This window comes from Pseudomonas sp. C9D1 (assembly GCF_056491235.1).
Genome location: NZ_JBSZIE010000001.1, coordinates 1,523,851 through 1,579,922, shown reverse-complemented (window position 1 = coordinate 1,579,922; position 56,072 = coordinate 1,523,851). Strand labels below are relative to the sequence as shown.

Genomic DNA, 56,072 nt, shown 5'->3' with positions numbered 1-56,072 from the left:
TGCCATCGAGCGCCTTGCCGACGGCCTCGACGCTGCCGACGCTGTCACGGGAGATTTCCTCGCCCCGGTTGGCGGTAGCCACCGCGCGGTCGGCACCGGAGCGCAGCGAGGCGATGATCTGGTGGATCTGCTCGGTGGACTGGCGGGTGCGCGAGGCCAGCGAGCGCACCTCGTCGGCCACCACCGCGAAGCCCCGGCCCTGCTCGCCTGCCCGGGCCGCTTCGATGGCGGCGTTGAGCGCCAGCAGGTTGGTCTGCTCGGCGATGGAGGTGATGACGTCGGCCACGCTGCCGATGGACTGGGTGGAGTTGGCCAGCTCGTTCACCGCCTGGCCGATCTCGCTCACCGCACTGGCCATGTGCTGCATGGCGCTCAGGCTATCCCCGGCCAGGCCGCGCCCCTGCTGCGCCAGGCGGTCGGCCTCCTCGGCGGCATGGGCGGTGTTCTGCACGTTGTGCGAGACCTCCTGGATGGTCGCCGCCATCTGGTTGATGGCGGTGGCGGACTGGTCGGTCTCGGAGCGCTGCTGCTCCAGCAACTCGGCGCTGGAGCGTGACAGCCGGGAGGAGTCCGAGGCCCGTAGCTTGACGTTGATGCCGGCATCCTCCAGCCGCGTGAGGGCCGTCTGCAGGCGCGCCTCCTCGCTGATCATGGCCATGTCGAGCAGCGCCTGCGCACCCTTGTTGCTGGAATAGGTCAGCGATACCAGGCCGCTGGTGAAGGCCTTGGGATGCTCGGCCAGGGTGCGGCGGATGGTCTGCCGCTTGCTGTAGAGCTGGTAGGAGCCGAGGGCGAACATGGTCACCAGCATCAGGCCCACGAGCGCCGGACCGCCAATGAGCAGGTGACCGCCGAGGATCACCAGGGTGGCGAGGATCACCGGCCAGGAACGGACCAGATCGTAGGTCCAGTACTCGATCCAGGGCACCGGCGCCTTGCCAGCCCGCAGGCGCGCGTAGAGGGCGTCGGCGCGCTGCACCTGCTCGCGGGTGGGCAGCGAGCGCACGGACTCGTAGCCGACCATCTGGCCGTTCTCGTACACCGGGGTGACATAGGCGCTGACCCAGTAGAAGTCGCCGTTCTTGGAGCGGTTCTTCACCAGGCCCATCCAGGGCTTGCCCTGCTTGAGGGTGTCCCACATGTGGCCGAAGACGGCGGGCGGCATGTCGGGGTGACGCACCAGGTTGTGCGGCTGGCCGACCAGCTCCTCGCGGGAGAAGCCGCTGATCTCGACGAAGGCGTCGTTGCAGTAGGTGATCTTGCTACTGAGATCGGTGGTGGAGATCAGGCGTTCGTTGGCCGGGAAGGTTCTTTCACGCTGGGTGACGGGTAGATTCTGGCGCATACGCAAATCCCTGGTGATTGGTACGTGTGTACTTCCTGACCCACAGAAATTAGGTCTAGCACAGGGTTGCGAGGCCGCCAGAGGCGCCAGCCATTATTTTGGCATCAAGGGCTGGAACACCTCCCATGCGTCAGGGAAACGCCAGCGAAGCGGCAGCTCAGTGCAGGTTCAACTGGGCTCGCAGCAGGTCGCGGAAGGTGACGATCAGCGGCTCGCGGGCACGGCCCCGACGCAGGATCATGGAGAACGGCGCCTGGTAGCCGAAGGTGGCCGGCAGCAGGCCCCGCAGGCGCTGCTGGTCGACCCAGGGCTGGGCGTAGTGCTCGGGCAGGTAGCCGATGTAGGCGCCGGAGAGGACCAGGATCAGCTGCGCCTCCATGGACTCCACCGTCGCCGCGCTGTGCTTGAAGCCGTGGCGCGCCAGCTCCGCCTGGCTCCAGTAGCCGCGCCCGACCATGCGCTGCTGGGTGATCACCTCGGCGGGGATGCGCCGCTCGGTGAACAGCGGGTGGCGGTCGCTGCAGTAGAGCCAGTGCTGTTCGCGGTACAGCGGTTGGTAGACCAGGCCGTTCATGCGCGTGGAGAAGGCGCCGATGGCCAGGTCCAGGCGGTTGTCGAGCACGCCCAGCTGCAGGTCGTAGGGGCTCATCACCGAAAGGTGCAGGTGCACGCCGGCGTGTTCCCGGCTGTAGGCGCCGATGACCTCGGCCAGGGGCAGGGCCGGGTCGCTGACGGTGGAATCGAGCACGCCGAGGTTGAGGGTGCCGCGCAGCTCGCCCTTGAGGGAGGCGGAATAGCGCTCGAAGCCCTCCAGCTCGCCGAGCAGGCGCAGGGTCTCCTGGTAGAACAGCTCGCCCTTGCTGGTGAGGCTGAAGCCGCCCCGGCCGCGGTGGCAGAGGGTCAGCCCCAGGTGCGCTTCCAGCTGGCTCATGTAGGTGCTGATGGCCGAGGTGGAGAGGTTCAGCTCCTGCTGGGCAGCGGCGAAGCCCTGGTTGCGCACCACCGTGGCGAAGATGCGCAGGAGCTTGATATCGGGGAGGGTGTTGGACATGGGGCTCCGGCAAAACTATCGGCTATGGGGCTCGGTGGGAGCGAATTCATTCGCGATGCGGGCCGCAGGCCCGCCCAGGCGCCGCGTTGCGGCGTTTCGCGGATGAATCCGCTCCCACGATCACGACGCGCCTGCGACAGATCGGCGCAGTCTACCCGCTGCGGATAGTTTAGAAATACCTGAAGTGATTATTTGCCCGTGGGGATTCTTCCCGCGTCGCCAGGTCACCAGAATCGGCCCACGACAACCACAACAAACGTGAGGCCACCCCGTGGACAAGAAACTCCACCAGCCCCTGGGCGGCAATGAAATGCCCCGTTTCGGCGGCATCGCCACCATGCTTCGCCTGCCCCATATCCAGACCCCTGCCGAGCTCGACGCCCTGGACGCCGCCTTCGTCGGCGTGCCCCTGGACATCGGCACCTCCCTGCGTTCCGGCACCCGCTTCGGCCCCCGCGAGATCCGCGCCGAGTCGGTGATGATCCGCCCCTACAACATGGCCACCGGCGCCGCGCCCTTCGATTCGCTGAACGTGGCCGACATCGGCGACGTCGCCATCAACACCTTCAACCTGCTCGACGCCGTGCGCATCATCGAGGAGGAGTACGACCGCATCCTCGGCCACGGCATCCTGCCGCTGACCCTGGGCGGCGACCACACCATCACCCTGCCCATCCTCCGTGCCATCAAGAAGAAGCACGGCAAGGTGGGCCTGGTGCACATCGATGCCCACGCCGACGTCAACGACCACATGTTCGGCGAGAAGATCGCCCACGGCACCACCTTCCGCCGCGCGGTGGAAGAGGACCTGCTCGATTGCGACCGCGTGGTGCAGATCGGCCTGCGCGCCCAGGGCTACACCGCCGAGGACTTCAACTGGAGCCGCAAGCAGGGCTTCCGCGTGGTCCAGGCCGAGGAGTGCTGGCACAAGTCGCTGGCCCCGCTGATGGCCGAAGTGCGCGAGAAGGTCGGTGGCGGCCCGGTGTACCTGTCGTTCGACATCGACGGCATCGACCCGGCCTGGGCGCCCGGCACCGGCACCCCGGAAATCGGCGGCCTGACCACCATCCAGGCGATCGAGATCATCCGTGGCTGCCAGGGCCTGGACATCATCGGCTGCGACCTGGTCGAGGTCTCCCCGCCCTACGACACCACCGGCAACACCTCGCTGCTGGGCGCCAACCTGCTGTACGAGATGCTCTGCATCCTCCCCGGCGTGGAGCACCGCTGAGCATGGACCGCCACGCCCAGGTCATGGAGGCCGCCAGGGAACTGGTGGCCGCCTTCGCCCGCAACGACACCGAGGCCTATTTCGCCGCCTTCAGCGAGGACGCCAGCTTCCTGTTCCACACCACCCCCGGTGTGCTGCAGGGCCGCGCGGCCTACCGCGAACTCTGGGACACCTGGCAACGCGAGGGTTTCCGCGTGCTGGGCTGCGAATCGCGCAATCCGCTGCTGAGCGTGCAGGGCGAGGTGGCGATCTTCATGCACGAAGTGATCACCCGCCTGCGTGTGGGCGGTGAGGCGATCACGAGCCTGGAACGGGAGACCATCGTCTTCCGCCAACAACAAGAACAGGGCCGTTGGCTGGCCTGTCACGAGCACTTGTCGGCAATGCCGGAGCACCTGCCCCAAACCTGATGAGGCTCCCCCGGGAGAACAACGATGCATAACAACAATAACGAGCAAAGCCTGACCCGAATCGAAACCTTCGGTGTCGAGCAGATCCCCGATCACGAACGCAACGCCAAGCCAGTCGACCTGTTCCGCATGATCTTCGGCGGCGCCAACACCTTCGCCACCGCCGTGCTGGGCAGCTTCCCGGTGCTGTTCGGCCTGTCCTTCGAGGCGGGCGTGTGGGCCATCCTCCTGGGCGTGGTGGTCGGCTCGCTGATCCTCGCGCCGATGGGCCTGTTCGGCCCGCTCAACGGCACCAATAACGCGGTCTCCTCGGGCGCCCACTTCGGCGTGCACGGGCGGATCGTCGGCTCCTTCCTCTCCCTGCTCACCGCCATCGCCTTCTTCTCCCTCTCGGTGTGGAGCTCGGGCGACGCGCTGATCGGCGGTGCCAAGCGCCTGATGGGCCTGCCGGAAACCGACCTGACCCTGGGCCTGGCCTACGGCCTGTTCGCGGTGCTGGTGCTGACGGTGTGCATCTACGGCTTCCGCTTCCTGTTGTGGGTCAACAAGGTGGCGGTGTGGAGCGCCAGCGCGCTGTTCCTGCTGGGCATCTTCGCCTTCGCCGGCCCCTTCGACGCCAGCTACGCCGGCTCGGTGCAGGTGGGCAGCGAGGGCTTCTGGGCCGCCTTCATCGGCGCCGCCCTGCTGGCCATGAGCAACCCGGTGTCCTTCGGCGCCTTCCTCGGTGACTGGGCGCGCTACATCCCCCGCGAGGCGAGCAAGGGCCGCATCATGCTGGCGGTGATCGGTGCGCAGCTGGCAACCCTGATCCCCTTCTTCTTCGGCCTGGTGACCGCCACCATCGTCGCCGTCCAGGCACCGGACTACATCGCGCAGAACAACTACGTCGGTGGCCTGCTGGCCGTCTCGCCGACCTGGTTCTTCCTGCCGGTGTGCCTGATCGCGGTGATCGGCGGCATGTCCACCGGCACCACTTCGCTCTACGGCACCGGCCTGGACATGTCCTCGGTGTTCCCGCGCCTGCTCAACCGCGTGCAGGCCACGGTGATGATCGGGCTGATGTCCATCGCCTTCATCTTCATCGGCCGCTTCGCCTTCAACCTGGTGCAGAGCGTGTCCACCTTCGCCGTGCTGATCATCACCTGCACCAGCCCCTGGATGGTGATCATGATCCTCGGCCTGGTGATCCGCCGTGGTTTCTACTGCCCGGACGACCTGCAGGTGTTCACCCGTGGCGAGACCGGCGGCCGCTACTGGTTCCACAACGGCTGGAACTGGCGCGGCATGGGCGCCTGGGTTCCCAGCGCGCTGGTGGGCCTGTGCTTCGTCAACCTGCCGGGGCAGTTCGTCGGCCCCCTGGGCGAGCTGGCCGGCGGCATCGACATCAGCCTGCCGGTGACCCTGGGCATGGCCGCCCTACTCTACCTGGCGCTGCTCAACCTGTTCCCCGAGCCCGCCGAGGTGTACGGCCCAAAGGGCCCGCGCTGGGTACGCGCAAAGCGCGCCCCCAGCGGCCTGGGCAATGCTGAAATCGCCTGATCCGCATCCCGTGCAGCGGTGGCCGGAGCCCGGCCGCCGGTGACTCGCCCAACCCGGGGCAACCGCCCCGGTGCTGCACACGCTACGTGCTACGCCAGGCCTGACCCGCCTGAACTACAACAATGAGAAAGAGAGAGCTGAACAATGGCCTTGGATATCTTCGTCGTACTGCTATACGTAGCCGCGATGCTCACCCTGGGCTGGTACGGCATGCGCCGCGCCAGGACCCGTGACGACTACCTGGTGGCCGGGCGCAACCTGGGGCCGGGCTTCTACCTCGGCACCATGGCCGCCACCGTGCTCGGCGGCGCCTCCACCATCGGCACCGTGCGCCTGGGCTACGTCCACGGCATCTCCGGTTTCTGGCTCTGCGGCGCCATCGGCCTGGGCATCGTCGGCCTCAGCCTGTTCCTCGCCAAGCCGCTGCTGAAGCTGAAGATCTACACCGTCACCCAGGTGCTGGAGCGCCGCTACAACCCCGCCGCGCGTCACGCCAGCGCCCTGATCATGCTGGTCTACGCGCTGATGATCGGCGCCACCTCGACCATCGCCATCGGCACCGTCATGCAGGTGCTGTTCGGCCTGCACTTCTGGGTCGCCATCCTCATCGGCGGAGGCGTGGTGGTGCTCTACTCCACCATCGGCGGCATGTGGTCGCTGACCCTGACCGACATCGTGCAGTTCCTGATCATGACCATCGGCCTGGTGTTCCTGCTGATGCCCATGTCCATCAGCGACGCCGGCGGCTGGAGCGCCATGATGGACAAGCTGCCCGCCAGCTACCTGGACTTCACCGCCATCGGCTGGGACACCATCGTCACCTACTTCCTCATCTACTTCTTCGGCATCTTCATCGGCCAGGACATCTGGCAGCGCGTGTTCACCGCCCGCAGCGAGGGCGTGGCCAAGGTGGCCGGCACCGCCGCCGGCCTCTACTGCATCCTCTACGGCCTGGCCGGCGCCCTGATCGGCATGGCCGCCAAGGTGCTGCTGCCGGACCTGGACAACGTCAACAACGCCTTCGCCAGCGTCGTCGAGCACAGCCTGCCCAACGGCATCCGCGGCCTGGTCATCGCTGCGGCCCTGGCCGCGCTGATGTCCACCGCCAGCGCCGGCCTGCTGGCCGCTTCCACCACCATCACCCAGGACCTGCTGCCGCTGCTGCGCAAAGGCCGTGAGAGCGGCAACGGCGACGTGCATGAGAACCGCGTCGCCACCCTGCTGCTGGGCCTGGTGATGCTCGGCATCGCCCTGGTGGTCAGCGACGTCATCAGCGCCCTGACCGTGGCCTACAACATGCTGGTGGGCGGCATGCTCATCCCGCTGATCGGCGCCATCTACTGGAAGCGCGCCACCACCGTCGGCGCCATCACCAGCATGGTCCTCGGCTTCGCCACCGTCCTCGCCTTCATGGTCATCGATGGCCTCGACGCCAACACCCCGATCTACTACAGCCTGGCGGTGGGCCTGGTCAGCTTCGTGCTGGTCAGCCTGCTGTCCCGTCGCCCGGCGGCCAGCACCAGCCTGGCCTGAGTTTGCGTGAACGGCCGCACCATCCCGGCGGCCACCCTTGAATTCCGGCCTGCGCCCGCAGGCCGGGATTCGTTTTATTCAAGACCGGAAGAGCAAGGAACCTGCCATGACCACCTGCGGTGAATTCCTCGTCAAGCAACTGCAAGCCTGGGGCGTCGACACCGTGTTCGGCATCCCCGGCGTGCACACCGTCGAGCTGTATCGCGGCCTGCCCGGCAGCGGCATCCGCCACATCACCCCGCGCCACGAACAGGGCGCCGGCTTCATGGCCGACGGCTACGCGCGCGTCTCCGGCAAGCCGGGCGTGTGCTTCATCATCACCGGCCCGGGCATGACCAACATCACCACCGCCATGGGCCAGGCCTACGCCGATTCCATCCCCATGCTGGTGATCTCCAGCGTCAACGAGCGTTCGCGCCTGGGGCTGGGCAACGGCTACCTGCACGAGCTGCCCAACCAGCGCGCCCTGGTGGCCGGCGTCGCCGCCTTCAGCCACACCCTGATGAACGTCGAGGAGCTGCCGGCCGTGCTGGCCCGCGCCTTCGCCGTGTTCGACAGCCAGCGCCCACGCCCGGTGCACATCGAGCTGCCGCTGGACATCATCACCGCGCCCGCCGAGCACCTGCAGGTGCAGCCCCGCCCTGCCCTCTCGCGCCCGGCCCCGGCCATGGCCCAGTTGCGCGAGGCCGCCAGCCGCCTGCGCAACGCCAAGCGCCCGCTGCTGCTGCTCGGCGGCGGCTGCGTCGAGGCCCAGGCGGAGGCCCGCGCCCTGGCCACCGCGCTGGACGCCCCCACCGCGCTGACCATCAACGCCAAGGGCCTGCTGCAACCCGACCACCCGCTGCTGGTGGGCAGCAACCAGTCGCTGGTTCCGGTGCGCCAACTGGCCCTGGAGGCCGACGTGGTGCTGGCCATCGGCACCGAGCTGGGCGAAACCGACTATGACGTGGTGTTCGACGGCAACTTCCGCATCGGCGGCGAGCTGATCCGCATCGACATCGACCCGCAGCAACTGGTGCGCAACCACACCCCGGCCCTGGCCATCCACAGCGATGCACGCCTGGCCATGCGCGTGCTGCTGGCCGAGCTGCCGGCGCGCGAAGCCAGCACCAGCAGCCCGGGCGCCCAGCGCGCCGCCGGGGTGCGCGCGCAACTGGCCGAGGACTTTTCCGGCTGGGCCCATTACCGCCAGCTGTTCGACTGCATCCTCGAGACCCTGCCGGACGCCCGCTTCGTCGGCGACTCGACCCAGACCGTGTACAGCGGCAACCACCTGGTGGAGCTGGAGGGCCCGCGCCGCTGGTTCAACGCCTCCACCGGCTACGGCACCCTGGGCTACGGCCTGCCGGCGGCCATCGGCGCCAAGCTGGCCGAACCGGACCGCCCGGTGATCAGCCTGATGGGCGACGGCGGCATCCAGTTCACCCTGCCGGAACTGGCCAGCGCCGTGGAAGCGCGGGTCGGCGTCATCGTGCTGCTGTGGAACAACCAGGGCTACGGCGAGATCAAGCGCTACATGGAACGCCGCGACATCACCCCGCTGGGCGTGGACATCTACACCCCAGACTTCATCGCCATCGCCCGCGGCTTCGGCTGCCAGGCCGAGAAGGCCCGCGACCACGCGCACCTGCAGGAACTGCTGCGCAATGCACCAAGCGACCGACCGTTGATCATCGAGGTGGCCGAGGCCGCGCCCTTTGCGCCGTGAAACCGGGCTCCCGGGCTGAAGCCCGGGCTACGTGCGGGGGCGTTTCGCGAATGAATTCGCTCCCACAGTCGTAGAGTGGAGGTCGCTCTTTACCTCCACCAGGCGGAGCAGGGTGCGGCACAGGCCCATGCTGGAATCGCCACCGCCATGGCCCGCACCGGACAGGTATGCTGCCCCCACAACCACAACAAGGGAGCCCCCGATGAAGATCGTCAGCCGAGACCGCTGGTTCGAGGTCGAGCATCTCTACGACGGCGTCAGCCTGATCAGCGAGCCCTATGTGAGGCCCTTCTACCGCTGCAACCTGTGGCACGTGCAGGGCCGCGACCGCGACGTGCTGGTGGATTCGGGCTCAGGCCTGGTCAGCCTGCGCGAGCAGCTGCCCTGGCTCACCGAGCGGCCGCTGCTGGCGGTGGCCAGCCATACCCACTTCGACCATATCGCCGGGCACCACGAGTTCGACGAACGCCTGGTGCACCCCGCCGAGGCGGACATCCTCGCCGCACCGGACGGCGACAACACCCTGGCCCGCGCCTTCGTCGGCGACGAGATGTTCGAGGCGCACCCGGACTGCCCGCTGTGCTACGCCGAGTACCGCGTCAAGGCGGCGCCGGCCACGCGGCTGATCGAGGAAGGCGATGTGCTGGACCTGGGGGACAGGACACTCGAAGTGCTGCACACCCCCGGGCATTCACCCGGCGGCATCAGCCTGTGGGAAGAGCGGACCGGCACCCTGTTCAGCGGCGATATCGTCTATGACGGGCCGCTGATCGAGGACGCCTACCACTCGAGTCTGGATGACTACGCGAAGAGCCTCGCACGGCTGCGCGACCTTCCGGTTCGCACCGTGCATGGCGGGCATTTCCCGAGTTTTTCCGGGGAGCGTCTGCGCGAACTGATCGGTGCCTGGTTCAAGGCGCACGACTGACCGCGCAAGGCGCTGCGGAACCGGCGCCCTAGCGGCGCCGACGCTGCTCGGCCAGGCGACGTTGCTCGTCGCTGCGAACGGGGATGGGTTGCAGGCGCGGACGCTCGGTCAGCCCTAGGGTCACGGACAACTGCCAGGCAATATGGCTCAGCCAAGCTTTCATGGGCCCCTCCAGTCGATCAAAAGGTTGGTCGGGCGGCCCGAGACAGGTTGGCCGCCCTCGGCGAACGGAACGATTCCGCTGCCAAGTACAGAGTAGTCCTGCCACGCCAAAGCGAAAATGCCCTGGATCAAATTTCCCCCCGGGGCATGGCGTGGATTTATCACAGGCTGTTTCCGGCGCTGCCCAGGGCACGCAGCCTAGCCCTGGAGCGCGCCGTGCTCGGCCGGGTGGAGCGGATCGGCTGGCGGCAGCTCCCCGGCACGGGCGAAGCCGGCCAGGACGATCACCAGGAACAGCCCGGCGGCAAGGCTGAAGACGACGTTGAGGGGATTGGGCTCGCCCATGGCTCGGTCCTTTTCGTGTGAGGGGCACACTGCATCGACCGGGCCCTGCCAGCAGGGTTCAGGGAATATTTCTGCAACGCCGGCAGCCCCGTCCCAGAGCGCCGGGACGGGCCTGCCGCTGCGTCAGCCGCGTGCCTTCACCGCGCGCTGGTTGGAGAGGTAGAGATCGTCCGCCTGCAACGCCTCACCGGCGGCCAGGGCGGCGAGCCATTGCTCGGTGCTGGCCACGGCGGCGAAACCGGTGTGGGAGACCAGGGTGAACACTCGGTGGATCTCCTCGGCGCTGGCCGAGCCGAAGGCGTTGGCGAAGGGCACCGAGCCGGTGGCATCGTGCAGCAGCTCGACGTTCCAGCCTTCATGGCAGGCCTGGCGGGCGGTGGATTCGTCGCAGTGCTGGGTCATGTAGCCGACGATGGTCAGGGTGTCGATGCCGCGCTCGCGCAACCAGGGGCCCAGGTCGGTGCCGGTCAGGGCGCTGGGGAAGTCCTTCTGCACCCGATGGTCATGGGCGCGGTCGGCCACCAGCGGGTGCAGTTCGGCGCCACGGCTGCCCCGGGCGAAGATCGGCGAATCCTCCGGCGCCAGGTGCTGCACCAGCACCACGGGGATGCCGGCGGCGGTGGCGGCGTCCATCGCCCGGCCGATATTGGCCAGGGACTGGTCCACGGGCGGGTATTCGATCAGCAGATCGCCGCTGACGTATTCGTTCTGCACATCGATGACGATCAGCGCACGCTTCGGCTGGGACATGGTGGAGCTCCTTGTTGTGGGTGGGTTGGTGCGCATTCTTCGCCCTGACGACCCCAGCCGGTGAGTGGCCCAACTGCCAACTTCCGCTAATATCGGGCCAACCCCGAGGAGCCCCCGCCCATGCAGGAACACGTGATAGTCGTGGTCGCGTTCGACCGCATCATCCCCTTCCACCTCTCCGTGCCCTGCCTGGTGTTCGGCGAGACCTGCCCGGAGATGGCGCCCTTCGACCTGCGCGTGTGCGCCGCCGAAGCGGGGCCCTTGCGCACCACGGCGGGCTTCACCATCGCCGTCGAACTGGGCCTGGAGGCCATCGCCAGCGCCGACACGGTGATAGTGCCGAGCTGGCGCCACCCCGATGAACGCCCGCCGCAGGCCCTGCTGGACGCCCTGGTCGCCGCCCACGCGCGCGGGGCGAAGCTGGTCGGCCTGTGCCTGGGCGCCTATGTGCTGGCCGAAGCCGGCCTGCTCGACGGCCGTCGCGCCACCACCCACTGGGCCTGGGCCCGCGACTTCGCCGAGCGCTACCCGCAGGTGCAGCTGGACCCGGACGTGCTCTACCTCGAAGACGGCGAACTGCTCACCTCGGCCGGTACCGCTGCCGGCATCGACTGCTGCCTGCACCTGCTGCGCCAGCATTGCGGCGCCGAGACCGCCAACCGCGTGGCCCGGCGCCTGGTGGTGCCGCCCCACCGCCAGGGCGGCCAGGCGCAGTTCATCGAGCAACCCCTGCCCACCAGCCCGCGCGACGACCGCCTCACCTGCGTGCTGGACTGGGTGCGCAGCAACCTGGAGCAGGAGCACAGCCTCGACAGCCTGGCCCAGCGCGTGCTGATGAGCCGGCGCACCTTCAGCCGCCACTTCCGCCAGCTCACCGGCAGCACCCTCGGCGACTGGCTGCTGGCCGAGCGCCTGGCCCTGACCCAGCGCCTGCTGGAGAGCACCGACCAGAGCGTGGAGAAGATCGCCACCCTCGCCGGTTTCGGCTCCCCCGTCTCCCTGCGCCACCACTTCGGCCGTGCCTTCGGCGTCTCGCCCTCGGCGTGGCGGCAGAGTTTCCAGGGGAGTGTGGCGTAGCCCCGTAATCGGCTCACCGTAGGTTGGCGCCGAGCACAGCGAGGCCCAACGCTGGGTATCGGGCCTCGTGCAAGGGTCGGGTCTTATCGCGGATGAATCCGCTCCCACGATCTGGCAGCGCTGAGCGAATGAACTGGCTCTGTCTGCATTAGCTGTTGTGGTTCTAAAACAAGGGCTTAAGCACGGTGCTTTCCAGGCATTTATGACTCCTTGTCACGCCCACCGCGTGGGTTTCGCTTCGCTCTACACCACCCTACGGAAGCGACTACGGCCCGAGCGTGATGCGCACATTGATGAAAGTTCTGGCGAAGACGTTGGAGCAGCGGCCAAATGCCCCTTTCAGGAGGCCGAGCGCAATCGTCGTGTAGGGGGTTGAGCGACATGGATGTCGCGAGAGCCGCGATGGGCCAGGGATGGCCCTTCGCGGCGTGCCCCTGGAACGATGATGGAGCGAGGGAAGTCTGGCGAAGCCAGACCCGTATGCAGGGGCGAGCGCTTTTGGTTCCTTTTAAGGCGATTGTTAAAAGGGACTCGCCCGGGGGGCGAAACCATAAGCACCAACAAAACTCGGCAATCAGTTGGGCTCAAATCCTCTAGCAACACTTAACGCAGACATAGCCAATGAATTCGCCCCTACAGGCAATGATTACGCGGGTTGCATGGGCTCTACGTCCATCACCTCGATCCAGGCCTTGAGGTTGGCGCCGAGCATGCCCTTGCGCCACATCAGCCAGGTGGTGGTGTGGTCGAAGGGTTCGGCCAGGTGATGCACCGCCACCGCTTCGCGGCCGGGCAGGGTCTGCAGCATGGACAGCGGCATCAGCGCCACGCCGCCACCGGCGACCACGCAGGCGAGCATGCTGTGGTAGGACTCGATCTCCATGATCTGCCCCATGGGCACCCGCGCGGCGGCGAACCAGCTTTCGATGCGTTTGCGGTAGGAACAGCGCGGGCGGAAGCTGTATACCGCCTCGCCCAGCACATCCGCCGCCGACGCCACCGGGGCGTGGCCGAGGCTGGTGATGAGCACCAGGGTTTCCTCGAACAGCGGCAGGCCGTCCAGCTCGGCGTAGTCCATGGGGCCGTCCACCAGCGCCGCGTCCAGCTTGCCGCTGACCAGGCCCTCGATCAGCTCGCCGCTGGGCAGCGTCTGCACTTGCAGGTTGACCGCTGGCCAGGCCCGGTGGAAGCGCGCCAGCATCCCCGGCAGGTGGATGGCGGCGGTGCTGTACATGGAGCCGATGACGAAGTCGCCCGCCGGCTCGCCACCCTTGAGTGCCGCCTCCGCCTCGGCCTGCAGTTTGAACATGCGCTCGGCGTAGCCCAGCAGCACCTTGCCCGCGGCGGACAGCTGCAGGCGTTGGCGCTCGCGGAGGAATAGGTCCACGCCCAGGGCTTCCTCCAGCTGGCGCAGGCGGGTGGACAGGTTCGACGGCACGCGGCTCATGCGCACCGCGGCCTTGGCGATGGAGCCTTCCTCGGCGACCGCCTGGAAGATGCGCAGCTGGCTGAGTTCCATGGAAAGCATTCTCTTTAGTTGAACAAGTTGTTCTTTATTATTCGTTTTAACTGAACAAGTCAAAACCCTAGCATGGCTTCCATCGCCACCCTGGAGGCCGCCATGTCGCCCATCATCCGCATCCTCGCCAGCATCCTCGCCCTGTTCGTTGCCATGGGCGTGGGGCGCTTCTCGCTCACCCCGCAGTTGCCGCACCTGATCGCCGAAGGCCAGGTTGACCTCACCGGCGCCGGGCTGATCGCCGCCGCCAACTACCTCGGCTACCTGGTGGGTGCCCTCGATGCCCTGCGCGCCACCGCGCCCGAGCAGGCACGGCGCCGCCTGTTCGGTGGGCTCTGGGCCGGCGTCGCCATCACCCTCGCTTCCGCCTGGGCATTCGGCTTCTGGCCCCATGTGGCGCTGCGCTTCGCCGCCGGCGTGGCCAGCGCCTGGGTGCTGGTGGTGCTCACCGCCCTGGCCGCCCAGGTGGCGGTGCAGGCCGGTCGACCACGCCTGGCCGGGCTGATCTTCACCGGGCCGAGCCTGGGCGTGCTGGCCACCGGGCTGATGGCCTTGGCGCTCAACCTGCTGGGCCAGGGTTCGTCCAGCGCCTGGCTGCTGTATGGCGTCACCTCGCTGGTGCTGACCGCAGCCATCCACCCGCTGCTGCCGCGTCCGCAGGCCCGCGCCGATACCGCGCCGCAACAGACGGGCCCGCGGCCAAAGGCCTTCTACCCGCTGCTGGTGGCGTACTCGCTGGTGGGCATCGGCTACATCATCCCCGCCACCTTCCTTTCGCAGATGGCCGCCGCGCAGTTCTACGGCCAGTGGCTGGCCGACCTGTTCTGGCCCGCCTTTGGCCTGGTCGCCACCCTCGGCGTGCTGCTGGTAAGCCTGCGCCGCCCGGGTTCCGGCAACACCGGCCGCTGGCTGGTGGGCGCGCTCTGGCTGCAGGCGCTGGGGGTGCTGGCCTGCCTGTTCCCGGGCATGGCCGGGCTGGCGCTGGGGGTGATCTTCTGCGGTGGGCCCTTCCTCGCCAGCATGCTGCTGGTGATGCAGCGGGCCCGGGAGATCGACCCGCTGGGCCACGCCCGCAATGTCGGCCTGCTCACCGCCGGCTTCGCCCTCGGTCAGCTCGGCGGCCCGCTGCTGGCGGCCCTGAGCAGCCACTTCAGCGGTGGCCTGCGCCCCGCCCTGCTGCTCGCCGCCGGCGCCCTGCTGCTGGCGGGTGGCTTGATGCTCAAGGCGCGGGAAGAGGTGAAGGTGGAAACCGTGGCGGCGTGCCGGGGGTAAGCGAGTGATAACCGGCTGATCCGCATCGATGGGTTTCGTGCCTCTACCCATCCTACAAAGGCGCAGACGCACACCCGTAGGATGGCGTAGAGCGAAGCGAAACCCATGCGGTGGCGCGCCCACAAGGTGACGACCGGCCCGGCCCCGTTGGGCCTCGCTGCGCTCGGCGCCAACCTACGGTGCCGAGTGGTGGTAGGTCGGGTGCAACCCGACAGGGCTCGGCACGGTGGCGACGCGGGTTTCACCCGCCCTACGGGGACCCCTTGCGCAGCGCGCTCCCGGGCTGAAGCCCGGGCTACAGGTTGCCTGCTACGGCGTCGCTGGGAAGGCGTCGCGCTCTTCCTCGCGCAGGGTGAGCACGCGGTAGCCGGTTTCGGTGACCAGGATGGTGTGCTCGAACTGGGCCGAGAGGCTGCCGTCGCGGGTGATGACGGTCCAGCCGTCGGCGAGGGTGCGGACGCTGCGGCGGCCCTGGTTGATCATCGGTTCGATGGTGAAGGTCATGCCCGGCTGCAGGCGCAGGCCCGTGCCGGGGTGGCCGACGTGGACCACCTGCGGGCTTTCGTGCATCTGCCGGCCGATGCCGTGGCCGCAGTACTCGATCACCACCGAGTAGCCCGCCTCCTCGGCACGGCTCTGGATGGCGTGGCCGATGTCGCCCAGCGTGGCGCCGGGGCGCACCAGGCGGATGGCGTCGTAGAGGCACTGCTGGGTGGTGTGCACCAGGCGCCGGGCGTCGTCGCTGATGGTGCCGAGGCAGTACATCTTGCTGGTATCGCCGTAGAAGCCGTCCTTGATCACCGTGACGTCGACATTGACGATGTCGCCCTCCTGCAGCACCTCCTCCGCCGAGGGCCAGCCATGGCAGACCACCTGGTTGACCGAGGTGTTGACGGTGAAGGGGTAGCCGTACTGGCCCTTGCTGCCGGGGATGGCCTGCAGGGTTTCGACGATGTAGCGCTCGGCGAAGGCGTCGATCTGCGCAGTGGTGACACCGGGGACGATGAAGTCATCCAGCGCCTCCAGCACCCGCGCGGCCAGGCGGCCGGCGACGACCATGCGCTCGATCTCGGCAGCGTTCTTGAGGGTGACCTTGCTCACTCCACCGCCTCCACCGGCGGCGTGGCGGAGAGCTCCAGCTCGCGGGCCTCTTCCATCAGGCGCTTGATGATGTCGGCGTAGGTCAGCTCCGGCTGGGCCTCGGCGAGCATGCCGATGCGCATCCAGTGCTCGGCCTGGGCGTTGATGGAGCGGGACATGGCGCGGCAGGCGATGCGCGCCTCTTCGTGCAGTACATCGGAAATCTTGACGATACCCATGGCAATCGATCCATATACGAAACGCTACATAACATAGCATTTCATTTTGGAATCGCAAATGAGAAAGGGCCGCAGTGCGGCCCTTCTTTGTTGCGTCCCATCACCTGCAGCAGTGATGGGTTTCGCTTCGCTCTACGCCATCCTACGGGCATGGGAGCGAGCGCATTAGGTACCGGTCTTGATCTTGGTCCAGGTGCGGGTACGGATGCGTTCCAGCTTGGGCGGCAGCATCTCCACCGAGAACAGCTTGGCCTGCACCTCCGCCGGCGGGTAGACGTTGGGGTTGTCACGCAGGGTGGCGGAGATGAGCCCGTCCGCCGCCTGGTTGGGGTTGGCGTAGGCCACGTGGTCGGAGATGGGCGCCACCACTTCCGGGCGCAGCAGGTAGTTGAGGAAGGCGTGGGCCTGCTCGACGTTCTGCGCGTCCCTGGGGATGGCCAGCACGTCGAACCAGGCGGCGGTGCCTTCCTTGGGAATGCGGTACTCCACCTTCACCCCGTTGCCGGCTTCCTCGGCGCGGGCGGCGGCCTGCATGGCGCCGCCGGACCAGGCCAGGGCGACGCAGATTTCGCCGTTGGCCAGGTCGCTGACGAACTTCGAAGAGCTGAAGTAGGTGACGCTCGGGCGCAGGCGGGTGAGCAGTGCCTCGGCCTTGGCGTAGTCGTCGGGGTTGCGGCTGTTGGGCGGCAGGCCCAGGTAGTGCAGCACCTCGGGGATCACCTCGGTGGGCGAGTCGAGGAAGGCCACGCCGCACTGCTTGAGCTTGGCCAGGTTGTCGGGGTTGAAGATCAGCTCCCAGGAATCCACCGGCGCATTCTCGCCCAGTACCGCGCGCACCTTGTCGAGGTTGTAGGCGATGCCGTTGGTGCCCCACATGTAGGGCATCACGTACTGGTTGCCCGGGTCCTTGGCGGCCAGCACCTTGAGCAGCGCCGGGTTGAGGTTCTTCCAGTTGGGCAGCTTGCTCTTGTCCAGGGGCTGGAACACACCGGCCTTCATGTAGTTGGGCAGGAAGCCGTCGCTGGGCACCACCAGGTCGTAGCCGGAGTGGCCGGAGAGCAGCTTGGCCTCCAGCACCTCGTTGCTGTCGTAGACGTCGTACTTGGGGGTGATGCCACTGTCCTTGCGGAAGTTCTCCAGGGTGTCCGGGGCGATGTAGTCGAACCAGTTGTAGATGCGCACCACCGGCTCGGCGGCGGCGTTGAAGGAGGCGCCCAGCAGCGCCAGGGCGACGAGATGGCGGGCGTTCATCGGGCCACCTCTTCATAGCCTTGCAGCACGTTGACGGCGTTCACCCCGATGGCCTCAACCGCGTAGCCGCCTTCCATGATGAAGAGCGTGGGCAGGCCGAGGGCGGCGATGCGCCGGCCCATGGCCAGGTAGTCGGGCGAGTCCAGCTTGAACTGGGAGATGGGGTCGTCCTTGTAGGTGTCGACGCCGAGGGAGATCACCAGCGCATCGGGCGCGTAGGCGGCGATCTTGCGGCAGGCGTCTTCCAGGGCGGCGGCCCAGCCGTCCCAGCCGGTGCCGTGGGGCAGCGGGTAGTTGTGGTTGCAGCCCGCGCCGGCGCCCTCGCCGCGTTCGTCGGCGTGGCCCAGGTAGTAGGGGTATTCCACCAGCGGGTCGCCGTGGATGGAGGCGAAGAGCACGTCGTCGCGGCTGTAGAACAGCTCCTGGGTGCCGTTGCCGTGGTGGTAGTCGACATCGAGGATGGCCACGCGGCGCGCGCCTTGGTCGATAAAGGCCTGGGTGGCGATGGCGGCGTTGTTGAAGAAGCAGTAGCCGCCCATGAAGTCGCTGCCGGCGTGGTGGCCCGGCGGGCGGCACAGGGCGAAGGCGGTGCTGGCGCCGTTGCGCATGTGGTCCTGGGCGGTGAGCGCGACCTGCGCCGAGCTGTACACGGCCTGCCAGGTGCCGGCAGTGATGGGCGCCTCGGTGTCGAAACAGTAGTGGCCGAGCTGGCCGTGCAGCGCCGTGGGGATGGGGCCGTCGCGGCGCAGGCGGCGCGCGGGGAAGGTGCTCGGCAGCATGTCGCAGCTGTGGCCCTCGGCGGCCCAGCGCGCCCAGGCGCCCTTGAGGAAGTCCACGTAGGCGGCGTCGTGCACCCGCAGGATGGGTTCCAGGCCGAAGTCACGGGGCTCGATCACCTCCCCCAGCGCCTGGTGGCGCACTCGCGCCAGCACGGTGTCCGCGCGGCTGGGCATCTCGAAACAGGGCTGGAGCTTGCCATCCACCAGTTCGGACTGGCCGAAATGGAGACGGTGGTCGTCGCTGTACACGGTCAGCATGCCGGGAACCTCATCTTGTTATTGGTGGATGGATTCTGTGGCGGATCGAGGCCCCTTGCGCAGGGGGACGGGCGGCCAATAGGGGATCGAAATGGCCAATCTGACTGGCCGCGATGTAACTCGTAGGATGGGTAGAGCGAAGCGAAACCCATGCTGCCGATGCGACAGGCCGGCGCAATGTCTTGCCCGCTTGCAGCCGCGCAATGATGGGTTTCGCGGGGCTCTACCCATCCTACAAAAACTACAGGCTGCGCTCGGCGCCGATCGATGCGTAGGGTGGATGGCGCTCTTTTCATCCACCGGCGGTGTTGCCGGAAGGCACGGGGACGAGCGACCTGCAACAGAGCGCCTTTGTAGGTCGGGTGCAACCCGACGGGGCGTACACGAAGGCAATGTGTGAGGGCGGAGTACAGAAGCGGTGGGCTGAAGCGGAGCGCCGCCCGGCCCACCCTACATACTGGTGGATTCAGCGCGATTGGGGGCTCCGTTTGGTGGATGGGAGAAGCGCCATCCACCCTACACCCCCGGGTGGTCTGTGCCGGGGCTCAGCCGCGGAACTGGCTGGGGGGTTGGCCGCTCCAGCGCTGGAAGGCGTGGCGCAGGCTGGCGGTTTCGCTGAAGCCGAGTTCCTCGGCGATGCGGTAGATGGGCAGCTCGCCCTGTTGCAGCAGTTCCTTGGCGCGGGCGAAGCGCAGGTCGTCGAGCAGTTGCTGGTAGCTGGTCTGCTGCTGGGCCAGGTGGCGGCGCAGGCTGCGGGCGGAGCAGTTCATGGCGCGGGCCAGTTCCTCCAGCCCCGGCGGCGCAGCCAGGCGCTGGGCGAGCAGGTCGCGCACGCGCTCCAGCCAGGCGCGGCGGGTGGCGAATTCGGCGTTCTGCCGGCGGCACTGTTCGAGCATTTCCCGGTGGGTGACCGGGTCGGCCAGGGGCAGCGGACGTTCCAGCCATTGGCGGGGGAAGCCGAAGCCGCTGCGCGCACGGCCGAAGCGCGGGGCGCGGTCGAAGGCCTGGCGGTAGAGCGGCGCGGCGCCGGGGGGCTCAGGGTAGTCCAGCTCCAGCGCGGCCACCGGCAGCGGCTGACCGAGCAAGTCGGCACAGGTCACCCGCAGCGAGCCGAGGCAGAGTTCGGTGTTGAAGGGTTTCAGCGCCTCGCGCTCGCCGTAGCCGCTGGCCAGCAGCCAAGCCAGGTCGCCCTCCTCCACCAGGCGCAGGTGGAAGTAGGTGCCCAGCAGCACCGGGTAGCCCAGGCCGATGCGCAGGGCCTCGCCCAGGGTCGGCGCCGAGAGCAGCGCGTAGCCCAGCAGGCCGTAGGCGGAGATGCGCGTGCGCTGGCCCAGCTCCAGCCCCAGCGCCGGGGTGTCGGCGAGGCGCAGGGCATTGGCGAACACCTGCTGCTCCTGCCCGGGGTTGATCAGCCGCTGCAGGGCGCGCAGGTCGTCCTCGGTGATGCCGCTGCCTTCCAGCAGGCTGGCGGCGTCGATGCCGCGCTCACCGAGGCAGGCCACGGTGAGCGTCGACATGTGCAGCGAGTTGAGCCAGGTGGCCCGGGAGAACAGCGAGTCGCCCATGGCCTTCAGGCCGTCACTGGATGGAATCCGGGCGTTCCTTGCGCCGGTAGGGGAAGACGTCGATTACCTTGCCGGCGCGGATGGCGTCCTGGAGGCTCTTCCAGTAGTCGGCGTCGTAGAGGTCGCCGTGCAGCTGGTTGAACAGCTTGCGCTGGCCGAGATCGGCGAACAGGAAGCGCGGGAACTCCTCGGGGAACACGTCGTGCGGGGCCACCGAGTACCAGGGCTCGGAGGACATCTCGTCCTCGGGGTAGCGCGGCGGCGGGATGAAGCGGAAGTTGACCTCGGTGAGGTAGCTGATCTCGTCGTAGTCGTAGAACACCACGCGGCCGTGGCGGGTGACGCCGAAGTTCTTCAGCAGCATGTCGCCGGGGAAGATGTTGGCGGCGGCCAGCTGCTTGATGGCCAGGCCGTAGTCGTCCAGCGCCTCGCGTACCTGGGGTTCGCTGGCGCTTTCCAGGTAGATGTTCAGCGGGGTCATGCGGCGCTCGGTCCAGCAGTGGCGGATGAGCACGGTGTCGCCTTCCAGCTCGACGGTGGAGGGTGCCACCTCCAGCAGCTCGGCCAGGCATTCGGGCTCGAACTTGGCCTTGGGGAAGCGGAAGTCGGCGAACTCCTGGGTGTCGGCCATGCGCCCGACGCGGTCGACGCTCTTCACCAGGCGGTACTTCTCGATCACGGTGTTGCGGTCGACGTTCTTCGACGGCGAGAAGCGGTCCTTGATGATCTTGAACACGGTGTTGAAGCCCGGCAGCGTGAACACGCTCATGACCATGCCGCGCACGCCCGGCGCCATGATGAAGCGGTCGTCGGTGTTGGCCAGGTGGTTGATCAGGGCGCGGTAGAACTCCGACTTGCCGTGCTTGTAGAAGCCGATGGAGGTGTACAGCTCGGCGATGTGCTTGCCCGGCAGGATGCGCTTGAGGAAGCTGACGAACTCCGCCGGCACCGGCACGTCCACCATGAAGTAGGAGCGGGTGAAGGAGAAGATGATCGAAACGTCGGCTTCGTCGGTGATCAGCGCGTCCACCTGGATGCCCTTGCCCTCGCGGTGCAGCAGCGGAATGACCAGCGGCCACTGCTCGTCGCGGGTGTAGATGCGGCCCACCAGGTAGGCGCCCTTGTTGCGGTAGAGGGTGGAGGAGAACAGCTCGACGCAGAGCTCCGGGTCCTTGATCACCCAGTCCGGCAGGCTGTCGCGCAGCTGGGCCACCAGGCGTTCGAGGTCGCGGTCCAGGTCGTCGAAGGGCACGGCGAAGCGGTAGTCGTCGAGGACCTGCAGCAGCGCCGCCTTGAGGTCGCCGCGCGGGTGGTAGCTGCGGGTCTGCGGGGCACGCTCATGGGCGCGCAGGGACGGCCGCGTGGTGTGGATGAACATGCAGCCGTCGCTGATCTGGTCATGGCTGAACAGGCCGCAGAAGATCGAGTTGAACCAGGTTTCCGAGAGTTCGTCGTCGAAGCGCAGGTCGATCAGCTTGATGTAGGCGCTCTTGACCAGCGGCCAGAGCTGCACGTCCAGCAGCACCTCTTCATCGAAGGCGCCGCGCAGGCGCTCGCTGACTTCGCTGACCTTTTCTTCGTAGAGGGCGATCCGCGCGGCGGCCGCCTGCTGGATCTCCTGCCATTGCGCCTGCTCGAAGCGGGCACGGGCGCCGTCGGTGATCTGACGGAAATGTTCACGGTAGTCGTCGAAACCATCGAGGATCAGTCGCGCGATATCTGCGGCCGGCCATTGCTGCGCCATGGGGAACACTCAGCTGGGAATTCGGAAGACGGAGCTTAGCCACAGCCCGCGCCGAAAAAAAGCTCCCGCTGCATCGGCCCCGGCCGGACCGCTTGCGACCGGCCGGTCACAGGCTCAGGCCAGGCCCCGTGCAGCGAGGAACGTCGCCAGGTAATCGATGAACGCCAGCACCTTGCCGGTGGCCCGGCGATGGCTGGGGTAGACGGCGAGGATCTGGTCACCGAAGGCGTCCGGGTCGATCTCGTGGTCGGGCAGCAGGCGCACCAGGCGGCCGTCGGCGATGTAGGGGGCCGCGCTCCACAACGGGGTGTGCAGCACGCCGACACCGGCCAGGGCATTGGCCAGCAGCAGGTCGTAGTTGTCGCTTTCCAGCCGCGGCGCGGCGGGCTGGGCCAGGCGCGTGCGCTGGCCGTCGCACTCCACCCACCAGTACTGCCGGCTCAGCGCCGGGTGGCGGTAGGCCAGCCAGTCGTGGCGCTCGAGGTCATCGAGCGTCGGCACGCCCTTGCGTGCCAGGTAGGCGGGGCTGGCGCACAGGGCCAGGCGGTTGCGCCCGACGACCCGGGCGATGAGCCCCGGCAGGTCGCTCTGCCCTTCGCGCAGGGCCAGGTCGTAGCCCGCCTCCACCAGGTCGACGAAGGCGTCGCACAGATCGACCCGCAGGCTGATCTGCGGGTAGGCGGCGAGGAAGCCGGCGCAGACGTCATCGAGAAAGGCGCGGCTGAAGGCCAGGGGCGCGGTCATCCGCAGGCTGCCCTGCAAGCCGTGCTGCAGCTGGCCGATTTCTTCGCCGACGTCGTGCAGGCGCTGCAGCAGCTGGCGCGCGGTGTCCAGGTAGAGGCGCCCCGCTTCGGTGAGGACGATGCGCCGGGTGCTGCGCTCGAACAGGCGCGCGCCCAGCTCGGCCTCCAGGTGGCTGACGGCCTTGGTCAGGGCCGAGGGAGTCTTGCCCAGTTGCTCGGCGGCACGGCTGAAGCTGCCCTGTTCGGCGGTAGCGACGAACATGGCGATGGCACCGAGCTTGTCCATGGTTTTTCCATTCAGGCAAAAGGGTTTTGCACGCTGCCGGCGTTCTGCCAGCCCCGGGGAGCCGCTAGTCTCGCTGGCAGACCGATAAAAACAAAGGGGGGAGCCCGTGAAAAACTTCGTTCCACGACTACTGGCCGCTGCGGTGGCTTTTTCCTCGATGGAAGCCATGGCCGGGGCCGATATGGTGCTGTTCAACGGCAAGGTGTTCACCGCCGACAAGGCCCGGCCCATGGTGCAGGCCATCGCCGTGGAGAACGGCAAGGTGCTGGCGGTGGGCAGCGATGCCGAGATCCAGGCCCTGGCGGACGCCTCCACCCAACGCATCGACCTGGCCGGCAAGGCGCTGATGCCGGGTCTGATCGACACCCACTCCCACGCCATCTTCGGCGGCCTGGAGATGTCCACCGCCAACATGGGCGATGAGCAGGTGAGCCTGGAGGAACTGGAAAAACGCCTGCGCGGCTGGCGCGACGACGGCACCGCGCGCCACGGCGACACCCTCAACGTGGCGGGCATGACCTCCGCCTACTGGGCCCAGGCCGACGCCATGGGCCAGCGTTTCGACCAAGGTGAGTGGGCTGAGGTGCCCATCGTCTTCGTCGGCAGCGACCACCACACCGCCTGGGCCAACGCCGCCATGCGCAAGCGCGCCGGCATCGATGCCAAGCTGGTCGCCGCCCTGCCAGAGGCCGAGCGCGGCACCATCGGCCTGGGCAAGGATGGCGAGCCCAACGGCTTCCTGGTGGACGCCGGCTGGGACCGCGTCGCCGCCGTGCTGCCGCCCATCGACCCGGCCCTGCTGCTGCGCGCCGGCGAGAACGCGGTGCGCACCAACAACAGCCTGGGCATCACCGCCTGGATGGACCCGGCCGCCAACGGCGCCCCCGGCGAACCGCTGTTCGCCCTCAAGCCCACGGAGAAGTCCGTCGGCGTGCTGCCGGTGTACAAGGCGCTGGCCGAGAAAGGCGAGCTGACCGCCCACGTCGCCGCGCTGCTGGTGGCCCACCCGAAGAGCCGCCCCGCCGACCTGGACACCCTGGAGAAGGTGCGCCAGCAGTTCCAGAGCATCGACAACCTGAGCCTGCCGGGGATCAAGATCTTCGCCGACGGCGTGCTGGAGTACCCGGCGCAGAGTGCGGCGCTGATCGACCCCTACAGCAACAGCCACAAGCAGGGCGAGCTGCTGATCGACCCGGCGCACTTCGGCGAGCTGGTCAGCGCGGCGGACGCACGCGGCTGGCTGGTGCACATCCACGCCATCGGCGACCGCGCGGTGCGCGAGGCGCTCAACGGCATCGAGCAGGCACGCAAGGACCGGCAGAGCGGCGTGGTGCATTCCATCACCCACCTGCAACTGGTCAACCCCAAGGAGTTCGCGCGCTTCAAGCCGCTCAACGTGATCGCCTCCATGCAGCTGCTGTGGGCCGCCGGTGACGACTACACGCTGGACATGGTCAAGCCCTACGTCAGTGCCTTCGCCTTCCGCTACCAGTACCCGGCCCACTCGCTGCTGCAACAGGGCGCGACCATCGCCGGCGCCAGCGACTGGCCGGTGTCCTCGCCCAACCCCTGGGCGGCCATGGCCCAGGCGGTGACCCGCGAAGGCGAGAAAGGCGTGCTCAACGCCGAGGAGCGCCTGGACCGCGAGACCATGTTCTACGCCTACACCCTCAACGCCGCCCGGACCATCGGCCAGGAGAAGAGCATCGGCTCGCTGGCCGCCGGCAAGCAGGCCGACTTCATCGTCCTCGACCGCGACGTGTTCAAGGTGGACGCCAAGGCCCTGGCCGAAACCCAGGTGCTCAAGACCTACTTCGGCGGCCGCGAGATCTACGCCCCCGCCCCATAACAACAACTGCACCACCGGTGATGCCTGGCCCCCGCTGCATGGGGGTCGGGCGGAGCCTTGCCCTTCATCTGCCCATAACAACCACAAGATCGGGAATCCACCATGAAGCGTTCCACCACCACCCTCCTCCTCGCCGGCCTCGCGCTGGCCCCGCTGCGCAGCCAGGCCGCGCTGCCGATCACCGACGACTTCGCCGTCGCGGTCGACCTCAACCTGGCCAGCGACTACCGCACCCGCGGCATCTCGCAGACCCAGGGCGACCCCGCCATCCAGGCCGGCGCCACGCTGCTGCACTCCAGTGGCCTGTACGCCGGCGCCTGGACCTCCAACGTCGACTTCGGCTTCGGCCTCAAGACCCGCCAGGAAGTGGACTACTACGCCGGCTGGTACTGGCAGGCCACGGACGATGTGAGCCTGGACCTGGGCGTGATCAAGTACGCCTACCCGAAGGAGAGCCAGTTCAACCAGAGCGAGGTGTACGCCATCCTCAGCGCCTACGGTTTCAAGGCCGCCGCCTATTACTCGGACGACGCGCCGAACATCATCGGCGAGGACCAGGACACCCTCTACACCTGGGTCGGCTACGAGACCCAGCTGCCCCTGGAGGTGGGCCTGGAGTTGCGCTACGGGCGCATGGACTTCAAGGACCCGCTGTTCTGGTCGCGCAGCGGCACCGGCAGCGAGTCGTACCGCGAGTGGGAAGCCAAGCTGACCCGCGACTTCCTCGGCGTCACCTGGGGCCTCGCCTACGTCGACACCGACCTCTCGGAAAGCCAGTGCGCCAGCAACTACGGCTTCACCGACACCTGCAGCGCGACGGTGGTGGCGAGCGTCAGCAAGTCGTTCTAAAGGCCCTGTAGGGGCGAATTCATTCGCCCAAGGCGCGCGCAGCGGGCCCGACGACAGCATGGGTTTCGCTGCTCTACCCATCCTACGAACCCGGCAGGGCGCAGGCTCCTTTGTGGGAGCGGGTTCATTCGCGAAGTGGGCCGGCGCAGTTGCGCTGGGCCCGATGACAGCATGGGTTTCGCTGCGCTCTACCCATCCTACGAGCTCGGCAGGGCGCAGGCTCTTTTGTAGCCCTGCGGACCACCCGCCCCACACAACGCCCAGCCCAGACACCTTGCCAAACTGTGCCGCCGATTTGATCGCAAGTTGTCGATTGCACCGCTACCGGGGCGGCGTAAGCTGTGCCGCTCCTGCCTCGGAGCCACTCAATGAAACCCGCCGACCTCGTCCGCCTGCTGAGCCTCGCCGCCATCTGGGGCGCCAGCTTCCTGTTCATGCGCGTGCTGGTGCCGGTAATCGGCGCACTGCCGACGGCCTTCTTCCGCGTGGCCATTTCGGCCATCGGCCTGGTGGCGATCCTGGCGCTGCTGCGGGTGACCTGGGACTTCCGCGGCAAGCTGGGCAAGATCCTGCTGATAGGCGTGGTCAGCTCGGGCATTCCCGCCGCCATGTACGCGCTCGCCGCCGAGGTGCTGCCGGCGGGCTACTCGGCCATCTTCAACGCCACCACGCCATTGATGGGCGTGCTGATCGGCGGGTTGTTCTTCGGCGAGAAGCTGACCCTGCCCAAGGCCGCCGGCGTGCTGCTGGGCCTGGCCGGCGTGGCGGTGCTGACCGGTGCCGGCCCGGTGGCCTTCGACGCCGACCTGCTGCGCGGTGCCCTGGCCTGCCTGATGGCGACCACCTGCTACGGCTTCGCCGGCTTCTTCACCAAGCGCTGGATCAACGATGCCGGTGGCCTGGACAGCGGCCTCTCGGCCTTCGGTGCCCAGGCCGGTGCGACGCTGTGCCTGCTGCCGATCTTCCTCGCCAGCAGCCACGCCATGCCCCTGGCGCCCCTGGCCGAGCCCGGCATCTGGCTGGCCCTGGCCGGGCTGGGGCTGCTGTGCACCTCGTTCGCCTACGTCATCTACTTCCGCCTGATCGCCAACGTCGGCCCGGTGAAGACCATGACGGTGACCTTCCTCATCCCGCTGTTCGGGGTGTTCTGGGGCGCACTGCTGCTGGACGAGTCGCTGTCCTGGGCGCACCTGCAGGGCGGCGTGCTGATCGCCCTGGCGCTGTGGCTGGTGCTGCGCCCGACGGTGGCGGCGGTGAAGGTGGAGCAGGCGTCTTAGGTGAGTGGGGCCCGACGCGGGTTGCACCCGCCCTACGCGTTGCCACCCCTGTAGGTCGGGTGAAACCCGACGCTGCGGTGTTGACTGATCGCGGATGAATCCGCTCCCACAAGAACAATGCCCACCAGAAAAACGCCCCGGCAAGCCGGGGCGTTTTCGTTTCAGCGTTGGATCATTTGCCGGTCTTGACGGTATTCCAGGTGCGGGTGCGCACGCGGTCGATCTTCTGCGGCATGGATTCCAGGGCGAACAGCTTGGCCATGACGTCGGCCGGCGGGTAGATCGCCGGGTCGGCCTTGATGTCGGCTTCCACCAGGGGTTCGGCGGCGTTGTTGCCGTTGGCGTAGTGCACGTAGTTGCTCACACCAGCGATCACTTCGGGGCGCAGCAGGTAGTTCATGAAGGCATAGCCGGCCTTCTCGTCGGGGGCGTCCACCGGCATGGCGACCATGTCGAACCACATCGGCGAGCCTTCCTTGGGCGTGGAGTATTTGATCTCGACGCCGTTGCCGGCCTCCTTGGCGCGGGTGGCGGCCTGGAGGATGTCGCCGGAGAAGCCGACGGCCACGCAGATTTCGCCGTTGGCCAGGTCACCCACGTATTTGGACGAGTGGAAGTAGCGCACGTAGGGGCGGACCTTGAGCAGCGCGGCCTGGGCGGTCTTGTAGTCTTCCGGCTTCTTGGTGTGGTGCGGCAGGCCCAGGTAGTTGAGGGTGATGGGCAGCAGCTCGGGGCCGTTGTCGAGGATGGCGACCCCGCACTTGGCGAGCTTCTCCATGTTCTCGGGCTTGAAGATCAGGTCCCAGGAATCCAGCGGGGCGTTGTCGCCGAGCACTTCCTTGACCTTGGCCGGGTTGTAGCCGATGCCGGTGCTGCCCCAGAGGTAGGGGAAGCCGTGCTCGTTGCCCGGGTCGTTGACTTCCAGGGCCTTGAGCAGCGCCGGGTTGAGGTTCTTCCAGTTGGGCAGCTGGCTCTTGTCGAGCTTCTTCAGCGCGCCGGCCTCGATCTGCTTGGCCATGTAGTGGTTGGACGGGACGACGATGTCGTAGCCGGATTTGCCGGTCATCAGCTTGCCGTCGAGGGTTTCGTTGCTGTCGTAGACGTCGTAGGTCGCCTGGATCCCGGTCTCCTTGCTGAACGTGGCGACGGTGTCCGGCGCGATGTAGTCGGTCCAGTTGTAGATCTTCACCGTTTCGGCGGCCTGTGCGGCACCGGACACGGCGAGGGTCAGGAGCAGAGGCGCGAAGGAACTTCTCATTGTCTTTGTTTCCTGGCTGCGGATTGGAGTCGGGGCTCGGCAAGCGTAGTCGATACTGCCGTTGCGCCAGCTTTACCCCGGTGGCCAGGCGAGACAATTGCACAAAAGTCCCAGCGGACCCGCGAGGAAGAATGCCACTGGCGAAAACCGCCGATCCGGCCTTTGTCCGCCGGGACGCTGACTACACTTGCGCGGTAACCAGGGACCGGCGCCCATGGCCCGGTCCGGCCTCGCAAGGAACCACCCCATGCTCCAGTCCGTATCGCCGAAGAACGACCTGCCGCGCACACCCGAATCCGAGGAAGCCCCCAAGAGCGGCCTGTTCAGCCCCTTCACCATCACCGCGTTCCGCATCATCTGGATCGCCAACCTGTTCGCCAACCTGGGTACCTGGGCGCAATCGGTGGCCGCCGCCTGGGTGGTGACCGAGGCCCACGCCAGCCCGCCGACGGTGGCGATGATCCAGGTCGCCGCCGCGTTGCCGCTGGTGCTGCTGTCGATCATGTCCGGCGTGCTGGCCGACAACCACGACCGGCGCAAGATCATGATGGCGGGCCTGGCCTTCGAGATGAGCGGGGCGACCTTCCTCACCGCCATGGCCTTCTTCGGCTACCTGGACCCGCTGCTGCTGATCGTCTCCATCCTGTGGATCTCCATCGGGGGCTCCATCACCATCCCGGCCTGGCAGGCGGCGGTGAACGAGCAGGTGCCGGCGAAGATGGTGGGCGATGCGGTGCTGCTCAACAGCGTCAACTACAACGTCGCCCGTGCCGCCGGCCCGGCCATCGGCGGGCTGATGCTCAGCGCGGTGGGGCCGGCCTGGGTCTTCCTGTTCAACTGCCTGTGCTACCTGGGGCTGATCTGGGCCATCTGGCGCTGGCGCCGCGTTCTGCCGGCGCGCAGCCTGCCGCCGGAGCGGCTGATGGAGGGCGTGGTCGCCGCGCTGCGCTTCACCCAGTACTCCAGCGTCACCCGCCTGGTGATGCTGCGCTCCTTCTCCTTCGGCATCTCCGCCTCCGCCGTGTGGGCGTTGCTGCCGCTGCTGGCGCACCGCAACCCGGACGGCGACGCGGCGGTGTACGGCTACATGCTCGGCGCCTTGGGCGTGGGGGCCATCCTCGGCAGCCTGGGGGTGAACCTGGCGCGACGGCGCATCGGCACCAGCCGCCTGATCAGCTTCGGCGGCCTGCTGCTGGGCCTAGTGCTGCTGGCGCTGGGCTCGCTGGACAGCCTGTGGGTGATCTTCCCGGCGCTGATACTGGGCGGCGGTTGCTGGATCGCCGCGGTAGCCAGCTACAACTCGGCGGTGCAGATACTGGTGCCGGACTGGGTCAAGGCGCGCGCCCTGGCGCTGTACCAGACGGCGCTCTACGGCGGCCTGGCGCTGGGCTCGTTCCTCTGGGGCCACCTGGCGGAAACCATGGGAGTGAAGGGCGCGCTGTTCGCCGCCGGCTGCCTGATGATCGCCTGCGCCTTCCTGCTCTATCAGTCACGCCTGCCGGAACTGGACGCCACCAGCATCGCCCACGCGGTGACCACCCTGCCCGGCCAGCCGACCTTCGTCTTCAACCCCGGCCGCGGCTCGGTGCTGGTGACCATCGAATACCGCATCCCGGTGGAGCGCACCCGCGACTTCGTCCGCGCCATGCAGATACTCCGCCGCCTGCGCCTGCGCAACGGTGCCGACCGCTGGGCGCTGTACCGCGACACCAGCGACCAGGAGAACTGGCAGGAAATCCTCCTGGTGGACAACTGGCTGCAGCACCTGCGCATGCTCGACCGGCTGACCATCGCCGACAAGGCGATCATCGACAATGTGACCATGCTCCACGAAGGCGAGGAGCCGCCACGGGTGAGGCACGGGGTCAGTTATGAGTCGGGGAGTTATGAAGCGAAGGCAGCTGGAAGCTAGAAGCGGGAAGCTGGAAGGGAGACGCGCCTTGTAGGATGGCGTAGAGCGAAGCGAAACCCATGCTGCTGGGGATCGCTCCGCGCTCCCAGGCGAATGAATTCGCCCCTACGCGGGTTGCACCCGCCCTACCGGTTCAGGTCGTGCGATGGCGGTAGGTCGGGTGGAACCCGGCGCATCGGTGCCGGGATTTCGCGAATGAATTCGCTCCCACGAGGGCGCATGCCCCCAGCGAGCCGGGGGCATGCCGATAGACCTTACTGCTGCAATTCCTGCTCGGTGAACAGGCCGTCGAAGAGCATGGTGGAGAGGTAGCGCTCGCCGGAGTCGGGGAGGATGACGACGATAGTCTTGCCCTGCATCTCCGGCTTCTCGGCCAGGCGCACGGCAACGGCCATGGCGGCGCCGCCGGAGATGCCGCAGAGGATGCCTTCCTCGCGCATCAGGCGCAGGGCCATGGTCTTGGATTCGTCGTCGGTGGTGAGTTCGACGCGGTCGACGATGGAGAGGTCGAGGTTCTTCGGCACGAAGCCGGCGCCGATGCCCTGGATCTTGTGCGGGCTGGGCTTGACCTCTTCGCCGGCCAGGGTCTGGCTGATCACCGGCGAAGTGGCCGGTTCCACGGCCACCGAGAGGATCGGCTTATTGCACTGCTGCTTGATGTAGCGCGATACACCGGTGATGGTGCCGCCGGTGCCGACGCCGGCCACCAGCACGTCCACCGCGCCGTCGGTGTCGTTCCAGATTTCCGGGCCGGTGGTCTTTTCATGGATGGCCGGGTTGGCCGGGTTCTCGAACTGTTGCAGCAGCAGGTATTGCTCGGGGTTGCCGGCGGCGATCTCGGTGGCCTTCTCGATGGCGCCCTTCATGCCCTTGGCCGGCTCGGTGAGCACCAGCTCGGCGCCCAGGGCCTTGAGCACCTTGCGGCGCTCCAGACTCATGGAGGACGGCATGGTGAGGATCAGCTTGTAGCCACGGGCGGCGGCGACGAAGGCCAGGCCGATGCCGGTGTTGCCGGAGGTGGGCTCGACCAGGGTCATGCCCGGACGCAGGCGGCCTTGTTCTTCGGCGTCCCAGATCATGTTCGCGCCGATGCGGCACTTCACCGAATAGGCCGGGTTGCGCCCCTCGACCTTGGCGAGGATGGTCACGCCCTTGGGGCCGAGCCGGTTGATCATCACCAGCGGGGTGTTGCCGATGGCCTTGGAGTTGTCTGCGTAGATGCGGGTCATGGTCCTGTCCTTAGAGGTAGCGGGCAGATGAAAGGCGAACAGCCTATGCCCGTGTGCCGGTGCAGTCCAGCCGAACTCATTGCAGTGGGCGGCAGTCCATGAAAGAGAATCGCCCCCGGCGGATGCCCCCATGAAAAGACGCTACAGCCTGCCCCTCCGGGCGCTCCTCACCCTCATCCTGCTGCTGGTGGTGGCGCACTTCGCGCTGCCCTGGCTGATCCGTGACTACCTCAACGGCAAGCTCGCCGACATGGGCGAGTACCGCGGCCATATCGCCGATGTCGACCTGGCCTGGTGGCGCGGCGCCTATCGCATCAACGGCCTGTCCATCGTCAAGGCCGACGGCGCGATCCCGGTGCCGCTGCTGGACGCCCCGGGCATCGACCTGGCGGTGAGCTGGCACTCGCTCTGGTACGACCACAGCGTGGTGGCGCGGGTGATCTTCGAGGCGCCGGAGGTGAACTTCGTCGACGGCGGCAAGAACAGGCAGGACTCGCAGACCGGTGCCGGCACCGACTGGCGCGACCAGTTGAACAAGCTGCTGCCCATCACCCTCGACGAGGTGCGCGTGGTCAACGGCCGCATCGCCTTCCACAACTTCAGCTCGACGCCCAAGGTGGACATCGATGCCAGCGAGGTGAACGCCAGCCTCTACAACCTGACCAACGTCGCCGACGACAGCGGCGAGCGCGTGGCGCGCTTCGAGGGCCGCGCGCAGCTGCTCGGCCACGCGCCGCTGGAGGTGGAGGCGCGCTTCGACCCGTTCAAGAACTTCGAGGATTTCGAGCTGCGCCTGCGCGCCCGCGACGTCGACCTGCCCCGGCTCAACGACTTCTCCCGCGCCTACGGCCGCTTCGACTTCAAGGCCGGCAGCGGCGACCTGGTGATCGAGGCCCGTGCCGATAACGCCCAGCTCAGCGGCTACATCAAGCCGCTGCTGCGCAACGTCGACGTGTTCGACTGGGAGCAGGACGTGGAGAACGACGACAAGGGCTTCCTCCGCTCCCTGTGGGAGGCCCTGGTCGGCGGCGGCGAGACGGTGCTGAAGAACCAGCAGCGCGACCAGTTCGCCACCCGCGTGGAACTCAGCGGCAACGTGCATCGCCAGGACATCAGCGCCTTCCAGGCCTTCCTGTCGATCCTGCGCAACGCCTTCATCGAAGCCTTCACCACCCGCTTCGAACGACCGCCGCCGGAGAAGAACGACTGAGGGCGACAGCCGGGCGAGCCCCGGCGCCCCTCCCAGGGGGCGCATGGCTGTTGCCGAAGGTGACAGCCGCCCGCCTGCCAGGCCCGTGCTTGAGCCACCGCCCATCGCAGGTCGGGGTACGCGCCGGGCCGGGAGTGTCTAGGCTGGAAGGAGAGTGACCGCCCATTCAGTGACTGAATGCCCCGTCTGCGTTCACAGTGCGCCGGGCCGCGCGTTATAGTCGGCCTTTCCGTAAATACTGAAGGCCCCGGCCGAGCCGGGCGTTACCGTTCGAGGATTCCCTGATGAAGTTCGAAGGCACCCAGTCCTACGTCGCCACCGACGACCTCAAGCTTGCGGTCAACGCCGCCATCACCCTGCAACGCCCACTGCTGGTCAAGGGCGAGCCGGGCACCGGCAAGACCATGCTCGCCGAGCAACTGGCCGAGTCCTTCGGTGCCCGCCTGATCACCTGGCACATCAAGTCCACCACCAAGGCGCACCAGGGCCTGTACGAGTACGACGCGGTGAGCCGCCTGCGTGATTCGCAGCTGAACTCCGAGAAGGTCCAGGACGTTCGCAACTACATCAAGAAAGGCAAGCTGTGGGAGGCGTTCGAGTCCGAAGAGCGCGTGATCCTGCTGATCGACGAGATCGACAAGGCCGACATCGAGTTCCCCAACGACCTGCTGCAAGAACTCGACAAGATGGAGTTCTACGTTTACGAGACCGACGAGACCATCAAGGCCAAGCAGCGCCCGATCATCATCATCACCTCCAACAACGAGAAGGAACTGCCGGACGCCTTCCTGCGCCGCTGCTTCTTCCACTACATCGCCTTCCCGGATCGCGAGACCCTGCAGAAGATCGTCGATGTGCACTACCCCAACATCAAGAAGGACCTGGTGGCCGAGGCGCTGGACGTGTTCTTCGACGTACGCAAGGTGCCGGGCCTGAAGAAGAAGCCCTCCACCAGCGAGCTGGTCGACTGGCTGAAGCTGCTGATGGCCGACAACATCGGCGAAGCCGTACTGCGCGAGCGTGACCCCACCAAGGCTATCCCGCCCCTGGCCGGCGCCCTGGTGAAGAACGAGCAGGACGTGCAGCTGCTGGAACGCCTGGCGTTCATGAGCCGCCGCGCCAGCCGCTGAGGCTGCGATGGACATCGAGCGGATCAGACGCAAGCGCCAGAAGAACGTTCAGGAGCAGTCTCTGCTCCGGCGTGAAGGCCTGCGACTGACCGCCGAGTACTACCGCAACCAGCCAGACGAATTGCCTCGCGTGCTCCTGCACCACCCGCAGGCACTGGGGATCGACTGGAGCCGCACCATCATGGTCGACCTGCATATAGAGCAATACGGCGGTCATTCAGTCAGCGGCCTGCTGCTGACCCAAGACTGCCGGTTCATTGAGTTCGACCTCGATACCAACGAGGACTACTCCAAGCTGGATGCCAAAGGCCGCAACCTTTGGCATGACGTGACAGAGCAGACCTCGACCTCCCGCCATAACCGCGGGACGGGTGTCAGCGACGGTGCCTGGGCCCTGGAAGTCCAACGCCAGCTCAACGGAGAGGCCAGCGACAATGCATAACGGCAGCTGCCTGTGCGGCGCGGTGAAGTACCAGATCGACGCCCCCATCGAATCCGCCACCCATTGCCATTGCAGCCAGTGCCGCAAGGGCCACGGTGCCGCGTTCGCCAGCTACGGCAACGTGCGCTGGAGCGACTTCCGCTGGACCGCGGGCGAAGACTTCGTGACCCACTATCACTCCAGCCCCGGCGTCACCCGCAGCTTCTGCCGGCAGTGCGGCGCCACCCTGCAGTGGTACAGCGACAACGCCCACCCGAACTGGGTGTCGATCGCCCTGGGCACGCTGGATTCGCCCCTGGGCGAGATCCCGCAGAAACACATCTACCCCGAATCCAAGGCCGACTGGTACGCCATAGCCGACGGCCTGCCCCAGGAACCCCGTTCCTGAGGCCAACCAGCAAGAGGGCGCAGCCATGCTGCTCAACCTGTTCAACGAAATGCGCGCGGCCAAGGTGCCGGTCTCCGTCCGCGAGCTGCTGGACCTGATCAACGCGCTGAAGCACAACGTGGTGTTCGCCGACATGGACGAGTTCTACTTCCTGTCGCGCACCATTCTGGTCAAGGACGAACGCCATTTCGACAAGTTCGACCGGGCCTTCGGCGCCTACTTCAAGGGCCTGGAGAACCTCAACCAGCACATCGAGGCACTGATCCCCGATGAATGGCTGCGCAAGGAATTCGAGCGCATGCTGACCGACGAGGAGCGCGCGCAGATCCAGTCCCTCGGCGGCCTGGACAAGCTCATCGAAGAGTTCAAAAAGCGCCTGGAAGAGCAGAAGGAACGCCACGCCGGCGGCAACAAGTGGATCGGCACCGGCGGCACCAGCCCCTTCGGCTCCGGCGGCTTCAACCCCGAGGGCATCCGCGTCGGCGACGCCGGCAAGCGCCAGGGCAAGGCCGCCAAGGTGTGGGACCAGCGCGAGTACAAGAACCTCGACGACCAGGTGGAACTGGGCACCCGCAACATCAAGGTCGCCCTGCGCCGCCTGCGCAAGTTCGCCCGCCAGGGCGCCCAGGACGAACTCGACCTGGACGGCACCATCGACCACACCGCCCGCGACGCCGGCCTGCTCAACATCCAGATGCGCCCCGAGCGCCGCAACAGCGTGAAGCTCCTGCTGCTGCTGGATATCGGCGGCTCCATGGACGCCCACGTGAAGGTCTGCGAAGAACTCTTCTCCGCCTGCAAGACCGAGTTCAAGCACCTGGAGTACTTCTACTTCCACAACTGCGTGTACGAATCGGTGTGGAAGAACAACCTGCGCCGCACCTCCGAACGCACCTCCACCCTGGACCTGCTGCACAAGTACGGCCCGGACTACAAGGTGGTGTTCGTCGGCGACGCCGCCATGGCCCCCTACGAAATCACCCAGGCCGGCGGCAGCGTCGAGCACTGGAACGAGGAGCCGGGCTACGTGTGGATCAAGCGCTTCATGGAGAAGTACAAGAAGCTCATCTGGATCAACCCCTACCCCAAGGACACCTGGAACTACACCGCCTCGACCAACATCGTGCGCGAGCTGATCGAGGACCAGATGTACCCGCTGACATTGAGCGGGCTGGAAGACGGGATGAAGTTCCTGTCGAAGTGACAAGAAAAACGGGCCCGGAAGGGCCCGTTTCATTTCCTGGGTGCTCAGCTCCCGGCAGCCCTTCGGGGCCGCTTATTTTGGGTTCGGCCCTTCCTCGTAGATCACCTCGATCTCGCCGACGATATTGTCGTTGAGGGCCTCGAGATCCTCGGCCGGAATCCACCATTCGGTATGGCGGCTGCCGCCGACCTGCTCGATCCGATACTTCTCGACGAACTCGCGCCGCACCCTGAAGCGGGTCACGTAACCCTTCTTGAAGTCCGTGACGTTCCACTTGTTGATCTCGATGGCGTAGGCCTCGTTGGTCACCGGGTAGAAGATCGGCTGCCCCGGCAGCCTGGGCGGCCAGCGCTTGAACCCGCTGGCGGCAACCAGGGCAAGCTCCTTCTCGCCGCAGGGGCGGTACATGGTTATCAGATCGTCCGTAGTCACTACTGTTGCTCCTTGAAAGACATATCGCCACTGAGGCTTGGCTATTTAAAGTCTTGCCTTCAAGAAACACACCTTCATTTTGGCTGGTTACATCGGCTTCACCCTAAACTCCAACGCAGCCACAGCCAGCTCCCACTTCCCAATGGCGCTCGCCACTACTATTTTTTGTTTTGCGCTGCCAAATTGCACCACTCGCATAGCGCAAAATCCATAGCAAGGAGCTATTAACCATGAGTTACTTATTTCAAGACGGAATTGAGGCAGCACTCCGAGTCGAATCCATGAGAGGAAATGCGTCCTATCTAAAGAGTCAATGTGAGCAAATGACGCAAAAATTGATAAATGACTCACCTCGCCATATCAACATTCATGATGACCTTAGCTATGCGGAAAGCCTGATCTTTTCAATGGGAAATCAGTTCAAACCCTCCGGAGTAGCGCAGGGCGAATGGGCAGGCGACTACGTATCAGAGTGGCGGATGGTTAGTGGGAACGCTGGAGTTATTCGTGGAATGGTTTCAAACGAACTATATAGGGCCTATCAAATCGGACTGGATATTCGCTCCAACCGAGTTGTGGGCAAGATGTTCAAACTTGCAGTCATGGTCTGGTCAACGATAGGAGATTATTCCAGCCCCACTCAGAATGAAGGGCGCCGCTAGCTAAGCTCACTCCTATAGAGACTTTAAGCGACCTGAAGCAACTTGAAACGGAGGGCTTTGGCTTGGTTTACTTAGAGAGGTCTTACGCTTAAGCCTCCGAAGAACCTATTGCCCACCTCATCCCCGCTCTCGATCCTCCCCCCTCCACGGTCAATCCCGTGGCCGGGTTTGGCGGCCCGGGAGTTAGTAAGCGCGATGGCGCCGAGGTGCTTGCGAGAACGGCGAATGTTCTTGCAGGCCCCCGCACGCATGCAGTCATGCACTGCTCTGCGTTATGGCAGATCGCGCGGGGAGACCTCCGGGTCTGCCGGTTCCTACTAGCCGGTTCGCCAACCCCGCGTGGTCTGCCACCCTCGTTTGGCGACGTGGGTGGCAGCTCTTCCGACCCAGTAGGAGCTCCGCCATGCACGACGCATCCACCCCCATCGTTTTCCAACGCCACAACCACCAGCTGCGCACCGTGATGATCGACAACCAGCCCTGGTTCGTCGCCCACGATTTCGCTCGCCTGATCGGCGCTCTGCGTCCCTACCGCATGACCCGCCTGGTGGACCCGCACCAGCGCCGTTTCGTGGTACTGCGCCACGCCAGCGGTGGCAGCGAGGAGGTACTGGCCATCAGCGAGGCCGGCGCCTATCGGCTGCTGTACCGCTTCGATCACCCGGAACACAGATGCATCAGCCAATGGCTTAGCGAGGCGGTGGTGCCAACGCTATATGACCGCCACCGCAACCCCGAAGCGGCCCCCCGGCGGGCCGCCATGAGCTGGGCCAATCAGCGGATTGGCATTCTGAAATGGCAGGGGGATATCTGGATCGCCCGGCCCTGAGTGATGAGCCAAGCTGGAGGCACGTGCCTTTCGGCGATTGGTGATACAGGCCGGATACCTGTAGGGGCCAATTCATTCGCCCAGGGAGCGCGGAGCGATTCCCCCTTGCAGCATGGGTTTCGCTGCGCTCTACCCATCCTACGAGCTAGCCAAGACGGCATAGCCCGACCACCGGCTCGCACAAACGCGCACTGGTTTCACAATGCCTTCAAGGCGTTCGGCTAAGGTGCGTGCCATCCGCCCCACGGGGCTTAGCCAGCACACCGGAGGACAGCATGGACACCATCCGCGACGGTATCGATGCCTATAACCAGACCTACCTCGAGATCAATGGGGAAGACGACGAGCTCTTTACCGAAGGCCCTGCGTCGGAGGAGGAAATCGAACAGCTGACCACCCTCACCGGCCCGCTGCCGGCGGAGCTGCAAGGCTTCTACCGCACCCTCGGCGCGTTGAAGAACCAGACCGAATCCGACTCCCACTGCTTCTGGATTCCGGCCCCCGCCGAGCTGGCGGACTGGCTGCAGGAGCAGGACGGCTCGGCCGGGATCATCGACGTGATCCGCGCCCATTGGGGCGGTGATCGCCCGCAGTTCGACGCGGGCCGCCACTTCAGCGCGGAGGAGATCGCGGCGCTGAATGAGCGCTTCATCGGCTACGGCTGGTACAGGGTGGCGGACATCCTCGAAGGCGCCTATTTCCTGTTCTTCGACCGCGAGGGCCGCTTCGGCAGCCTCTACTACCACCAGGACGATTTCGCCGGCGCCAAGCAGGCGCTGAAGGAGATGCTGCGCGACGGCATCCCGGGCCAGCCGCTGGTGCAACTGCTGGGCGAGGCCCTGGAGGAAGTGCGCGCCAGCATGGAGGAGTTCGGCTGACGCCGGCTCCCCTCCCCGCTTCAGTCCCAGATGGGCGTTGGGTGGGCCGGGCGGCGCTCCGCTTCAGCCAACCGCCCCCCCCTGCGCCACTCAGGCCATGTCGCTGCCGGCGAACTCTTCGCCGAGGAAGTCGATCAGCGAGCGCACCGAGGGCAACAGCCCGCGCCGCGACGGGAAGATGGCGTGGACGATGCCGCACTTGGGCGAGAAGCCCGGCAGCATTTCCACCAGCGTGCCGTTGGCCAGGTCCTCGCGTACCGCTACCCGTGGCAGGTGGGCGATGCCGACCCCGCCCAGCACGCCGTTGCGCAGCGCCATCAGGTCGTCGGTGACCATGCGCGGGCGATGCGGGATGGTCAGCCGCGCCCCATCCGGGCCGAACAGTTCCCATTGGTAGTCCCGCTGCGCGCCGCCCCAGTGCAGGCTCGGCAGGCGGCCCAGTTCCTCCGGGGCGAAGCCTGCCGGCAACCGGGTGAGGAAGTCCGGCCGGCCCACCAGGCACTGGGTGCTGTCGGCGAGCACCTTCATCACCATGTCGGTGTTTTCCAGCGGCGGGAAGCGCACCCGCAGGGCGATGTCGAAGCCCTCGTGGAGCAGGTCCACCCGGCGGTTGGTGCTCTCGATGAAGAGCTCAACCAGCGGGTACTTGAGCATGTAGCGGGTGAGCATCGGCCCGACCCAGGAGTTGAGCAACGTGGTCGGGCAGGCGATGCGCACCAGGCCGCGCGGCTCGCAGCGGTTGCGCTCGATCACCTCCGCCGCCCCTTCCGCCTCCACGCGCATGGCCACGCAGCGCTGGTAGTACTCCTGGCCGATTTCGGTGAGCGAGCAGTGCCGGCTGGTACGGTGGATGAGGCGTACGCCGAGGCGCTCCTCGAGCTGGGCGATGCGTCGGCTGAGCTTGGACTTGGGCATGTCCAGCGCGCGGCCGGCGGGGGCGAAGCCGCCGTGCTCCACCACCTGGGTGAAGTAGTAGAGGGTGTTCAGGTCTTCCACACTCGTTCTCCATATAGAACGCTAGAGGCAATTTTCGCAGTCTAGCGGATCAAGGGTGCCAAATTTAATCTTTCCTCCATGCAGTCAGCCACTGCAGCGAAGCAGAGAACACCCGCGCCGAACCGGCACCCATTATCGAAAAGCGAGGAACGCACCATGACCCACTTCACCTACAACCGTCTCGATAAAGACAACGCCGTCGTCCTGCTGGTCGACCACCAGGCTGGCCTGCTGTCCCTGGTCCGCGACATCGAGCCGGACAAGTTCAAGAACAACGTCCTGGCCCTGGCCGACCTCGCCAAGTTCTTCAAGCTGCCGACCATCCTCACCACCAGCTTCGAAACCGGCCCCAACGGCCCGCTGGTACCGGAACTGAAGGCGCTGTTCCCGGACGCGCCCTACATCGCCCGCCCGGGCCAGATCAACGCCTGGGACAACGAGGACTTCGTCAAGGCGATCAAGGCCACCGGCAAGAAGCAGCTGATCATCGCCGGCGTGGTGACCGAGGTCTGCGTGGCCTTCCCGGCCCTCTCTGCCCTGGAGGAAGGCTTCGAAGTGTTCGTGGTGACCGACGCCTCCGGCACCTTCAACGAGATGACCCGCAACGCGGCGTGGAACCGTATGAGCCAGGCCGGTGCGCAGCTGATGAACTGGTTCGGCGTGGCCTGCGAACTGCACCGCGACTGGCGCAACGATGTGGAAGGCCTGGCCGCCCTGTGCTCCAACCACATCCCGGACTACCGCAACCTGATGACCAGCTACGCGGCGCTGACCGGCAACAAGTAACGGAGCGGGCGCAAACCTGAAACGAAAACGGGAGCCTCGATGGGGCTCCCGTTTGCGCATGGCCACGGCGCCTTGGGTAGAATGCCGCGCCCTCTTCCATCACGAACCCCGACCATGAGCGACGTCACCCTCGAACTGCTGCAGACCGGCCCCGAACAGGCCGAGCTGATCCGCAACCTGTACCAGTTCTACTCCTATGAGTCCTCGGATTGGGAGGAGGAAGACGTGGAGGCGGACGGGCGCTTCTACATCCACGAGGAGCACCTGGCGCGCTACTGGCAGGAACCGCAATGGAGCGCCAACCTGGTGCTGGTGGATGGCTTCATCGCCGGCTTCCTGCTGATCGAGCGCAGCGAGCTGCCGGGCATGGATGCGCTGGAACTGGCGGACCTGTTCATCCTCAAGCGCTACCGCCGCCAGGGCATCGGCCGCCTGCTGGCGACCCAGGTGCTGATGGACGGCAGCACCGACTGGCTGGTGCGCTTCTACCGCGACGACGAAGCCGCCCAGGCCTTCTGGCACACGGTGATGGAGGGTCTGCCGAAGCCGGTGCGCACCCTCGACCCGGGCGACGACCCGCAGTTGCTCACCTACCTGGTGACCCGGGCGCTGCATTGAGGCCTGCCTTCCCGGGCTGAAGCCCGGGCTACGGGGTGCCCTGGGTTGGCAACGCGATTCGGCTCGGCATCGCTGGTGGATGAAAAGAGCGTCATCCACCCTACACATCGATCAGCTCCGTAGGGCGGGTGAAACCCGCGTGGCTCATGCATCGACGATGTCGGGTTGCACCCGACCTACCTGCTACACCCGGATAATCGTCGTGTTGCGAAATGATGGGTTTCGCTCCGCTCTACCCATCCTACGAATGCGGCCCCATACGAATACGGCCCCGTAGGATGGGTAGAGCTTTGCGAAACCCATGCGGTGCAGCTGCACGGAGTGCCCGGTGGAGTGAGGGCCACCCTTGTATCTCGACTAGCTATCCGACATGAGCTCCCTTTTCCGCTCGACCACCCGTCTCGCTTGCGGGGCCATGAGTGAACTACGCGGGGTCGCGGATTGTCAGTTCGCTGTCGGCTCGAACCGGGTGGATGGCGTGGCCATTCGCCACCCGGACGCTGCGCAGCCATCGCTCTTTCTGAATGCGATGCTCGCCTGGCCGGCGTTTATCACGCCCGCGCTTCGGGTTCCGTTCCATAGCCAGTGAAGATTGCCCCATGCCCCTGACCCGTCATCTGCTCGCCCGTGCTCCTTCGTTCTCCTCCCGCGCCATCGGCGCCTGCCTGCTGGGCGGCCTGCTGCTGGCCGGCATGCCCGCGCAGGCCGAGGAGAAAGCCGACAACACGCGCTGGGTGAGCGACAGCCTGAGCACCTATGTGCGCAGCGGCCCCACCGATGGCTACCGCATTGTCGGCACCCTGGTTTCCGGGCAGAAAGTCGAGCTGCTGAGCGCCCAGGGCGACTACAGCCAGGTGCGCGGCGAGAACGGTAGCGCCGTGTGGATCCCCACCCGCGACCTGCAATCGGTGCCCGGCCAGGCCGAGCGCCTGCCGCAGCTGGAACAGAAGGTGACCGAGCTGAGCACCGAACTGGGCGGTATCGACGAGACCTGGAAAACCCGCGTGCAAGGCATGCAGGAGACCATGGACTCGCGCAAGGCGTTGATCGACGAAGCCCAGGCCGCCCGCGCGGCCCTGGACAGCGAGCTGAGCCAGGCCCGCTCCGAGCTGCGCGAGGTGCAGGCGCAACTGGGTGACGAGAACAAGCAGGTGCTGATGCGCTACATGGTCTACGGCGGCAGCATCGCCGGCGCAGGCCTGCTGCTCGGGTTGATCCTGCCGACCATGCTGCGGGTCAAACGCAAGCGCAGCGACCAGTGGGTCTGACCCGCTGAGCGACCGGGGAGCGCGCGGCTCCCCCATTCAGCTCGCGGCCCGCGCGATCACCTCCACCGCCGCCCTGCCCTTGCGCTTGTCCAGCAGGTATTCACGCCCTGCCAGCGAGGCGCCAAGGAACTCGCGGAGCGTCGGCCCCGCCTTGAGCAGCCGCGTGGCGAAGAGGAACTCCGCCAGCTCGTGGAACCACACGCGACGACCGATACGGGTGTACCAGGCCATGGCATGGCGGAAGTCCGCATCCGGGTGCAACAGCAGGCGACCGAGGGCCCTGGGGCGGGCCTGCATGCAGACCTCGATCGTCTTGAACCAGAGGAACACCCGCCAGGCCGGCACGCGCTGCACTGCCAGCACCTGGTGCTTGTAGTCCCAGCGACGGGTGTCGGTCTGGATCACCCGGCGCTGCTCGGCCGTTTCGTAGAAGGGCGTCCAGCGGTGCGGGGTGACGTAGAGCAGCTGGATCTGGTCCGGGTCGTAGCGCAGCAGGTGGCGCAGGGAGCGCCAGTAGTCGGCGTCGGTTTCCTCCTGGAAGCCGATCACGTAGGTGGCCATGGAAACGATGCCGTGCCGGCGCAGCAGGCGGATGGCCTCCTGGTCCTCACGGGTGGTACCGCCCTTGCGGATCGCCTCAAGGGTGCCTTCGTCGTAGCTCTCGATACCCAGCAGGAAGCGGATCACCCCGGCCTTGCGGTACAGGTGGAGGATGTCGGCATCGCGGACGATGTCGCCGGCACGGGTGGAGCCCACCAGCAGCAGCGGCACGTCTTCGGCGATCAAGGCTTCGAGGAAGGCCTTCCACATCTTGCGCGAGCCGGTGGGCAGCTCGTCGGCGAAGTTGATCAGCTCCACGCCCTGTTCCCGGTGCAGGCGTGCCAGCTCCCGGGCCAGGCGCACCGGGTCGCGGTGCCGCCAGCGGGTCCAGAACCCGCGCTGGCCGCAGTAGTTGCACAGGTAGGGACACCCCCGGGAGAACTGCACCACCACTGCCCGCTTGCCGCCCCAGTAGGAGTAGTGGGCGTGGTCGATCAGCTCCCAGCCCACGCGGTAGTCGTCGAGGTTGCGCAGCATGGCGGCGGCAGGCGTGGCGTAGGGTTCGCCCAGGTAGCGCAGGGCGATGCCGTGGACGTCCAGTGGCGGGTGCCCCTGCGCCAGGGCCTGCATCAGCGAGAGCGCGGTCTGCTCGCCCTCCCCGCGCACGATGAAGTCGACTTCCACCACCTCCTGGAGGATTTCGTCCCAGTGGTAGCTGGGGTGCACGCCGCCGTAGACGATGACCAGTTCGGGCAGCACGCCCTTGAGGGCACGACAGATGTCCACCACCGTCGGGTGCGCCGAGCTGGAGCCGGAGTGCCCGAGCATCACCACATCCGGCGCCGTCGCCTGGATGCGCGCCACGGTCTGCGCCACGCTCAGCCCCTCGCGGTCCGCATCCAGCAGCGAGACGTGGAAGCCCGCATCCAGCAGCGGCCCGCCGATGGCGAGCAGCCCCAGGGGCGGCAGGTGCTCGCGGGGCAGGCGGCTGCCGATGGCGGTGTGGGGCGGGTTGATCAGGGTGATGTCCACGGCGACGTCCTTTTCCTCGGGGCGGGTCGCCTTTATGCACGCGCGCCGTGCAGGCTGCGTGGACCGCAGATGGAGTTGCCGTGGAGTTTCGGTGAAGGTTTCGGCGCCCAAGAAAAAGGCCGCTCGAAAGCGGCCTCGTTCATAACGCGTACGACTACTCGGCGAGGCGCCAGGTGGTGCCGCCCTTGCCGTCTTCCAGGACCACGCCCAGGGCGGTGATCTGGTCGCGGATGCGGTCGGACTCGGCCCAGTTCTTGTCCGCACGCGCTTGCAGGCGCGCCTGGATCAGGGCTTCGACCTCGGCCGCATCGACCTTGCCGGTGGCGCCGGCCTGGAGGAAGGCGTCCGGGTCCAGTTGCAGCAGGCCGAGCAGGCCGCCCAGGGCCTTGAGACGGGCCGCCAGGGCTGCCGCGGCGGCCAGGTCGGTGTCGCGCAGGCGGTTGACCTCGCGGGCCATGTCGAACAGCACGGCGACGGCTTCGGGGGTGTTGAAGTCGTCATCCATGGAGGCATTGAAGCGCTCGACGAAGGCTTCGCCCTCGGCGGCGGGCGCCTCGGGCAGGCCGCGCAGGGCGGTGTAGAAGCGTTCCAGCGCGCCCTTGGCTTCCTTGAGGTTGTCTTCGGAATAGTTGATCGGGCTGCGGTAGTGGCTGGAGACCAGCAGGTAGCGCACCACCTCGGGGTGGTACTTCTCCAGCACCTCGCGGATGGTGAAGAAGTTGCCCAGGGACTTGGACATCTTCTCGCCGTCCACGCGCACCGCACCGGCGTGCATCCAGGCCTTGGCGTAGAGCTTGCCGGTGGCCGCCTCGCTCTGGGCGATCTCGTTCTCGTGGTGGGGGAACACCAGGTCCGGGCCGCCGCCGTGGATGTCGAAGGTCTCGCCCAGGCAGCAGGTGGACATCACCGAGCACTCTATGTGCCAGCCGGGACGACCGGGGCCCCAGGGCGATTCCCAGCTCGGCTCGCCGGGCTTGGCGCCCTTCCAGAGCACGAAGTCCAGCGGGTCTTCCTTGGATTCGTCGACCTCGATGCGTGCGCCGATCTTCAGCTCGTCGATGCGACGGCGGGACAGCTTGCCGTAGCCCTCGAACTTGCCCACGCGGTAGTAGACGTCGCCATTGCCGGGGGCGTAGGCGAAGCCCTTGTCGATCAGGGTCTGGATCATCGTGTGCATGCCGGCGATGTGGCCGGTGGCACGGGGCTCGATGTCCGGGCGCAGCACGGCGAGGCGCGCCTCGTCTTCGTGCATGGCGGCGATCATACGGTCGACCAGGGCCTCGAACGGCTCGCCGTTCTCCTGGGCGCGACGGATGATCTTGTCGTCGATGTCGGTGATGTTGCGCACGTAGGTCACGTCGTAGCCGCGCTCACGCAGCCAGCGGGTGACTACGTCGAAGGCGACCATCACGCGGGCGTGGCCGATGTGGCAGAAGTCGTACACGGTCATGCCGCACACGTACATGCGCACGCTGTTGCCTTCCAGGGGCTGGAAGGCTTCCTTGACCTTGCTGAGGGTGTTGTAGATCGACAGCGCCATCATTGCCCCCAGGAATCACGCAGGGTGACGGTGCGGTTGAACACCGGCTTGCCGGGCTGCGAATCCTTGAGGTCGGCGACGAAGTAGCCTTCGCGCTCGAACTGGAAGCGCTCCTCAGGCTGCGCATTGGCCAGGGACGGCTCGGCGCGGCAGCCGGTGAGCACCACCAGCGACTCGGGGTTGATGTTGTCGAGGAAGCTGCCGCCCTCTTCGGATTTCTCCGGGTTCGCCGAACGGAACAGGCGGTCGTACAGGCGCACTTCGCACTCGACGCTGGCTGCGGCCGGCACCCAGTGGATCACGCCCTTGACCTTGCGGCCTTCGGGGTTCTTGCCGAGGGTGTTCTCGTCATAGGAGCAACGCAGCTCGACGATGTTGCCGGCGGCATCCTTGATGGCTTCGTCGGCGCGGATCACGTAGCTGCCGCGCAGGCGCACTTCGCCACCCGGGATCAGGCGCTTGAAGCCGGCCGGCGGGACTTCTTCGAAGTCGCTGGCGTCGATGTAGATCTCGCGGGCGAAGGGCAGCGCGCGAACGCCCATGTCTTCCTTGGGGTGGCGCGGCAGTTCGAGGTTCTCGACCTGGCCTTCCGGGTAGTTGGTGATGACCACCTTGAGCGGTTTGAGCACGCACATGGCGCGGGAAGCGGTGGCGTCCAGGTGGTCACGGATGCTGAACTCCAGCATGCCGATGTCGACCACGCCACTGGCACGGTTGACGCCGACCATCTCGCAGAAGTTGCGGATCGATTCGGGGGTGTAGCCGCGACGGCGGTAGCCGGAGAGCGTCGACATGCGCGGGTCGTCCCAGCCGCTGACGTGCTTCTCGTCCACCAGCTGCTTGAGCTTGCGCTTGCTGGTGATGGTGTAGTTCAGGTTCAGGCGCGAGAACTCGTACTGGCGGGGCTGCGCGGGGACCGGCAGGTTGGCCAGGAACCACTCGTAGAGCGGGCGATGGTCCTCGAACTCCAGGGTGCAGATGGAGTGGGTGATGCCTTCGATGGCGTCCGACTGACCGTGGGTGAAGTCGTAGCTGGGGTAGATGCACCACTTGTCGCCGGTCTGGTGGTGGTGGGCGTGGCGGATGCGGTAGAGGATCGGGTCGCGCAGGTTGATGTTCGGCGAGGCCATGTCGATCTTGGCGCGCAGGGAGCGGGCGCCATCCGGGAACTCGCCGGCCTTCATGCGGGCGAACAGATCCAGGTTCTCTTCCACCGAGCGCTCGCGGAACGGGCTGTTCTTGCCCGCCTCGTGCAGGCTGCCGCGGTATTCACGCATCTCTTCGGCGTTGAGGTCGCAGACGAACGCCTTGCCGGCCTTGATCAGCTCGATGGCCCAGGCGTGCAGCTGGTCGAAATAGTTGGAGGCGTAGCGCACCTCGCCGGACCACTGGAAGCCCAGCCATTTCACGTCGCTTTCGATGGCGTCGATGTATTCCTGGTCTTCCTTGGCCGGGTTGGTGTCGTCGAAGCGCAGATGGCAGTCACCGCCGAATTCCTGGGCCAGGCCGAAGTTCAGGCAGATCGACTTGGCATGGCCGATGTGCAGGTAGCCATTGGGCTCCGGCGGGAAGCGGGTGACGATCTTGGCGTGCGTACCGGCATCCAGGTCGGCCTGGACGATGGGGCGGAGGAAGTTGGCGGCGGCGGGGGTCTCAGGCTTGCTCATGGGATCCTTAGGTCTACGGGTGCGCGGCACAGGGTAGGCCGGTCAAATCAAAGCGCTTATCATAGCCGAAGCTGTCAACCCCCTGACAGGCCTTCGAATTCTCGACAGAGCGAATACCGAAATGATCAAGCTGCACACCAACCATGGCGTCATCACCCTGGAACTCTTCGAAGACAAAGCCCCGGAAACCGTGGCCAACTTCAAGGAGTACGTGAAGGCCGGCCACTACGATGGCACCGTCTTCCACCGCGTGATCTCCAACTTCATGATCCAGGGCGGCGGCTTCGAGCCGGGCATGAAACAGAAGACCACCCGCGCCTCCATCAAGAACGAGGCCAACAACGGCCTGTCGAACAAGGTCGGCACCGTGGCCATGGCCCGCACCATGGAGCCGCACTCGGCGTCCGCGCAGTTCTTCATCAACGTTTCCGACAACAGCTTCCTCAACCACAGCGCGCCGACCGTGCAGGGCTGGGGCTACGCGGTGTTCGGTGAAGTGACCGAAGGCATGGACGTGGTCAACAAGATCAAGGGCGTGGCCACCACCATGAAGTCCGGCCACCAGGACGTACCGGTCGAAGACGTGATCATCGAGAAGGCCGAGATCGTCGAGTGATCCTGCTGATCTCCGATCTGCATCTTGAAGAGGAGCGCCCGGATATAACCCGGGCGTTTCTTCGTTTCCTGCAGACCCGCGCCAGCCAGGCCGAAGCGCTCTACATACTGGGTGACTTCTTCGAGGCCTGGATCGGCGACGACGCCATGACCCCCTTCCAACGCTCCATCGCCCAGGCCCTGCGCCAGGTGGCCGATGGCGGCACGCGCATCTTCCTGATGCATGGCAACCGCGACTTCATGATCGGCACGCGCTTCTGCCGCGAAGCCGGCTGCACCCTGCTGGCGGACCCGAGCCGCGTCGTGCTCGCCGGCCACCCGGTGCTGCTGATGCACGGCGACAGCCTGTGCACCCGCGATGAGGCCTACATGCGCATGCGGCGCATCCTGCGCAACCCCGTCGTGCTGTGGATACTGCGCCACCTGCCGCTGGCCACCCGTCACAAGCTGGCACGCAAGCTGCGCAGCGAAAGCCGCATGCAGACCCGGCAGAAGGCGGTGGAAATCACCGACGTCACCCCGGAAGAAATCCCGCGCCTGCTGGCCGAACAGGGCGTACCGACGCTGATCCACGGTCATACCCACCGCCCCGCCGTGCACGAACTGCAGGTCGGCGGCCTGCCCGCGCAGCGCATCGTCCTCGGGGATTGGGATCGCCAGGGCTGGGCCCTGGAAGTCGACGAACAAGGCTTCCGCCAGGCACCGTTCGCCCTCGACTGAGCCGCGCAACGCGAACTCCTCCGCAGGCCGCGCCTACTCTCCTTGACGGGATGGCACGCGGCCAGCAGCATCGCCGCTTTCGATTTCACGTCAAGGAGCGACCATGCCGTTCAGCGATTCCCCCTATATCAAGTACCTGGTCGGCGCCGTCGCCGGCCTGGCCGCCGCCTTCGTGCTGTTCAACGGCATCTTCTTCTACAACGAAGCCGGTTTCGCCACCCACGTGCGGACCATCTTCGGCGAAGAGAAAGTAGTGGATGACGTCGGCTACGCCACCAAGTGGTTCGGCCGCGCCACGCCCTGGAAGAAGGCCCTGAGCGTGCAATCGGTGCTCACCGAAGCGCTCAACCAGATCGACGACACCAGCGACAACGACTCCCTGGGCGCCACCATCGAGGCCTTCCCCATCGTCTTCCTCGGCAACGTCGACGCCAAGGTGGAATCCTCCGCGCGCTTCCGCCTGCCCAGTGGCGAGCAGTTCCTCAAGATCGCCCAGGAATACCGCAACCCGGAGAACTTCATCCGCACCGCGCTGGTACCGGCGATCAAGGAAACCCTGCAGGCCACAGCCTCGCTGATGACCGCCGATGACTTCTACGCCGGCGCCCGCAGCGAGTTCGCCGCCGAGTTCGAAAACCAGCTCAACGACGGCCTCTACCTGATCAAGCGCAAGGAAGTGCGTGGCCCGCGTGGCCACGTGCCGCAGCAGACCGCCATCCTCCAGGCCGGCACCGAGCAGGGCAGCTTCGGCGATAACAACGCCAGCCAGTTCATCACCGAGAAGGTGATCGACGCCAAGGGCATGCCGGTGCGCAAGCAGCAGCAGTTCCGCAAATACGGCGTGGAAGTGGTGGAGGCGCGCATCACCAACGTCGACCCCAACCCGCAGTACAAGCAGCGCATGGTCAAGGTGCAGCAGGCCCTGGCCGAGCTGGCCGTGGCCCGGCAGAACCGCCTGAAGGAAGAGGAAGAGAAGCTGCTGGTCACCGCCCGCGGTGAGAAGGAAGTGGAAGCCCGCCGCCAGGAAACCCTGCGCGACCAGATCGAGCGCACCACCCAGGCCGAGACCGAGAAGCAGCTGGCGCGCATCAACGCCGAGCGCGAAAAGGGCCGTGCCGAGATCGAGAAGCAGACCGCCGAGCTGCTGCGTGACAAGGCCAGCATCACCGCCCAGGCCACCAAGATCACCGCCGACGCCGAAGCCTATGCCCGCGAAGCGGTGATCAAGGCGGACGGCGCGCTGCAACCCAAGCTCGATGCGCTGATCGCCATCAACAAGGTGTGGGCCGAGGCCGCCGCCCAGGCGCCAGTACCCAGCGTGATGATGGGCGCCGGGCAGAACGGCGCCAGCAGCCGCCAGGACGAGATCGGCCAACTGATGGGCGTGCTCGCCACCAAGGCGGCCCGTGACCTGGCGCTGGACCTGAAAGTGAAGGACTGAGCCCTCTCCGGCCACAAAAAAAGCGCCCCTCGGGGCGCTTTTTTCATGTGGGGTGTCGTCGGCTCACTGGGTGACCGGCACGCCACTGTGGAAGCGAAACTCCTCGTCCGTGCTCTCGATCAGCTCGCGCTCCACGTCCCGGACCTTCTCGATCACCGCATCCACGTCCGCCGCCTCACCGTACTGGTAGGCCAGCTTCAGGTAGCCCTGGTAGTGGCGCGCCTCGCTCTTCAGCAGGCCGAAGTAGAACTTGCCCAGTTCTTCGTCCAGATGCGGCACCAGCGCCTCGAAACGCTCGCAGGAGCGCGCCTCGATGAAGGCACCCACCACCAGGGTGTCCACCAGCTTGGCCGGCTCGTGGTTGCGCACCACCTTGCGCAAGCCGGAGGCGTAACGCGCGGCAGATACCGCGCGCAGCGGCACGCGACGCTTCTTCATGATGCGCAGGACCTGCTCGTGGTGGACCAGCTCCTCACGGGCCAGGCGCGACATGAAATTGATCAGGTCCAGGCGCGTGTTGTACTTGGCGATCAGCGCCATGGCGGTGGACGCCGCCTTGTACTCGTTGTTCTTGTGATCGATCAGCAGGGTTTCCTGGTCCGCCAGCGCGGCCTCCACCCAGGCGGCAGGCGTGCGGCAGCCAAGGAAGTCGTGGATTTCCGGGAGGTTCATGGGCGAGGCGCTCCCTGGCGGGCGATGACGAGGGAAAACGGAACGGCGGGGATGGCGGACAAGGGCATGGCAATCTGGTCGGGCGGGCAATGGCGGAGCATTATACGGGGGCTGCAGGCCGCAGCCAGCTTGATGCACTGATATATGTCAAGAACGCGAAGCGTCCAGGGCAGCTACAGTGGTTCCAGCTATATGTCTTCCAGGGAGAGCACGACCATGCAAGCCATCCGCAGCATCCTCGTGGTAGTTGATCCGAACCACCCCGATGGCCTGGCGCTCAAGCGCGCCAAACTGATCGCCGGGGTGACCCAGTCGCACCTGCACCTGCTGATCTGCGACCGCAAGGCGGATCACGCCGCCTACCTCGCCGACCTGTCCGGCGCGCTCGCCAGCGAAGGCTACAGCGTGACCAGCCAGCAGGCCTGGAACGAAAACCTGCACCAGACCGTGATCGCCGTGCAGCAGGCCGAAGGCTGCGGCCTGGTGATCAAGCAGCATGTGCCGGACAACCCGCTGAAGCGCTTCCTGCTGACGCCGGACGACTGGAAGCTGCTGCGCTACTGCCCCGGCCCGGTGCTGATGGTGAAGACCGACACGCCCTGGACCGGCGGCATCGTTCTCGCGGCCGTGGACGTCGGCAACAGCGACGGCGAGCACCGCACCCTGCACGCCAGCATCATCAGCCACGGCTACGACATCGCCGGGCTGGCCAAGGGCACCCTGCACGTGATCAGCGCCCACCCCTCGCCGATGCTCTCGGCGGCGGACCCGACCTTCCAGCTCAAGGAAAGCATCGAGGCGCGCTACCGCGCCGAATGCCGCAGCTTCCAGGAGGAGTTCGACGTCAGCGACGAGCGCCTGCACGTGGAGGAAGGCCCGGCCGACGTGCTCATCCCCCATGTCGCCCACAAGCTCAAGGCGGCGGTGACGGTGATTGGCACCATCGCCCGTACCGGCCTCTCCGGCGCGCTGATCGGCAACACCGCCGAAGTGGTGCTGGACTCGCTGGAAAGTGACGTGCTGGTCCTCAAGCCGGACGAAATCATCGCCCACCTGGAAGAGCTGGTCGCCCAGCGCTGACCCGCCCCATGAAAAAGCCGCCTCGATGGGCGGCTTTTTCGTGCCTGGCGTTTCGCTGCCATGGAGGGAGGGGGCTCAGACGCGGCTCTCCATTCCCTCCAGCAGGAAGCGCGGCGCGATGTAGCGATCGTAGTGGGCTTCCGACAAAAGGAAGAACTCCCGATCGATGGCCTCGCGCAGCTCCGGCAACGTCCAGCCGCGGAACTCGGGCATCAGCGCCACGCCGTAGGCGTCCAGGCGGTTGATCATGCGCGAGGCACGGGCGATGAGCTGGTAGGCCCAGCAATAGGCGGACTGCTCCGGCACGAAGCGGACCTGGCGCTGCTCCAGCTGCATGCGCAGGCGATCTTCGTCGAAAACCTCGAGTTTTGCGGTCATCACCTGGACCAGGAGGATTTCCAGACGGCGCCAGACGGCGCGTTTTTCCTCGTCGTTGTAGAGGTTCCAGTTCACCACTTCATGGTGGAAGCGCTTGCAGCCACGGCACACGAGATCCCCGTAGACGGTGGAGCAGAGGCCGACGCAGGGCGTCTTGATGCGCTGATTGGACATGGCGGGAGGGTCTGGGAAAGCACGAACAGGCCGGCATCTTAGCCCTTTGTCTAGGCAGGGTCACCCCAAGAAACCCAGGGCTTTTGTCTTAACTTCGGCTCAGCTTTCCTTTAGAATTGGCCCGCCATTTTAGGCGCCAATGTCCGTTGGAAGCTGTTTTCAAAGCGTCACGAGCACAGTCCACCCGGCAGGAAAATTGGCGTTGGGCACTCCCCAGCGAGTGCCTTGCGCCAGCCCTCATCAGGCCTTCCTTCCGGCGTAAAACTTTGAAAACAGCTTCTGGATGGAACCAACGAAACCCTGGCCAGGCAGCTCACAAAGCTGCGCGGCGCACGTGTTCGCTGGATTCCTGGATGAGCGTCCCGGACAACTCCTTGGGACCACTGATGAGGGTAAAACTGTGCTTGAAGCCTATCGCAAACACGTACAAGAGCGTGCCGCCCAGGGTATCGTGCCCCAGCCGCTGAACGCCGAACAAACCGCAGGCCTGGTAGAGCTGCTGAAGAACCCGCCGGCCGGCGAAGAAGAATTCCTCGTAGACCTGATCACCAACCGCGTTCCGCCGGGCGTGGACGAAGCGGCCTATGTAAAGGCCGGTTTCCTCTCCGCCGTCGCCAAGGGTGAAGCCAAGTCCCCGCTGATCACCAAGCAGCGCGCCACCGAACTCCTCGGCACCATGCAGGGCGGCTACAACATCGCCACCCTGGTCGAGCTGCTGGATGACGCCGAGCTGGCCGCCGCCGCTGCCGAACAGCTCAAGCACACCCTGCTGATGTTTGACGCCTTCCACGACGTAGCCGAGAAAGCCAAGGCTGGCAACGCCCACGCCAAGGCCGTGCTGGAGTCCTGGGCCGCTGGCGAGTGGTTCACCAGCAAGCCCGCTATCGCTGACAAGTACAGCCTGAGCGTGTTCAAGGTCACCGGCGAAACCAACACCGACGACCTGTCCCCGGCTCCCGATGCCTGGTCGCGCCCGGACATCCCGCTGCACGCCCTGGCCATGCTGAAAATGGCCCGTGACGGCATCGTCCCCGAGCAGCAAGGCGCCATCGGCCCGCTGAAGCAGATCGAAGAGATCAAGGCCAAGGGCTTCCCGGTCGCCTACGTCGGTGACGTGGTCGGTACCGGTTCCTCGCGTAAATCCGCCACCAACTCGGTGCTGTGGTTCTTCGGCGACGACATCCCCTACGTGCCGAACAAGCGCGCTGGCGGCTTCTGCTTCGGCTCCAAGATCGCCCCGATCTTCTACAACACCATGGAAGACGCCGGCGCCCTGCCGATCGAGTTCGACGTATCGAACATCAACATGGGCGACGTGATCGACGTCTACCCGCACGCCGGTAAAGTCTGCAAACACGGCACCGACGATGTCATCACCACCTTCGAACTGAAGACCCCGGTGCTGCTCGACGAGGTCCGCGCTGGCGGCCGTATCCCGCTGATCGTCGGCCGTGGCCTGACCGAGAAAGCCCGTGCCGAACTGGGCCTGGGTTCTTCCGACCTGTTCAAGAAGCCGGAACAGCCCGCCGACAGCGGCAAGGGCTTCACCCTGGCGCAGAAGATGGTCGGCAAGGCGTGCGGCGTAGCCGGCGTTCGCCCGGGCACCTACTGCGAGCCGAAGATGACCACCGTCGGTTCCCAGGACACTACTGGCCCGATGACCCGCGACGAGCTGAAAGACCTGGCGTGCCTGGGCTTCTCCGCCGACCTGGTGATGCAGTCCTTCTGCCACACCGCCGCGTACCCGAAACCCATCGACGTCACCACCCACCACACCCTGCCGGACTTCATCCGCACCCGTGGCGGCGTGTCCCTGCGTCCTGGCGACGGCATCATCCACAGCTGGCTGAACCGCATGCTGCTGCCTGACACCGTCGGCACCGGTGGCGACTCCCACACCCGCTTCCCGATCGGCATCTCCTTCCCGGCCGGTTCCGGCCTGGTGGCCTTCGCCGCCGCCACCGGCGTCATGCCGCTGGACATGCCCGAATCCGTTCTGGTGCGTTTCAAAGGCAAGCTGCAGCCCGGTATCACCCTGCGTGACCTGGTCCATGCGATCCCCTACTACGCCATCCAGAAAGGCCTGCTGACCGTCGAGAAGAAGGGCAAGATCAACGCCTTCTCCGGCCGCATCCTGGAAATCGAAGGCCTGGACGACCTGACCGTCGAGCAAGCGTTCGAGCTGTCCGACGCCTCCGCCGAGCGTTCCGCTGCGGGCTGCACCATCAAGCTGCCGGAAAAGGCCATCGCCGAGTACCTGCAGTCCAACATCACCCTGCTGCGCTGGATGATCGGCGAAGGCTACGGCGATGCCCGCACCATGGAACGTCGCGCCCAAGCGATGGAAGCCTGGCTGGCCAACCCGCAGCTGATGGAAGCCGACAAGGACGCCGAATACGCCGAGATCATCGAGATCGACCTGGCCGACGTGAAAGAGCCGGTTCTCTGCGCTCCGAACGACCCGGACGATGCCCGCCTGCTCTCCACCGTTGCCGGCGACAAGATCGACGAAGTGTTCATCGGTTCCTGCATGACCAACATCGGCCACTTCCGCGCTGCCGGTAAGCTGCTGGACAAGGTCAAGGGCTCGATTCCGACCCGCCTGTGGCTGTCGCCGCCGACCAAGATGGACCAGCACCAGCTGACCGAGGAAGGCTACTACGGCATCTACGGCAAGGCCGGCGCGCGCATGGAAATGCCGGGCTGCTCGCTGTGCATGGGTAACCAGGCACGCGTAGCGTCGAACTCCACCGTGGTTTCGACCTCCACCCGTAACTTCCCGAACCGCCTGGGCGATGGTGCCAACGTGTACCTGGCCTCCGCCGAGCTGGCAGCCGTCGCGTCCATCCTGGGCAAGCTGCCGACCGTCGAGGAGTACATGGAATACGCGAAGAGCATCGACAGCATGGCTGCCGACGTTTACCGCTACCTGTCCTTCGACCAGATCGCCGAGTACCGCGAAGCCGCTGCGAACGCCAATATCCCGGTCGTTCAAGCCTAAGCCTCACCGGCCATGAAGAAGCCCCGCCCCGTGCGGGGCTTTTTTATGGGCGCGATTTGCGCCGAACACCACACTCACAAACCCCGCGGGAGCGAATTCATTCGCGAAACTCTTCGCTGCCCCAGGTCCGCCGAACCGAGAACCGAACCGAAGAAACGCCATCTCGCCGAACCGTGCCGCACACCACGAATTCACCCTCTCCCGCCTTGCCAGCCCACCGCCAGCGGCTATGTTCCAAGGAGAAGCGCCCAACCGCTCATTCCAAGGAGTACCACCATGAAGAAGCACTGGATTCTCATCGCCCTCTGCCTGGTCGGCCTGGCCGGCTGCTCCAGCGAATACCTGATCAACACCACCGACGGCCAGATGCTCACCAGCGATGGCAAGCCGCACCTGGATGAAGACACCGGCATGCTCGAGTTCGAAGACAGCGAAGGTCGCAAGCAGCAGATCCCGCAGACCCAGGTGAAACAGATCATCGAACGCTGATCCGCCCCGCTCCACCCAGGCCCCCGCTCCGGCGGGGGCTTCGCTTTCCGCCCCTGGCACATCGCTTGCTTTGCCCAAGGCATCAGGCCCGCTCCAACGGCGGAGCGGGCCACCGGACAATGGCGTCGTCATCGGCCATCGCAGCCCGCGATCCGCCGTGGCGACGCCTTTTTGTTGATGGGAAGGCGACAGCATGAGCGACAACCGACTGCACACACGCACCGACAACCTGGCCTGGGTCGCCGGCAGCGACGCACCTGAAAAGAGCACGCTGGACCTCGGTTTCATGGCCCTCACCGACTCCGCCTCGCTGATCGTCGCCGCCACCCAGGGCTTCGCCCAGCCCTATGGGCTCACCCTCAACCTCAAGCGCCAGGCTTCCTGGGCCACCCTGCGCGACAAGCTGCTGTCCGGCGAGCTGGACGCCGCCCAGGCACTCTACGGCCAGGTCTACGGCATCCACCTGGGCATCGGCGGCACGGCCACCGACATGGCCATCCTCATGGGTCTGTGCCAGAACGGCCAGGCCATCAACCTCTCCGAACCGTTACGGCGCGCCGGCGTGACCACTGCCGAGGCACTGGCCGCCCACGTGCGCCAAGGTGGTGCACGGCTGACCTTCGCCCAGACCTTCCCCACCGGCACCCACGCCATGTGGCTGGCCTATTGGCTGGCCGCCCAGGGCATTCAC

52 protein-coding genes and 1 pseudogene (2 of these 53 only partly in view) are annotated in these 56,072 nt (G+C 66.3%); 30 read left to right on the top strand and 23 right to left on the bottom strand.

All coding sequences use genetic code 11. The annotated features are described in order from the left end of the window. The 3 genes and pseudogenes from ACXI0U_RS07315 to ACXI0U_RS07305 form a co-directional block, all read right to left on the bottom strand. A protein-coding gene (locus ACXI0U_RS07315) for a methyl-accepting chemotaxis protein (protein WP_371877140.1) crosses the window boundary here: on the bottom strand, positions 1–811 show its 5' portion. 221 nt of this gene lie to the left of the window's left edge; 811 of the gene's 1,032 nt are visible here — the first part of the coding sequence; it begins with the start codon at positions 809–811; its stop codon lies off the left edge, out of view. A gap of 249 nt (positions 812–1,060) precedes the next feature. Then, a pseudogene (locus ACXI0U_RS07310) lies at positions 1,061–1,345 on the bottom strand (PAS domain-containing protein); the annotation flags it as partial. 157 nt (positions 1,346–1,502) lie between these two features. Beyond that, complete coding sequence (locus ACXI0U_RS07305; protein ID WP_265168086.1) at positions 1,503–2,396, bottom strand: LysR family transcriptional regulator; 894 nt, start codon at positions 2,394–2,396, stop codon at positions 1,503–1,505. A gap of 271 nt (positions 2,397–2,667) precedes the next feature. Between ACXI0U_RS07305 and speB the strand changes: the two genes are divergently transcribed. From speB to ACXI0U_RS07275, 6 genes are all read left to right on the top strand, one after another. Beyond that, the gene (gene speB, locus ACXI0U_RS07300) at positions 2,668–3,627 is read left to right on the top strand and encodes an agmatinase (RefSeq protein WP_021222817.1); all 960 of its coding nucleotides are present in this window, start codon (positions 2,668–2,670) and stop codon (positions 3,625–3,627) included. Between the two features lie 2 nt (positions 3,628–3,629). Beyond that, on the top strand, positions 3,630–4,037 hold the full coding sequence (locus ACXI0U_RS07295; RefSeq protein WP_479549956.1) for a YybH family protein: 408 nt from the start codon (positions 3,630–3,632) through the stop codon (positions 4,035–4,037). A gap of 24 nt (positions 4,038–4,061) precedes the next feature. Continuing rightward, positions 4,062–5,576 carry a purine-cytosine permease family protein gene (locus ACXI0U_RS07290; protein WP_374980441.1) on the top strand — a complete coding sequence of 505 codons (1,515 nt, stop codon included), beginning with the start codon at positions 4,062–4,064 and terminating at the stop codon, positions 5,574–5,576. A 144-nt stretch (positions 5,577–5,720) separates the two neighbouring features. Next, a complete protein-coding gene (locus tag ACXI0U_RS07285) occupies positions 5,721–7,109 on the top strand; it encodes a sodium:solute symporter family protein (RefSeq protein WP_043245842.1) in 1,389 nt (462 codons plus the stop codon). Between the two features lie 106 nt (positions 7,110–7,215). Beyond that, positions 7,216–8,817 carry a 5-guanidino-2-oxopentanoate decarboxylase gene (locus tag ACXI0U_RS07280; RefSeq protein ID WP_479549955.1) on the top strand — a complete coding sequence of 534 codons (1,602 nt, stop codon included), beginning with the start codon at positions 7,216–7,218 and terminating at the stop codon, positions 8,815–8,817. A 202-nt stretch (positions 8,818–9,019) separates the two neighbouring features. After that, entirely contained in the window at positions 9,020–9,745 is a 726-nt protein-coding gene (locus ACXI0U_RS07275; RefSeq protein WP_479549954.1) for an MBL fold metallo-hydrolase, read from the top strand. Between the two features lie 28 nt (positions 9,746–9,773). On the opposite strand, the gene ACXI0U_RS07270 is transcribed toward ACXI0U_RS07275, so the two are convergent. From ACXI0U_RS07270 to ACXI0U_RS07260, 3 genes are all read right to left on the bottom strand, one after another. Continuing rightward, positions 9,774–9,908, bottom strand: a complete 135-nt coding sequence (locus ACXI0U_RS07270) for a PA1414 family protein (RefSeq protein WP_021222823.1) — start codon at positions 9,906–9,908, stop codon at positions 9,774–9,776. A 197-nt stretch (positions 9,909–10,105) separates the two neighbouring features. After that, entirely contained in the window at positions 10,106–10,252 is a 147-nt protein-coding gene (locus tag ACXI0U_RS07265; protein WP_021222824.1) for a hypothetical protein, read from the bottom strand. Between the two features lie 123 nt (positions 10,253–10,375). Further along, entirely contained in the window at positions 10,376–11,002 is a 627-nt protein-coding gene (locus ACXI0U_RS07260; protein WP_184488982.1) for a cysteine hydrolase family protein, read from the bottom strand. A gap of 120 nt (positions 11,003–11,122) precedes the next feature. Here ACXI0U_RS07260 and ACXI0U_RS07255 point away from each other — a divergent pair, with 120 nt between their 5' ends. Next, positions 11,123–12,079: a helix-turn-helix domain-containing protein gene (locus ACXI0U_RS07255; RefSeq protein WP_479549953.1), complete on the top strand. Its 957-nt coding sequence runs from the start codon at positions 11,123–11,125 to the stop codon at positions 12,077–12,079. Positions 12,080–12,725: 646 nt separating this feature from the next. Here ACXI0U_RS07255 and ptrR read toward each other — a convergent pair. Beyond that, on the bottom strand, positions 12,726–13,598 hold the full coding sequence (gene ptrR, locus ACXI0U_RS07250; protein WP_031288506.1) for a putrescine utilization regulator PtrR: 873 nt from the start codon (positions 13,596–13,598) through the stop codon (positions 12,726–12,728). 102 nt (positions 13,599–13,700) lie between these two features. On the opposite strand from ptrR, the gene ACXI0U_RS07245 reads away from it, so the two are divergent. Then, complete coding sequence (locus tag ACXI0U_RS07245) at positions 13,701–14,870, top strand: YbfB/YjiJ family MFS transporter (RefSeq protein ID WP_431484860.1); 1,170 nt, start codon at positions 13,701–13,703, stop codon at positions 14,868–14,870. 309 nt (positions 14,871–15,179) lie between these two features. Here the strand turns inward: ACXI0U_RS07245 and map are convergent, their stop codons facing one another. The 7 genes from map to ACXI0U_RS07210 form a co-directional block, all read right to left on the bottom strand. After that, positions 15,180–15,971, bottom strand: coding sequence for a type I methionyl aminopeptidase (map, locus tag ACXI0U_RS07240; protein WP_374980434.1), 792 nt, complete (start codon positions 15,969–15,971; stop codon positions 15,180–15,182). After that, positions 15,968–16,189: a ParD-like family protein gene (locus ACXI0U_RS07235; protein WP_236206358.1), complete on the bottom strand. Its 222-nt coding sequence runs from the start codon at positions 16,187–16,189 to the stop codon at positions 15,968–15,970. Before ACXI0U_RS07235 ends, map begins: the two co-directional genes overlap by 4 nt. 165 nt (positions 16,190–16,354) lie before the next feature. Then, a complete protein-coding gene (locus tag ACXI0U_RS07230) occupies positions 16,355–17,440 on the bottom strand; it encodes an extracellular solute-binding protein (RefSeq protein WP_479549952.1) in 1,086 nt (361 codons plus the stop codon). Next, the gene (locus ACXI0U_RS07225; protein WP_479549951.1) at positions 17,437–18,477 is read right to left on the bottom strand and encodes a histone deacetylase family protein; all 1,041 of its coding nucleotides are present in this window, start codon (positions 18,475–18,477) and stop codon (positions 17,437–17,439) included. The genes ACXI0U_RS07230 and ACXI0U_RS07225 overlap by 4 nt, the downstream gene beginning before the upstream one ends. A 545-nt stretch (positions 18,478–19,022) precedes the next feature. Next, complete coding sequence (locus ACXI0U_RS07220; protein ID WP_479549950.1) at positions 19,023–20,042, bottom strand: AraC family transcriptional regulator; 1,020 nt, start codon at positions 20,040–20,042, stop codon at positions 19,023–19,025. Positions 20,043–20,055: 13 nt separating this feature from the next. After that, a complete protein-coding gene (aceK, locus tag ACXI0U_RS07215) occupies positions 20,056–21,786 on the bottom strand; it encodes a bifunctional isocitrate dehydrogenase kinase/phosphatase (RefSeq protein WP_479549949.1) in 1,731 nt (576 codons plus the stop codon). Positions 21,787–21,900: 114 nt separating this feature from the next. After that, positions 21,901–22,815, bottom strand: coding sequence for a LysR family transcriptional regulator (locus tag ACXI0U_RS07210; protein ID WP_021221534.1), 915 nt, complete (start codon positions 22,813–22,815; stop codon positions 21,901–21,903). Between the two features lie 106 nt (positions 22,816–22,921). Here ACXI0U_RS07210 and ACXI0U_RS07205 point away from each other — a divergent pair, with 106 nt between their 5' ends. The 3 genes from ACXI0U_RS07205 to ACXI0U_RS07195 all read left to right on the top strand — a co-directional run bounded on the left by ACXI0U_RS07205 (position 22,922) and on the right by ACXI0U_RS07195 (position 26,790). Further along, on the top strand, positions 22,922–24,664 hold the full coding sequence (locus ACXI0U_RS07205; protein WP_479549948.1) for an amidohydrolase: 1,743 nt from the start codon (positions 22,922–22,924) through the stop codon (positions 24,662–24,664). Positions 24,665–24,766: 102 nt separating this feature from the next. Then, positions 24,767–25,513, top strand: a complete 747-nt coding sequence (locus ACXI0U_RS07200) for a TorF family putative porin (RefSeq protein WP_479549947.1) — start codon at positions 24,767–24,769, stop codon at positions 25,511–25,513. 368 nt (positions 25,514–25,881) lie between these two features. Continuing rightward, positions 25,882–26,790, top strand: a complete 909-nt coding sequence (locus ACXI0U_RS07195) for a DMT family transporter (RefSeq protein ID WP_021220268.1) — start codon at positions 25,882–25,884, stop codon at positions 26,788–26,790. 172 nt (positions 26,791–26,962) lie between these two features. Here the strand turns inward: ACXI0U_RS07195 and ACXI0U_RS07190 are convergent, their stop codons facing one another. Next, positions 26,963–28,048 (bottom strand): polyamine ABC transporter substrate-binding protein, encoded by a 1,086-nt coding sequence (locus ACXI0U_RS07190; protein WP_021220269.1) that lies wholly within the window; start codon positions 28,046–28,048, stop codon positions 26,963–26,965. Positions 28,049–28,295: 247 nt separating this feature from the next. Here ACXI0U_RS07190 and ACXI0U_RS07185 point away from each other — a divergent pair, with 247 nt between their 5' ends. Beyond that, complete coding sequence (locus tag ACXI0U_RS07185) at positions 28,296–29,960, top strand: MFS transporter (RefSeq protein ID WP_431483965.1); 1,665 nt, start codon at positions 28,296–28,298, stop codon at positions 29,958–29,960. A 254-nt stretch (positions 29,961–30,214) separates the two neighbouring features. On the opposite strand, the gene cysK is transcribed toward ACXI0U_RS07185, so the two are convergent. After that, positions 30,215–31,189, bottom strand: coding sequence for a cysteine synthase A (gene cysK, locus ACXI0U_RS07180; protein ID WP_350448227.1), 975 nt, complete (start codon positions 31,187–31,189; stop codon positions 30,215–30,217). A gap of 130 nt (positions 31,190–31,319) precedes the next feature. Here cysK and ACXI0U_RS07175 point away from each other — a divergent pair, with 130 nt between their 5' ends. From ACXI0U_RS07175 to ACXI0U_RS07155, 5 genes are all read left to right on the top strand, one after another. Further along, the gene (locus ACXI0U_RS07175) at positions 31,320–32,399 is read left to right on the top strand and encodes a DUF748 domain-containing protein (protein WP_431483964.1); all 1,080 of its coding nucleotides are present in this window, start codon (positions 31,320–31,322) and stop codon (positions 32,397–32,399) included. Positions 32,400–32,683: 284 nt separating this feature from the next. Then, entirely contained in the window at positions 32,684–33,529 is an 846-nt protein-coding gene (locus tag ACXI0U_RS07170; protein ID WP_021220273.1) for an AAA family ATPase, read from the top strand. A gap of 7 nt (positions 33,530–33,536) precedes the next feature. Continuing rightward, entirely contained in the window at positions 33,537–33,971 is a 435-nt protein-coding gene (locus ACXI0U_RS07165) for a hypothetical protein (protein ID WP_111263519.1), read from the top strand. Then, positions 33,964–34,359: a GFA family protein gene (locus ACXI0U_RS07160; protein ID WP_479549946.1), complete on the top strand. Its 396-nt coding sequence runs from the start codon at positions 33,964–33,966 to the stop codon at positions 34,357–34,359. Before ACXI0U_RS07165 ends, ACXI0U_RS07160 begins: the two co-directional genes overlap by 8 nt. 25 nt (positions 34,360–34,384) lie before the next feature. Beyond that, positions 34,385–35,563, top strand: a complete 1,179-nt coding sequence (locus ACXI0U_RS07155) for a vWA domain-containing protein (RefSeq protein ID WP_479549945.1) — start codon at positions 34,385–34,387, stop codon at positions 35,561–35,563. Between the two features lie 72 nt (positions 35,564–35,635). Here the strand turns inward: ACXI0U_RS07155 and ACXI0U_RS07150 are convergent, their stop codons facing one another. After that, positions 35,636–35,995, bottom strand: a complete 360-nt coding sequence (locus ACXI0U_RS07150) for a hypothetical protein (RefSeq protein ID WP_021220276.1) — start codon at positions 35,993–35,995, stop codon at positions 35,636–35,638. 230 nt (positions 35,996–36,225) lie between these two features. Between ACXI0U_RS07150 and ACXI0U_RS07145 the strand changes: the two genes are divergently transcribed. From ACXI0U_RS07145 to ACXI0U_RS07135, 3 genes are all read left to right on the top strand, one after another. Then, positions 36,226–36,657 (top strand): hypothetical protein, encoded by a 432-nt coding sequence (locus tag ACXI0U_RS07145; protein WP_148304374.1) that lies wholly within the window; start codon positions 36,226–36,228, stop codon positions 36,655–36,657. Positions 36,658–37,060: 403 nt separating this feature from the next. Further along, positions 37,061–37,486: a BRO-N domain-containing protein gene (locus ACXI0U_RS07140; RefSeq protein ID WP_479549944.1), complete on the top strand. Its 426-nt coding sequence runs from the start codon at positions 37,061–37,063 to the stop codon at positions 37,484–37,486. 275 nt (positions 37,487–37,761) lie between these two features. Further along, positions 37,762–38,364: a hypothetical protein gene (locus tag ACXI0U_RS07135; protein WP_479549943.1), complete on the top strand. Its 603-nt coding sequence runs from the start codon at positions 37,762–37,764 to the stop codon at positions 38,362–38,364. Between the two features lie 90 nt (positions 38,365–38,454). On the opposite strand, the gene ACXI0U_RS07130 is transcribed toward ACXI0U_RS07135, so the two are convergent. Continuing rightward, positions 38,455–39,360: a LysR substrate-binding domain-containing protein gene (locus ACXI0U_RS07130; RefSeq protein WP_111262104.1), complete on the bottom strand. Its 906-nt coding sequence runs from the start codon at positions 39,358–39,360 to the stop codon at positions 38,455–38,457. Between the two features lie 156 nt (positions 39,361–39,516). Here ACXI0U_RS07130 and ycaC point away from each other — a divergent pair, with 156 nt between their 5' ends. The 3 genes from ycaC (at position 39,517) to ACXI0U_RS07115 (ending at position 42,032) form a co-directional block, all read left to right on the top strand. Further along, complete coding sequence (ycaC, locus tag ACXI0U_RS07125; protein WP_431483960.1) at positions 39,517–40,146, top strand: isochorismate family cysteine hydrolase YcaC; 630 nt, start codon at positions 39,517–39,519, stop codon at positions 40,144–40,146. 114 nt (positions 40,147–40,260) lie between these two features. After that, entirely contained in the window at positions 40,261–40,764 is a 504-nt protein-coding gene (locus ACXI0U_RS07120; RefSeq protein WP_431483959.1) for a GNAT family N-acetyltransferase, read from the top strand. Between the two features lie 599 nt (positions 40,765–41,363). After that, on the top strand, positions 41,364–42,032 hold the full coding sequence (locus ACXI0U_RS07115; RefSeq protein WP_479549942.1) for a TIGR04211 family SH3 domain-containing protein: 669 nt from the start codon (positions 41,364–41,366) through the stop codon (positions 42,030–42,032). Between the two features lie 36 nt (positions 42,033–42,068). On the opposite strand, the gene bchE is transcribed toward ACXI0U_RS07115, so the two are convergent. The 3 genes from bchE to ACXI0U_RS07100 form a co-directional block, all read right to left on the bottom strand. Next, positions 42,069–43,604, bottom strand: a complete 1,536-nt coding sequence (gene bchE / locus ACXI0U_RS07110) for a magnesium-protoporphyrin IX monomethyl ester anaerobic oxidative cyclase (protein ID WP_431483958.1) — start codon at positions 43,602–43,604, stop codon at positions 42,069–42,071. A gap of 154 nt (positions 43,605–43,758) precedes the next feature. Further along, positions 43,759–45,144, bottom strand: coding sequence for a cysteine--tRNA ligase (gene cysS / locus ACXI0U_RS07105; protein ID WP_271660585.1), 1,386 nt, complete (start codon positions 45,142–45,144; stop codon positions 43,759–43,761). Next, the gene (locus tag ACXI0U_RS07100; RefSeq protein WP_431483957.1) at positions 45,144–46,811 is read right to left on the bottom strand and encodes a glutamine--tRNA ligase/YqeY domain fusion protein; all 1,668 of its coding nucleotides are present in this window, start codon (positions 46,809–46,811) and stop codon (positions 45,144–45,146) included. The genes cysS and ACXI0U_RS07100 overlap by 1 nt, the downstream gene beginning before the upstream one ends. Before the next feature lie 121 nt (positions 46,812–46,932). Between ACXI0U_RS07100 and ACXI0U_RS07095 the strand changes: the two genes are divergently transcribed. The 3 genes from ACXI0U_RS07095 (at position 46,933) to ACXI0U_RS07085 (ending at position 49,587) form a co-directional block, all read left to right on the top strand. Then, complete coding sequence (locus ACXI0U_RS07095) at positions 46,933–47,427, top strand: peptidylprolyl isomerase (protein ID WP_043246712.1); 495 nt, start codon at positions 46,933–46,935, stop codon at positions 47,425–47,427. Beyond that, positions 47,424–48,146, top strand: coding sequence for a UDP-2,3-diacylglucosamine diphosphatase (gene lpxH / locus ACXI0U_RS07090; RefSeq protein ID WP_431483956.1), 723 nt, complete (start codon positions 47,424–47,426; stop codon positions 48,144–48,146). Before ACXI0U_RS07095 ends, lpxH begins: the two co-directional genes overlap by 4 nt. Positions 48,147–48,249: 103 nt before the next feature. After that, positions 48,250–49,587, top strand: coding sequence for an SPFH domain-containing protein (locus ACXI0U_RS07085; protein ID WP_184489328.1), 1,338 nt, complete (start codon positions 48,250–48,252; stop codon positions 49,585–49,587). A 63-nt stretch (positions 49,588–49,650) separates the two neighbouring features. Here the strand turns inward: ACXI0U_RS07085 and ACXI0U_RS07080 are convergent, their stop codons facing one another. Further along, complete coding sequence (locus ACXI0U_RS07080; protein WP_431483955.1) at positions 49,651–50,259, bottom strand: MiaE family protein; 609 nt, start codon at positions 50,257–50,259, stop codon at positions 49,651–49,653. A 216-nt stretch (positions 50,260–50,475) separates the two neighbouring features. Here ACXI0U_RS07080 and ACXI0U_RS07075 point away from each other — a divergent pair, with 216 nt between their 5' ends. Beyond that, a complete protein-coding gene (locus ACXI0U_RS07075) occupies positions 50,476–51,339 on the top strand; it encodes a universal stress protein (RefSeq protein ID WP_316924625.1) in 864 nt (287 codons plus the stop codon). A 75-nt stretch (positions 51,340–51,414) separates the two neighbouring features. Here the strand turns inward: ACXI0U_RS07075 and ACXI0U_RS07070 are convergent, their stop codons facing one another. Beyond that, a complete protein-coding gene (locus ACXI0U_RS07070; RefSeq protein WP_043246700.1) occupies positions 51,415–51,891 on the bottom strand; it encodes a DUF1289 domain-containing protein in 477 nt (158 codons plus the stop codon). A gap of 400 nt (positions 51,892–52,291) precedes the next feature. Here ACXI0U_RS07070 and acnB point away from each other — a divergent pair, with 400 nt between their 5' ends. From acnB to ACXI0U_RS07055, 3 genes are all read left to right on the top strand, one after another. Beyond that, positions 52,292–54,892, top strand: coding sequence for a bifunctional aconitate hydratase 2/2-methylisocitrate dehydratase (acnB, locus tag ACXI0U_RS07065; protein ID WP_316924623.1), 2,601 nt, complete (start codon positions 52,292–52,294; stop codon positions 54,890–54,892). 276 nt (positions 54,893–55,168) lie between these two features. Next, positions 55,169–55,381: a YgdI/YgdR family lipoprotein gene (locus tag ACXI0U_RS07060; protein WP_184489324.1), complete on the top strand. Its 213-nt coding sequence runs from the start codon at positions 55,169–55,171 to the stop codon at positions 55,379–55,381. Between the two features lie 193 nt (positions 55,382–55,574). Then, positions 55,575–56,072 carry the 5' portion of a CmpA/NrtA family ABC transporter substrate-binding protein gene (locus ACXI0U_RS07055; RefSeq protein ID WP_043247201.1) on the top strand. The gene runs 717 nt beyond the window's last position, so only the first 498 of its 1,215 coding nucleotides appear in the window; it begins with the start codon at positions 55,575–55,577; the stop codon falls past the right edge of the window.

Excerpts from the sequence above, each read along its gene's own strand:
- ACXI0U_RS07060 (WP_184489324.1), top strand. The coding sequence starts at position 55,169 with ATGAAGAAGCACTGGATTCTCATCGCCCTCTGCCTGGTCGGCCTGGCC.
- ACXI0U_RS07140 (WP_479549944.1), top strand. The coding sequence starts at position 37,061 with ATGCACGACGCATCCACCCCCATCGTTTTCCAACGCCACAACCACCAG.
- ACXI0U_RS07255 (WP_479549953.1), top strand. The coding sequence starts at position 11,123 with ATGCAGGAACACGTGATAGTCGTGGTCGCGTTCGACCGCATCATCCCC.
- ACXI0U_RS07265 (WP_021222824.1), bottom strand. The coding sequence starts at position 10,252 with ATGGGCGAGCCCAATCCCCTCAACGTCGTCTTCAGCCTTGCCGCCGGG.
- ACXI0U_RS07280 (WP_479549955.1), top strand. The coding sequence starts at position 7,216 with ATGACCACCTGCGGTGAATTCCTCGTCAAGCAACTGCAAGCCTGGGGC.
- ACXI0U_RS07235 (WP_236206358.1), bottom strand. The coding sequence starts at position 16,189 with ATGGGTATCGTCAAGATTTCCGATGTACTGCACGAAGAGGCGCGCATC.
- ACXI0U_RS07085 (WP_184489328.1), top strand. The coding sequence starts at position 48,250 with ATGCCGTTCAGCGATTCCCCCTATATCAAGTACCTGGTCGGCGCCGTC.
- ACXI0U_RS07160 (WP_479549946.1), top strand. The coding sequence starts at position 33,964 with ATGCATAACGGCAGCTGCCTGTGCGGCGCGGTGAAGTACCAGATCGAC.
- ACXI0U_RS07305 (WP_265168086.1), bottom strand. The coding sequence starts at position 2,396 with ATGTCCAACACCCTCCCCGATATCAAGCTCCTGCGCATCTTCGCCACG.
- ACXI0U_RS07120 (WP_431483959.1), top strand. The coding sequence starts at position 40,261 with ATGAGCGACGTCACCCTCGAACTGCTGCAGACCGGCCCCGAACAGGCC.
- aceK (WP_479549949.1), bottom strand. The coding sequence starts at position 21,786 with ATGGCGCAGCAATGGCCGGCCGCAGATATCGCGCGACTGATCCTCGAT.
- ACXI0U_RS07275 (WP_479549954.1), top strand. The coding sequence starts at position 9,020 with ATGAAGATCGTCAGCCGAGACCGCTGGTTCGAGGTCGAGCATCTCTAC.
- ACXI0U_RS07095 (WP_043246712.1), top strand. The coding sequence starts at position 46,933 with ATGATCAAGCTGCACACCAACCATGGCGTCATCACCCTGGAACTCTTC.
- ACXI0U_RS07190 (WP_021220269.1), bottom strand. The coding sequence starts at position 28,048 with ATGAGAAGTTCCTTCGCGCCTCTGCTCCTGACCCTCGCCGTGTCCGGT.
- ACXI0U_RS07170 (WP_021220273.1), top strand. The coding sequence starts at position 32,684 with ATGAAGTTCGAAGGCACCCAGTCCTACGTCGCCACCGACGACCTCAAG.
- ACXI0U_RS07115 (WP_479549942.1), top strand. The coding sequence starts at position 41,364 with ATGCCCCTGACCCGTCATCTGCTCGCCCGTGCTCCTTCGTTCTCCTCC.
- ACXI0U_RS07075 (WP_316924625.1), top strand. The coding sequence starts at position 50,476 with ATGCAAGCCATCCGCAGCATCCTCGTGGTAGTTGATCCGAACCACCCC.
- ACXI0U_RS07220 (WP_479549950.1), bottom strand. The coding sequence starts at position 20,042 with ATGGGCGACTCGCTGTTCTCCCGGGCCACCTGGCTCAACTCGCTGCAC.
- ACXI0U_RS07290 (WP_374980441.1), top strand. The coding sequence starts at position 4,062 with ATGCATAACAACAATAACGAGCAAAGCCTGACCCGAATCGAAACCTTC.
- ACXI0U_RS07230 (WP_479549952.1), bottom strand. The coding sequence starts at position 17,440 with ATGAACGCCCGCCATCTCGTCGCCCTGGCGCTGCTGGGCGCCTCCTTC.
- ACXI0U_RS07185 (WP_431483965.1), top strand. The coding sequence starts at position 28,296 with ATGCTCCAGTCCGTATCGCCGAAGAACGACCTGCCGCGCACACCCGAA.
- ACXI0U_RS07210 (WP_021221534.1), bottom strand. The coding sequence starts at position 22,815 with ATGGACAAGCTCGGTGCCATCGCCATGTTCGTCGCTACCGCCGAACAG.
- ACXI0U_RS07245 (WP_431484860.1), top strand. The coding sequence starts at position 13,701 with ATGTCGCCCATCATCCGCATCCTCGCCAGCATCCTCGCCCTGTTCGTT.
- ACXI0U_RS07295 (WP_479549956.1), top strand. The coding sequence starts at position 3,630 with ATGGACCGCCACGCCCAGGTCATGGAGGCCGCCAGGGAACTGGTGGCC.
- ACXI0U_RS07200 (WP_479549947.1), top strand. The coding sequence starts at position 24,767 with ATGAAGCGTTCCACCACCACCCTCCTCCTCGCCGGCCTCGCGCTGGCC.
- ACXI0U_RS07155 (WP_479549945.1), top strand. The coding sequence starts at position 34,385 with ATGCTGCTCAACCTGTTCAACGAAATGCGCGCGGCCAAGGTGCCGGTC.
- ACXI0U_RS07135 (WP_479549943.1), top strand. The coding sequence starts at position 37,762 with ATGGACACCATCCGCGACGGTATCGATGCCTATAACCAGACCTACCTC.
- ptrR (WP_031288506.1), bottom strand. The coding sequence starts at position 13,598 with ATGGAACTCAGCCAGCTGCGCATCTTCCAGGCGGTCGCCGAGGAAGGC.
- ACXI0U_RS07070 (WP_043246700.1), bottom strand. The coding sequence starts at position 51,891 with ATGTCCAATCAGCGCATCAAGACGCCCTGCGTCGGCCTCTGCTCCACC.
- ycaC (WP_431483960.1), top strand. The coding sequence starts at position 39,517 with ATGACCCACTTCACCTACAACCGTCTCGATAAAGACAACGCCGTCGTC.
- ACXI0U_RS07270 (WP_021222823.1), bottom strand. The coding sequence starts at position 9,908 with ATGAAAGCTTGGCTGAGCCATATTGCCTGGCAGTTGTCCGTGACCCTA.
- ACXI0U_RS07165 (WP_111263519.1), top strand. The coding sequence starts at position 33,537 with ATGGACATCGAGCGGATCAGACGCAAGCGCCAGAAGAACGTTCAGGAG.
- ACXI0U_RS07080 (WP_431483955.1), bottom strand. The coding sequence starts at position 50,259 with ATGAACCTCCCGGAAATCCACGACTTCCTTGGCTGCCGCACGCCTGCC.
- ACXI0U_RS07145 (WP_148304374.1), top strand. The coding sequence starts at position 36,226 with ATGAGTTACTTATTTCAAGACGGAATTGAGGCAGCACTCCGAGTCGAA.
- ACXI0U_RS07285 (WP_043245842.1), top strand. The coding sequence starts at position 5,721 with ATGGCCTTGGATATCTTCGTCGTACTGCTATACGTAGCCGCGATGCTC.
- ACXI0U_RS07260 (WP_184488982.1), bottom strand. The coding sequence starts at position 11,002 with ATGTCCCAGCCGAAGCGTGCGCTGATCGTCATCGATGTGCAGAACGAA.
- ACXI0U_RS07100 (WP_431483957.1), bottom strand. The coding sequence starts at position 46,811 with ATGAGCAAGCCTGAGACCCCCGCCGCCGCCAACTTCCTCCGCCCCATC.
- ACXI0U_RS07225 (WP_479549951.1), bottom strand. The coding sequence starts at position 18,477 with ATGCTGACCGTGTACAGCGACGACCACCGTCTCCATTTCGGCCAGTCC.
- ACXI0U_RS07195 (WP_021220268.1), top strand. The coding sequence starts at position 25,882 with ATGAAACCCGCCGACCTCGTCCGCCTGCTGAGCCTCGCCGCCATCTGG.
- cysK (WP_350448227.1), bottom strand. The coding sequence starts at position 31,189 with ATGACCCGCATCTACGCAGACAACTCCAAGGCCATCGGCAACACCCCG.
- ACXI0U_RS07175 (WP_431483964.1), top strand. The coding sequence starts at position 31,320 with ATGAAAAGACGCTACAGCCTGCCCCTCCGGGCGCTCCTCACCCTCATC.
- cysS (WP_271660585.1), bottom strand. The coding sequence starts at position 45,144 with ATGGCGCTGTCGATCTACAACACCCTCAGCAAGGTCAAGGAAGCCTTC.